Annotated in this window: 48 protein-coding genes and 4 pseudogenes (2 of these 52 cut by a window edge); 23 read left to right on the top strand and 29 right to left on the bottom strand. The window is 70.7% G+C overall.

The features are described 5' to 3' along the window. A protein-coding gene (locus OG357_RS34900; RefSeq protein WP_329624910.1) for an MMPL family transporter crosses the window boundary here: on the top strand, positions 1-378 show its final stretch. The gene continues 1740 nt to the left of window position 1, outside the view; only the last 378 of its 2118 coding nucleotides appear in the window; its start codon lies off the left edge, out of view; it ends in the stop codon at positions 376-378. A gap of 90 nt (positions 379-468) precedes the next feature. Beyond that, a complete protein-coding gene (locus OG357_RS34905; protein ID WP_329624911.1) occupies positions 469-1350 on the top strand; it encodes an oxygenase MpaB family protein in 882 nt (293 codons plus the stop codon). A gap of 926 nt (positions 1351-2276) precedes the next feature. Here OG357_RS34905 and OG357_RS34910 read toward each other — a convergent pair. Next, on the bottom strand, positions 2277-2750 hold the full coding sequence (locus OG357_RS34910) for a GNAT family N-acetyltransferase (protein ID WP_329625790.1): 474 nt from the start codon (positions 2748-2750) through the stop codon (positions 2277-2279). Between the two features lie 48 nt (positions 2751-2798). Here OG357_RS34910 and OG357_RS34915 point away from each other — a divergent pair. Continuing rightward, positions 2799-3209, top strand: a pseudogene (locus OG357_RS34915) (helix-turn-helix domain-containing protein); the annotation flags it as partial. A 161-nt stretch (positions 3210-3370) separates the two neighbouring features. Next, positions 3371-3862, top strand: a complete 492-nt coding sequence (locus tag OG357_RS34920; protein ID WP_329624912.1) for an SRPBCC family protein — start codon at positions 3371-3373, stop codon at positions 3860-3862. 300 nt (positions 3863-4162) lie between these two features. Here the strand turns inward: OG357_RS34920 and OG357_RS34925 are convergent, their stop codons facing one another. The 5 genes and pseudogenes from OG357_RS34925 to OG357_RS34945 form a co-directional block, all read right to left on the bottom strand. Next, positions 4163-4732 (bottom strand): SUKH-4 family immunity protein, encoded by a 570-nt coding sequence (locus OG357_RS34925; RefSeq protein ID WP_329624913.1) that lies wholly within the window; start codon positions 4730-4732, stop codon positions 4163-4165. A 760-nt stretch (positions 4733-5492) separates the two neighbouring features. After that, a pseudogene (locus tag OG357_RS34930) lies at positions 5493-6248 on the bottom strand (LLM class flavin-dependent oxidoreductase). Between the two features lie 40 nt (positions 6249-6288). Then, on the bottom strand, positions 6289-6747 hold the full coding sequence (locus tag OG357_RS34935) for an NAD(P)-dependent oxidoreductase (protein WP_329624914.1): 459 nt from the start codon (positions 6745-6747) through the stop codon (positions 6289-6291). 67 nt (positions 6748-6814) lie between these two features. Further along, positions 6815-7174, bottom strand: a pseudogene (locus OG357_RS34940) (NAD(P)H-binding protein); the annotation flags it as partial. Between the two features lie 53 nt (positions 7175-7227). Beyond that, the gene (locus OG357_RS34945) at positions 7228-8166 is read right to left on the bottom strand and encodes an NADP-dependent oxidoreductase (protein WP_329624915.1); all 939 of its coding nucleotides are present in this window, start codon (positions 8164-8166) and stop codon (positions 7228-7230) included. 100 nt (positions 8167-8266) lie between these two features. Between OG357_RS34945 and OG357_RS34950 the strand changes: the two genes are divergently transcribed. Both OG357_RS34950 and OG357_RS34955 read left to right on the top strand, forming a co-directional pair. After that, positions 8267-8962 (top strand): TetR/AcrR family transcriptional regulator, encoded by a 696-nt coding sequence (locus OG357_RS34950; RefSeq protein ID WP_329624916.1) that lies wholly within the window; start codon positions 8267-8269, stop codon positions 8960-8962. A 264-nt stretch (positions 8963-9226) separates the two neighbouring features. Continuing rightward, complete coding sequence (locus tag OG357_RS34955) at positions 9227-9658, top strand: hypothetical protein (RefSeq protein WP_329624917.1); 432 nt, start codon at positions 9227-9229, stop codon at positions 9656-9658. Between the two features lie 120 nt (positions 9659-9778). On the opposite strand, the gene OG357_RS34960 is transcribed toward OG357_RS34955, so the two are convergent. Continuing rightward, entirely contained in the window at positions 9779-10369 is a 591-nt protein-coding gene (locus tag OG357_RS34960) for a hypothetical protein (protein ID WP_329624918.1), read from the bottom strand. A gap of 707 nt (positions 10370-11076) precedes the next feature. On the opposite strand from OG357_RS34960, the gene OG357_RS34965 reads away from it, so the two are divergent. The 3 genes from OG357_RS34965 to OG357_RS34975 all read left to right on the top strand — a co-directional run bounded on the left by OG357_RS34965 (position 11077) and on the right by OG357_RS34975 (position 14786). Continuing rightward, complete coding sequence (locus tag OG357_RS34965; protein ID WP_329624919.1) at positions 11077-12513, top strand: tetratricopeptide repeat protein; 1437 nt, start codon at positions 11077-11079, stop codon at positions 12511-12513. 84 nt (positions 12514-12597) lie between these two features. Beyond that, positions 12598-13251 (top strand): hypothetical protein, encoded by a 654-nt coding sequence (locus OG357_RS34970; RefSeq protein ID WP_329624920.1) that lies wholly within the window; start codon positions 12598-12600, stop codon positions 13249-13251. Positions 13252-13586: 335 nt separating this feature from the next. Beyond that, positions 13587-14786, top strand: a complete 1200-nt coding sequence (locus OG357_RS34975; RefSeq protein WP_329624921.1) for a S8 family peptidase — start codon at positions 13587-13589, stop codon at positions 14784-14786. A gap of 487 nt (positions 14787-15273) precedes the next feature. Here OG357_RS34975 and OG357_RS34980 read toward each other — a convergent pair whose 3' ends face one another. The 4 genes from OG357_RS34980 to OG357_RS34995 form a co-directional block, all read right to left on the bottom strand. Then, on the bottom strand, positions 15274-16530 hold the full coding sequence (locus OG357_RS34980) for an extracellular solute-binding protein (RefSeq protein WP_329624922.1): 1257 nt from the start codon (positions 16528-16530) through the stop codon (positions 15274-15276). Between the two features lie 416 nt (positions 16531-16946). Then, positions 16947-17714, bottom strand: coding sequence for an SDR family oxidoreductase (locus OG357_RS34985; protein WP_329624923.1), 768 nt, complete (start codon positions 17712-17714; stop codon positions 16947-16949). A gap of 148 nt (positions 17715-17862) precedes the next feature. Next, complete coding sequence (locus OG357_RS34990) at positions 17863-18000, bottom strand: hypothetical protein (RefSeq protein ID WP_329624924.1); 138 nt, start codon at positions 17998-18000, stop codon at positions 17863-17865. A gap of 305 nt (positions 18001-18305) precedes the next feature. Then, the gene (locus OG357_RS34995; protein WP_329624925.1) at positions 18306-19070 is read right to left on the bottom strand and encodes a class I SAM-dependent methyltransferase; all 765 of its coding nucleotides are present in this window, start codon (positions 19068-19070) and stop codon (positions 18306-18308) included. A gap of 211 nt (positions 19071-19281) precedes the next feature. On the opposite strand from OG357_RS34995, the gene OG357_RS35000 reads away from it, so the two are divergent. Then, positions 19282-19614 carry an ArsR/SmtB family transcription factor gene (locus tag OG357_RS35000; protein WP_329624926.1) on the top strand — a complete coding sequence of 111 codons (333 nt, stop codon included), beginning with the start codon at positions 19282-19284 and terminating at the stop codon, positions 19612-19614. Between the two features lie 67 nt (positions 19615-19681). Further along, positions 19682-20851 carry an MFS transporter gene (locus OG357_RS35005; protein WP_329625791.1) on the top strand — a complete coding sequence of 390 codons (1170 nt, stop codon included), beginning with the start codon at positions 19682-19684 and terminating at the stop codon, positions 20849-20851. A gap of 72 nt (positions 20852-20923) precedes the next feature. On the opposite strand, the gene OG357_RS35010 is transcribed toward OG357_RS35005, so the two are convergent. Then, the gene (locus tag OG357_RS35010) at positions 20924-21406 is read right to left on the bottom strand and encodes a DedA family protein (protein ID WP_329624927.1); all 483 of its coding nucleotides are present in this window, start codon (positions 21404-21406) and stop codon (positions 20924-20926) included. 318 nt (positions 21407-21724) lie between these two features. On the opposite strand from OG357_RS35010, the pseudogene OG357_RS35015 reads away from it, so the two are divergent. Further along, positions 21725-21853, top strand: a pseudogene (locus tag OG357_RS35015) (DUF6766 family protein); the annotation flags it as partial. A gap of 133 nt (positions 21854-21986) precedes the next feature. On the opposite strand, the gene OG357_RS35020 reads toward OG357_RS35015, so the two are convergent. Together OG357_RS35020 and OG357_RS35025 are read right to left on the bottom strand one after the other, a co-directional pair. Continuing rightward, positions 21987-22943, bottom strand: coding sequence for an NmrA/HSCARG family protein (locus OG357_RS35020; protein WP_329624928.1), 957 nt, complete (start codon positions 22941-22943; stop codon positions 21987-21989). A gap of 162 nt (positions 22944-23105) precedes the next feature. Next, on the bottom strand, positions 23106-23420 hold the full coding sequence (locus tag OG357_RS35025) for a hypothetical protein (protein WP_329624929.1): 315 nt from the start codon (positions 23418-23420) through the stop codon (positions 23106-23108). A 160-nt stretch (positions 23421-23580) separates the two neighbouring features. Between OG357_RS35025 and OG357_RS35030 the strand changes: the two genes are divergently transcribed. The 5 genes from OG357_RS35030 (at position 23581) to OG357_RS35050 (ending at position 28080) form a co-directional block, all read left to right on the top strand. Further along, positions 23581-24246, top strand: coding sequence for a DUF2231 domain-containing protein (locus OG357_RS35030; protein WP_329624930.1), 666 nt, complete (start codon positions 23581-23583; stop codon positions 24244-24246). A 171-nt stretch (positions 24247-24417) separates the two neighbouring features. Next, the gene (locus OG357_RS35035; protein ID WP_329624931.1) at positions 24418-24714 is read left to right on the top strand and encodes a hypothetical protein; all 297 of its coding nucleotides are present in this window, start codon (positions 24418-24420) and stop codon (positions 24712-24714) included. 82 nt (positions 24715-24796) lie between these two features. Continuing rightward, on the top strand, positions 24797-24958 hold the full coding sequence (locus OG357_RS35040) for a hypothetical protein (protein WP_329624932.1): 162 nt from the start codon (positions 24797-24799) through the stop codon (positions 24956-24958). 76 nt (positions 24959-25034) lie between these two features. After that, positions 25035-26918 (top strand): transketolase, encoded by a 1884-nt coding sequence (locus OG357_RS35045; protein WP_329624933.1) that lies wholly within the window; start codon positions 25035-25037, stop codon positions 26916-26918. 229 nt (positions 26919-27147) lie between these two features. Continuing rightward, on the top strand, positions 27148-28080 hold the full coding sequence (locus OG357_RS35050) for a SigB/SigF/SigG family RNA polymerase sigma factor (protein ID WP_329624934.1): 933 nt from the start codon (positions 27148-27150) through the stop codon (positions 28078-28080). 51 nt (positions 28081-28131) lie between these two features. Here the strand turns inward: OG357_RS35050 and OG357_RS35055 are convergent, their stop codons facing one another. The 5 genes from OG357_RS35055 to OG357_RS35075 all read right to left on the bottom strand — a co-directional run bounded on the left by OG357_RS35055 (position 28132) and on the right by OG357_RS35075 (position 32911). Then, positions 28132-29001 (bottom strand): alpha/beta fold hydrolase, encoded by an 870-nt coding sequence (locus OG357_RS35055; protein WP_329624935.1) that lies wholly within the window; start codon positions 28999-29001, stop codon positions 28132-28134. Between the two features lie 180 nt (positions 29002-29181). Continuing rightward, entirely contained in the window at positions 29182-30396 is a 1215-nt protein-coding gene (locus OG357_RS35060) for a glycosyltransferase (RefSeq protein ID WP_329624936.1), read from the bottom strand. A 99-nt stretch (positions 30397-30495) separates the two neighbouring features. Then, complete coding sequence (locus OG357_RS35065; RefSeq protein ID WP_329624937.1) at positions 30496-31287, bottom strand: VOC family protein; 792 nt, start codon at positions 31285-31287, stop codon at positions 30496-30498. 52 nt (positions 31288-31339) lie between these two features. Then, positions 31340-32350: a GNAT family N-acetyltransferase gene (locus OG357_RS35070; protein ID WP_329624938.1), complete on the bottom strand. Its 1011-nt coding sequence runs from the start codon at positions 32348-32350 to the stop codon at positions 31340-31342. Between the two features lie 15 nt (positions 32351-32365). Next, on the bottom strand, positions 32366-32911 hold the full coding sequence (locus tag OG357_RS35075) for a carboxymuconolactone decarboxylase family protein (protein ID WP_329624939.1): 546 nt from the start codon (positions 32909-32911) through the stop codon (positions 32366-32368). Positions 32912-32991: 80 nt separating this feature from the next. Here OG357_RS35075 and OG357_RS35080 point away from each other — a divergent pair, with 80 nt between their 5' ends. Further along, a complete protein-coding gene (locus tag OG357_RS35080) occupies positions 32992-35895 on the top strand; it encodes an AfsR/SARP family transcriptional regulator (protein ID WP_329624940.1) in 2904 nt (967 codons plus the stop codon). A 4-nt stretch (positions 35896-35899) separates the two neighbouring features. On the opposite strand, the gene OG357_RS35085 is transcribed toward OG357_RS35080, so the two are convergent. Then, positions 35900-37177: a DUF2254 domain-containing protein gene (locus tag OG357_RS35085; RefSeq protein ID WP_329624941.1), complete on the bottom strand. Its 1278-nt coding sequence runs from the start codon at positions 37175-37177 to the stop codon at positions 35900-35902. 210 nt (positions 37178-37387) lie between these two features. Between OG357_RS35085 and OG357_RS35090 the strand changes: the two genes are divergently transcribed. Next, positions 37388-39238, top strand: a complete 1851-nt coding sequence (locus OG357_RS35090; protein ID WP_329624942.1) for a glycoside hydrolase family 15 protein — start codon at positions 37388-37390, stop codon at positions 39236-39238. Positions 39239-39254: 16 nt separating this feature from the next. On the opposite strand, the gene OG357_RS35095 is transcribed toward OG357_RS35090, so the two are convergent. The 7 genes from OG357_RS35095 to OG357_RS35125 form a co-directional block, all read right to left on the bottom strand. Next, on the bottom strand, positions 39255-41030 hold the full coding sequence (locus OG357_RS35095; RefSeq protein WP_329624943.1) for a cation:proton antiporter: 1776 nt from the start codon (positions 41028-41030) through the stop codon (positions 39255-39257). After that, positions 41027-42061, bottom strand: coding sequence for a cytochrome d ubiquinol oxidase subunit II (locus OG357_RS35100; RefSeq protein ID WP_329624944.1), 1035 nt, complete (start codon positions 42059-42061; stop codon positions 41027-41029). The genes OG357_RS35095 and OG357_RS35100 overlap by 4 nt, the downstream gene beginning before the upstream one ends. Continuing rightward, positions 42058-43518, bottom strand: a complete 1461-nt coding sequence (locus OG357_RS35105) for a cytochrome ubiquinol oxidase subunit I (protein ID WP_329624945.1) — start codon at positions 43516-43518, stop codon at positions 42058-42060. Before OG357_RS35105 ends, OG357_RS35100 begins: the two co-directional genes overlap by 4 nt. A gap of 42 nt (positions 43519-43560) precedes the next feature. After that, positions 43561-44400, bottom strand: a complete 840-nt coding sequence (locus tag OG357_RS35110; protein ID WP_329624946.1) for an SDR family oxidoreductase — start codon at positions 44398-44400, stop codon at positions 43561-43563. A gap of 160 nt (positions 44401-44560) precedes the next feature. Continuing rightward, positions 44561-46141: a GMC family oxidoreductase gene (locus OG357_RS35115; protein WP_329624947.1), complete on the bottom strand. Its 1581-nt coding sequence runs from the start codon at positions 46139-46141 to the stop codon at positions 44561-44563. A gap of 149 nt (positions 46142-46290) precedes the next feature. Beyond that, positions 46291-47208 carry a cyclase family protein gene (locus OG357_RS35120; RefSeq protein ID WP_329625792.1) on the bottom strand — a complete coding sequence of 306 codons (918 nt, stop codon included), beginning with the start codon at positions 47206-47208 and terminating at the stop codon, positions 46291-46293. 32 nt (positions 47209-47240) lie between these two features. Next, the gene (locus OG357_RS35125) at positions 47241-48719 is read right to left on the bottom strand and encodes a gluconokinase, GntK/IdnK-type (RefSeq protein WP_329624948.1); all 1479 of its coding nucleotides are present in this window, start codon (positions 48717-48719) and stop codon (positions 47241-47243) included. A 229-nt stretch (positions 48720-48948) separates the two neighbouring features. Here OG357_RS35125 and OG357_RS35130 point away from each other — a divergent pair, with 229 nt between their 5' ends. The 4 genes from OG357_RS35130 (at position 48949) to OG357_RS35145 (ending at position 55732) form a co-directional block, all read left to right on the top strand. Next, positions 48949-52695, top strand: a complete 3747-nt coding sequence (locus OG357_RS35130) for a S8 family peptidase (protein WP_329624949.1) — start codon at positions 48949-48951, stop codon at positions 52693-52695. A 137-nt stretch (positions 52696-52832) separates the two neighbouring features. After that, entirely contained in the window at positions 52833-53834 is a 1002-nt protein-coding gene (locus OG357_RS35135; RefSeq protein WP_329624950.1) for a transcriptional regulator TrmB, read from the top strand. Between the two features lie 124 nt (positions 53835-53958). Then, on the top strand, positions 53959-54810 hold the full coding sequence (locus OG357_RS35140) for a universal stress protein (RefSeq protein ID WP_329624951.1): 852 nt from the start codon (positions 53959-53961) through the stop codon (positions 54808-54810). 79 nt (positions 54811-54889) lie between these two features. Then, positions 54890-55732, top strand: coding sequence for a hypothetical protein (locus tag OG357_RS35145; RefSeq protein WP_329624952.1), 843 nt, complete (start codon positions 54890-54892; stop codon positions 55730-55732). An 8-nt stretch (positions 55733-55740) separates the two neighbouring features. On the opposite strand, the gene OG357_RS35150 is transcribed toward OG357_RS35145, so the two are convergent. Both OG357_RS35150 and OG357_RS35155 read right to left on the bottom strand, forming a co-directional pair. Next, a complete protein-coding gene (locus OG357_RS35150; protein WP_329624953.1) occupies positions 55741-56262 on the bottom strand; it encodes an ATP-binding protein in 522 nt (173 codons plus the stop codon). Between the two features lie 120 nt (positions 56263-56382). After that, positions 56383-56892, bottom strand: the 3' portion of a protein-coding gene (locus OG357_RS35155; protein WP_329624954.1) for a translation initiation factor IF-2. The gene runs 225 nt beyond the window's last position; only the last 510 of its 735 coding nucleotides appear in the window; its start codon lies beyond the right edge, outside the window — the gene reads right to left on this strand; it ends in the stop codon at positions 56383-56385.

Genomic DNA, 56892 nt, shown 5'->3' on the forward strand with positions numbered 1-56892 from the left:
TCGGTGCCGTTGTACGGGTTCGTCTTCCTGGTCGCGCTCGGCGTGGACTACAACATCTTCCTGATGTCCCGCGTACGGGAGGAATCGCTGCGGCACGGAGTCCGCGAGGGCGTGCTGCGCGGACTGACAGCCACCGGCGGGGTCATCACCTCGGCGGGCGTGGTCCTCGCGGCCACCTTCGCCGCCCTCGGCGTCATCCCTCTCGCGTTCCTGGCACAGATCGCCTTCATCGTCGCCTTCGGCGTCCTTCTCGACACCCTGGTCGTCCGCTCCCTGCTCGTCCCCGCCCTCGTGCGGGACATCGGACCGAAAGCCTGGTGGCCGGGCGAGCTCAGCCGCCGGGATCCGGGCAGGCCGACCGGGAAGCACGGTACGTAGGCCGCGTGTGCACGGACGCGGCAGACCGATGGAGAACGTTCGTCACCCGGCGTCTCCCGTGCCCAGTGGCCCGGCGGAGATACTGGAGCCATGGGCTCACCAGGCGCGTTCGTCGACGACCTGCGGAAGCGGTGCGGTGCATCACTGCTGTACCGGGTCTCGGGCCCTCACGCGCACGACAAGCGTGCCCGTATCCATGGCACGCCCGGACCGCGCTGGTTCGGACCCGAACGCCCCGTTCGGGTCGTCCACGGCGATGCGTCGATGTACGTCGGTGGCCTCGCAGCCCTGCTGCTCCAGTCGCTGCACCCCGTCGCCATGGTGGCGGTCGCTGCCCACTCCGACTTTCGGGGTGACCCCTGGGGCCGGCTCCAGCGCACCAGCACGTTCCTGGCGGTCACGACGTTCGGGCCGAGCCGAGACGCGGAGCGAGCCGTGGAGCGGGTACGCGGCGTGCACGAGCGGATCCGGGGGAGCACCTCCGAGGGGGTGCCGTACCGCGCGTCCGATCCTCATCTCCTGACCTGGGTGCACATCGCGGAAGCGGCCTGTTTCCTCAGGGCCCACCAACGCTACGGCCGGCGTCCGCTCGATCCGACCGGGCAGGACGGGTACGTGGCCGACATGGCTCGGGTCGCGTCCCGTCTCGGCGCCGAGCGCCCTCCCGAAACCGTTGCCGAGCTGACGACACGCCTCGCCGAGTACCGTCCGGAGCTTCGAGCCACCCCGGAGTCCCGTGCGGCGGCACGCTACCTGCTGTCACATCCTCCGCTGCCGGCCGCGACGAGGATTCCGTACGCGTTCCTGGCAGCGGCGGCGGTCGAGTTGCTGCCAGCCTGGGCGCGAGTGTCGCTGGACGTGCCGTACGCGACCCGGATCCTGCTGCCGGTGGCCCGGCCCTGCGGCCGTGCGGTCATCGCCGCGATCCGCTGGGCGACTCCGCCCGTTCCGCCGGCTCCAGGAGGGCCTTGACGCGGGCGGTGTCGGGTTCACCCGGGCGCAGGACCGGGTAGACGTCACCACGGGCCGGCGACCCCGTAAGGCCAGGTCCGGCGCCGACGAGGTCCTGGGTGTTTGCGCACGCCTCGCGCCGGGCTGGACGCCAGGGGGTCTGCTCAGCGTCGGGCGGCGATCGAGGGCTTGGGGCGCTTCCCGGACGATGCCGAGCGGGCGGTGACGGTTCTTCAGGAGCGCCTTGGGGCCGAGAGTGGGATCACGGAGCGGCTGCTGGTGGTCCGGACGATGGCCGACCTGGCGCTGCGGCTCTCGGCGGCTCGGGTACCGGCGCGGGCGTGGTTCGACACCTTGGCCGACACTGCCGCGGTGGATGCCGACATCCGTCTTGCGGCCCTCGTCCAGCGGGCCCGCTGCGCTCCCGAGGCCATGGACGACAGCACGGTGCCCACCGCGATCGGACTCCTCCGCCAGGTCACTCCCGCGCCCCGGCCGAAGGAGAACAAAGAGGAGGGCCGGGACTCGTCGGGTCCGTGCGCGTGCGAGGCCGAGCCCGAACCCGACCCAGGCGTTCCCCCGCACATTGCCGCCGCCATCGCCGACCTGGAACGGCACGGACGAGTCCATGCCCCCACCACCCCTCTTCTCGCGGCCTTCCACGAGGCCCTGGGCGCACGCTTCGACGACCGCACGGCTCTGCTCACCGAGCAAACGACGCCACCGCGCGCGATGTCGTCGCCTGCCTCGACCGCATGGGCCCGGCCGCACACCCCGCCCCAGGCCGCACTCGCACAGCCCCACCGCAACGAACAACGCTGGAGCGGTGCAGTCGCCCTCGACCTTGAGATCGAGCACACCTGCCGAACCATCCGGACACGCCTGCACAACCTCTCGGAACCTGCGCCCGCCGGGGAGAAGTACCCTCACTTACGGGGTGGGGAGAATTACCCATCCAACCGCAGCACCAGCTCGTCGATCTCCGCTCCCCGCGCGTTCGCGAAGCCCCGGTCCTCGCCGACGACCTTGAAGCCGCACTTCTCCAGGACCCGCACCGATCCGGTGTTGTCCGCCGCCGCCCGGGCGAACAGCGGGCGTTCGGGGACCTCGGCGAGCAGCCCCCGCAGCGCCGCGGTCGCGATGCCTCGCCCCCAGTAGTAGCGATCGATGAAATACGTGACCTCCCGCTCGCCCGGCTCGCCGTACACGGCCGCGTGCCCGACCACATCGCCGTCCGCGAGCACGGTGCGGGTGACCACGTCGGGCGAGGCGAGGATGCGCTTCCAATGCGTGTCGAAGCGGGCCCGGTTCGTCGGGGCCTCAGCGGTGAAGGCGGCCATCCGATTCGACTCGGGGTCGCTCATGTGTCGGAAGAAAACAGGCAGATCGCTGAGGTGCACAGGACGCAGGGAGACATCCATGGAAGCCATGGGCCCGACCCTAACGACCGGGGGGAAGGACGGGAGTGGGGCGGGCCCCGCAAGCGGGCCGAGGGTGCCGGACGCAAGTCGCGCCTGGTGTTCACCGACCGGCTCGCGGCCACCCTGGTCCACCTGCGGCTCGGGCTGCCACATGCCGCCCTGGCCGAGTTGTACGGGGTGGACCGCTCTACCGTCTCCACCGTCTCCGCCGCGATCCGCGAGGTCAGACCCTTGCTCGCCGCGCGGGGCTTGGCCATCCCCGGCCGCCCCGGTCTGCGCGTCCGCACCCTGGATGGCCTGTTCGCCTACGCAGATGCCGAAGGCGTCGACATCCGGCTCGACGGCACCGAAGTCCAGGTCCGTCGCCCGCGCGCGGGCCGCCCCGGACGCAGAGCCTTCATCTCGGGCAAGGAGAAGCAGAACACAGCCATGGGAGTGGTTCTGCGCGGGGGAGTGGGCATTGGCTGCTCGCCGAACAGGGCCGACAGGCAGAGGCACTGGAGATACTCGCCCCGTACCTCGCTACCCTTTACTTTACGGACACGGAATGCAGTGCCCTCAGCCGAAGGGCACGACGAGCAGTACAAAAGCACGTTGTCCCAAAGGAAATGATGCGCACCATGAAATACACCGTGTCCATCGAGATCGCCCTGCCGCGGGAGAAGGTGGTCCAGCTGCTCGCCGACCCGGCACACCTGCCGAAATGGCTGCGGGGCCTGGTGCTGCACGAGCCGCTGAGCGGGGAGCACGGGCAGCTCGGTACCAAGTCGCGGGTCGTGATGCAGATGGGCCAGCGGAAGATCGAGTGCACCGAGACCATCACACGCCGGGAACCGGCAGACCTGCGCGACATCCCGAAATCGAGCGTCGTTCACTTCGACCGCGAGATCGTCGGCGAGGGCATGTGGAGCGCCGTGCGCGACCGGCTGACCGAAGCCGGCCCGGAAACGACGCTCTGGGAGAGCGAGAACGAATACCGGTTCAGCGGCTTTCTGATGAAGCTGGCGGGCCTTCTGATGCCCGGCGCCTTCCGCAAGCAGTCGCAACAGCACATGCAGGACTTCAAGGCGTTCGCCGAGCAGGGAAAGGACGTCCGCGAGGCGACGGACTGATCTGCCGTAACTGGTCAGGCGTCTGACGGCGTGGCGTATTGATCTTCCTTTCGTTCGCAGATGACCGCTGGGGCAAAGCTCCACCGGCGCTGTCTGAAGATGACCGTTGCCGAAGGCGGCAAGGCCGGCGCTGCGGCAGCCGCCTGAGGTGCGGGCGTGCCCCGGGCCTGGGCGGGCAGGGCAGCGGGAACCAGGGGCAGGGTAGCAACGCGGAGCGCGGGCAGGCCGCGTTGCAGTGGGCGGTGCGGGGAGACGCTGCGGGAGGTCCACCGGACGCTCGACGCCTGGGAAATGGGCGGGTCAGCCCCACATGCCGAAGGCGATCTCTTCGAAGAACCTGCTCCACCCGCCGTCGTCACTGGCGAAGGGTGTCTCGTCGATCTGGACGATGCGGTCGCGGAGACGTTCGATGGCTTCTGTGCGTGCCTGGTCGTCGTGGTGCGGGAGCCTCTTCAGTTCGGCGAGACCGGTTTCGACCACAGTGAGGGCGTGGACGAGCGAGGAGACGTCCTTGTGCATGGGGACGTAAATCTCCTCGCCTTCGGCGAACGAGTAGACCTGCCCGGTCTGGGGGTCGAGAGCGACGGTCGCGTACTGGAACTCCCCGAGGACCTCCCACAGTTCGGCCTCTTCAGGAAGGGCGGCACCGTCGGCGTCGAAGGCGGCCTTGAGGGACGGCCGGCACTCAAGCCGGCCGGGGGAGTCGAGGTCGAGCCTGGTGGAGAACAGCTTGCTCGATGGCAGTCCCACGGCGGCGAGGAACCCGGCTGTGCCGGGGTGCATGCAGCTGCTGGTGGGGCGGGGGAAGTAGGTTACGCCGGTGAGCCCGAACGTGCTTGGCACCTGGTTGGCATGGATGTCGGTCAGCACGGTTCAGCCTTTCCTATGGGTGGCCTTAAGCTTTGTGGTGTTTCTCCAATGGGGCGGGGGGACGTCTCACTGGGCGCCCGCCAGTCGCCCGCCAGACGCCCGGCAAAGGCCGGCAGGTCGGTGTACCTCAAGATCACTCGATGCCTGGCTCGCCGACGGGCCACCCCAGCACACCCTGGTGCGCGGCTTTGTCCGGTGGACCCCCGATACGGCCACACGAAGGACCTGGCAGCCCCGCTGTACACCAGTAACTTCGCCGCCCAGGTCATCGCACAGGACCAGCGCTGGGCAATGGCGCCGTATGGTCTCCGACGCCGAGCGCGAGACCACCGACAGGGCCGCCAAACGGCCGCGCACCCCTGACCGCCGGACACGCACCCCTGTGGCTCTTCCCCGGAGGCTACACCGGACGGCCACTCGAACCGCACAGCCCCGGACGCCGTCTCAAGAATCTCGGCATCCGGCCACGCGCGACCCGCAATGCCTCGCTGATGGACATCGCCTCCGAGCTGCCCGCCTACGTCTTTTCCCGGCTTCTCGGCTTCAGCCAGTCCACCGCCGGCGATGGGGACTTCGAGGCGAGCGGACGCACCAGCGATCAGTGACCGACAGTCCGCGGGTTCCACTGCATCCCGCTCGGGCCGGGAGTGCGGACAGTCGCTGACCAGTACGTCTAGGCCATTGAGCGGATGCGAGTCGCCCTGGCGTGGGGCTACGTGCGGGTTCCGCCTCAGCCTTCGACCTGCTGACCGCCAGACGTTCAGCGGTGCCCCGTTTCCTCGCGGATGGCGGGAGCGACTTCGGTGGCGAGGAGTTCGATGGAGTTGTCGACCATGTGGGCGGGCATGCCGCCGAAGTCGATCTGGCCCATGAAGCGGTCGATGCCGAGGAGTTCGCGTTCGGTGAGGCCGAGGACCATGGGCAGGCCGAGGCGTCCGGCACGCTCCGCGCTGGTGGGGGTGCCGCCGACGCCGAGCCACAGAGGCAGCTTGTCCTGCTGCGGGCGGGGTGGGACGGGAAGGTCGTCGAGTGCGGGGCGGTCGCGGCCGGACCAGGTGACGTGCTCGTGGTCGCGGATCGCGAGGAGCAGGTCGAGTTTCTCGGCGAAGACGTCGCCGTAGTCGGCGGGGTCGACACCGAAGAGGGCGAACGCTTAGACGAAGGCGCTGCGTCCGGCGATGATCTCGGCGCGTCCGTCGCTGATGAGGTCGAGGGAGGCGAAGTCCTGGTGGAGGCGGACCGGGTCGAGGGTGGACAGGACCGAGACGCCGCTGGTGAGGCGAATGCGGGTGGTGGCTTGGGCGATGGCGGCGAGGGGGATCGCGGGGTTGGCGACGGCGAAGTCGGGGCTGTGGTGCTCGCCGAGGGCGAAGACGTCGAGTCCGGCTCGGTCGGCGGCGACGGCGTAGGAGACGATCTCGCGGGTGCGGGCGGCGGCGTCGCGGAGCTTGCCGGTGGCGGGGTCGGTCTGTAGGTCGGCCAGGGACAGGATGCCGAGTTCCACGGCGCACTCCATGCGGTCGCGGGGAGTACCGGGCCGGTGCTCCCAGGGTGGGTCAGTTGCTGATGGCCGGCATGGCGCGCCGGTAGCGGGTGTCGGTGAGCTGGGAGATCAGGAAGGCGGCGATGTCCGCGCGGGTCATCGCGGAGCCGATGGTGTCGTGGCCGAGGAACCCGGAGCGGGTGCGCCCTGTGGCGGGCTTGTCCGTGGGGTTGGTGATGCGGGCGATGGTGTAGTCGAGGCCGGAGTGGGTGACGGCCGCGGTCATGCGGGTCAGTTCGGCGAGCGCGTTCGGGAACATCAGCTTGGCCATGACGGGCAGCACCTTGTGCTTCCAGTGAGGCTTGTCCTGCGGGTCGGCCAGTGAGGGGGTGGCCAGCCCGATGAAGCGGCTCACGTGCTCCGCCTGCATCGCCGCGATGATGTTGCGGGTGCCCTCGGTCAGGGGGGTGCCGGTGGCGGAGCGGCTCAGGGAGGGGCCGAGGGCACTGATCACCGCGTCTGCGTCGGCCACGGCCGGCGCGTACGGCCGCGGGGTCGGACAGCTGTCCGGTACTGACGGTCAGTTCCGGATCGGTGAGGGTGAGCTTGGTGGGAGTGCGGACGAACGCGGTGACGTGGTGGCCCGCGTCGAGCAGTTGCTGGACGGTGAGGCGGCCGATGCCGCCGGTGGCGCCGAAGACGGTGACGCGCATCAGGAGTGGCTCCTTGCCGGTGGAGTTAAGAGGGCGCTTGTCCGGGGCCTTGTCCGGGGCAGGCCCTCTGTACGGTGCGGTTCGGCCCCGGGACTGCTGGGCGCAGGGGTCAGAAGGAGTACGAGCCGAACCGGCGGCCCCAGGCGACCAGCGCGGAGAGGAGCAGCAGAACGGCGTTGAAGGCGGTGGCGGAGGGTTCCTTGCGTCGGGCGTGGGTGACCGCGGCGAGGACAGTTCAGGGCACATCGGCCCGGACAGGGAGAGCTCGGCCCGCCGGGACGGACTGCAAGTGGGCAGGGTCAGGAACAGGTGACGGCGAGCTTGCCGAGCGCGCCGGAGCCGAAGGCGGCGAACGCGTCGGCGGCCTGCTCCAGCGGGAAGGTGGCGGTCACCGGGACGCGCAGCGCGCCCGTGGCGGCGTCGGCGGCGAGTGCGGTGAGGGTCTGCACGTTGGCGTCGGCCATGACCGCGTGGGCGGTGACGCCCTGTCCCTCGACGGCGTCCGGGCCGAAGCCGAGGGTGGAGGCGATCCGCCCGCCCGGGCGGAGCAGGCCGGCGAGCAGGGCGCCGTCACCGGCCAGGTGCAGGACCGCGTCGAGTCCGTTCGGGGCGATCGCGCGGACCTGGGCGTCGAGGTCGCCGGTGAAGTCGACCACCTGCACCTCGGCGTCGGTCAGGGCGGTGACGAAGTCGGCCTCGGCGCCGGGGCGGGCGGTGGCGATCACGCGGGCGCCGCGGGCAGCGGCGATCTGTACGGCGAGCGCACCGACACCGCCGGTGGCACCGGAGACGAGGACCGTCTCGTCCTTGCCCAGGCCCACGGCGTTCACGCTGTCCAGCGCGGCGGTGCCGGCCAGGCCCAGCGCCCCGGCGTCCTGCACGCTCAGGCCCTCGGGGACGTGGGCGACACCGTAGGCGGCGGACACGGCGACGTACTGGGCGAGGGAGCCGGTGCCCAGGAAGGGCTTCATGACGACGCCGAAGACCGTGTCGCCGACCGCGAAGCCGTCCACACCCTCACCGAGGGCCTCGACGGTGCCGGCGAAGTCCTTGCCGATCACGAGGGGGAAGCGGTGCTCCATCATCCCCTGCAGGTAGCCGGCCGCCGTGGCGGCATCGAAGCCGTTGACCGACGAGGCGGCCACCTTGACCAGCAGCTCACCGGCCGCCAGTCGCGGGGTGTCGACGTCCGTCACGACCGGGGTGGCGGGGACGGTGTCCAGGGACAGAGCTCGCATGGTGATCACCTTCAGTGGAAGTGGAACGGCCTTCCCGTTTCCATGATGCCAGCGTAACAACACAAGTGGGAAGGCTGTTCCACTTCGGTAGAGTGGGGGTATGACACCGCCCGCGGTTCCCGCCGAAACCCCAGGCCAGCAGCCCGAGCCGGGACTGCGCGCCGATGCCGAACGCAACCGTGACCGCATTCTGGCCGCCGCCCGCCGCCTCTACGCCACCGACGGACTGGGCGTCTCCATGGCCGCTGTCGCCCGCGAGGCCGACGTGGGCAAGGCCACGCTCTCCCGCCGCTTCGCCACCCGTGAGGACCTCATCAACGCGGTCTTCGCCGACCGCATGGACGCCTACGCCGCCGCCGTCACCGACGCCCTCGCCGACCCCGACCCCTGGCACGGCTTCGCCTGCTACATCGAAGCCATCTGCGCCATGCAAGCCGCAGACCGCGGCTTCGCCGACGTCCTGACCATGACCTTTCCCGCCGCCAAAGCCCTCGAAGAACGCCGTGCCGCCTCCTACCACGGCGTCGTCGAACTCATCACCCGTGCCCAACGCACCGGGCACCTGCGCGAGGACTTCACCCACCAGGACGTCGTGATCGTGCTCATGGCCAACGCCGGCGTGATCGCCGCCACCGGCGACGTCGCCCCCAACAGCTGGCGCCGACTGGTCGGCCACATGCTCCGCGCCTTCGCCTCGCCCGGCACCGAAGCCCCGACCCTGCCGGACGCCCCGGCGCCCACCGCCCTGTACCGCGCGATGATCCGCCTCGCACGCCTCCAGGCAGGCACGCCCTGAACCCTGTGGCATCAGGGGATTCGGCCCTCTGAGATGGGACGAGGGGCGTGCCCGGAACGGCCCGGTAGGTCACGGGCGGCGGGGTGGGGCGGGGATGTGGCGATCGGCCAGGAGCAAGGCGGGCGGGGACCAACCGGGCCGGGCCGTTCGCGGCCCCTCCCGCCCCCCCCAAACCGTGGAACCCCCCGGCGTCAAGCCCCGCCACCAGGTGATACTGAAATGCCCACTCTCGACAGCTCGTTGAGCCCCATCCCAGGAGACGACATGCTGCGTAACCCTCTCACTACGCCAACCGCCATCGGCGCTGTTCTTCTGACCGCAGGCATGCTCCTGGCCGCTCCTGCCGCCAACGCCCAAACCTCTGCCTACCCAGACAGCGCCTTCGACGTCACCGTCGGGAACACGTACACCCGGGGCAAAGTGACCTGGTACAACCGGTCGATCGGCGTGTCGGGCGAGCACAAGTCGGTGAGCGCGACGAGCTGCCGGGGGACCACGGTTTTCGCTCTGGATTCCGACAACCGCGAAGTGGCGCGCTACGCCAGCCACGACAACGTGTGCGGCTCCAGTGCGAAGTTCGGCTTCACGATGAGTGTGTACATGCCCGGCGTCTCCATCGTGCGGGTCTGCCTCGACAACGGTGCCACTCAGCCTCCGGTCACCTACCTGGAGTGTGCGCGCTACAGTCGCCCCTGACGGGCCGGTGGAGTATGCGACATCCCGTGAGGTGAACTGAGTCTCGCCGAGTACCCAAGCTCGTGGCCAGGCCGTTCGCCCGCTTGCACGCGGTTGTGATGGTTGCGCGGCGAGAGCGTGTCAGCGTCGCAGGGCCGTGAGGAGCGTGAGTCCGTGATCGCGCCGCAGCCGGTACAACTCCCAGCACGACAGGGCCGTCACCGTGACGGGGGCGCCGAGGATGAAGATCATCCGGGCACCCGTCGGGACCTGGTCGTAGGTTCCGGTGATCACATCCAGGAGGGCCATCTCCCACACCAGGACGCCGGCGAGGATCGGCGGTAGCACTTCGTGGATGTCGGCGGTGCGGAACACGTGCACCAATGACAGTCCGATGCCGTAGAGCGCGAAGCCGATCGACCACAGGCACAGCACGACGATGATGATCCTGCCGGGAAGCCCCACGGCGTCCCGCAGTCCCGCCGACTCCGGGGCCATGGCGAGGGCGGAGGTGCCCATGGACGCCATGATGGCCAGTACCGAGCCGAGGGGGCGCAGGGCCCGGCGCAGGTACACCCGGCGCAGGCCGTCCCGTGCGGCTGCCACGAAGGCGCCGACCACCACGGGGAAGGTGCAGACGAGAACCAGCACACTGGACCAGCTCTGGTCGAGGCGTTCGCTCGCCACGCCCTGGACGTCGTCGGCGCTCGCGATGGCGTTGTAGGTGAGCATCAAACCCACCCAGGCGACGAGCCCCAGCCAGGTGCGCCACAACTGGAGCTTGCGGACCTCCCGATCGCTGACGATCCCGGGGCGTGAGGGACGGAAGGTCCGCTGTGCGGCGTACAGGGGGTTGTAGAGGCCGCGCAGGATGTTCCGGGCCCGCGAGGGCTGTGTGCGAGGAGGCGGGACCGGTGCGTAGGCCGGCGGGTACGGGTATCCCGGCGGAGGGCCGGATTGTGCGTACGGGTTACCGGGCGGATGGCCGGACTGCGCGTACGGGTTACCGGGCGGAGGGCCGGACTGCGCGTACGGATATCCCTGTGGCGGACCGGGTTGGGCGCTCGAGTGTCCCTGCGGGGGAACCGGGGGAGCGTGGGGGTGTCCCTGCGGTAGGTATGCGCCGTTGCTGCCCGTCGGGTCACCGTACCCACCGCTGCCGTAACCGCTCATGCCACGTACCCCCGATGTCCTGCACGTTCGAACCCAGGCATCCTAGGTCCTGGACGTCCGGCGGCGGGTCGCCGGCCAGGGGAACGTTCCCCGGGGACCGGCAGCTTCATGGGAAGTGAAACGGCGAGGCAGATCAGGGCACTTCGTCAGGCCGTGCATGTCCGGGTGGCGCGGGGCGCGTCAGTGATGGCTTCATGAGGGATGCGGTGGCGTGTGTGCTGCCGTGCTTCTCGTACCACCCCGTCGACGCGCCGAGGTGATCTCTGATGGTGACAGACCAGTACGGCAACCCGTTGCACGAGTGCACCCAGGAGGCGGCCGCACACCTGGACCGAGCCGTCGGGTCCCTGCTCCACTTCAGCCCCGAGGTGGAGCAAGCGGTCGACGACGCGCTCGAAAGCGCGCCGACCTCACCTGTCGCCCAGTCCTTCGCGGCCTATCTGGGGGCGTTGGGCACGGAGCCGGGCGACGCCCTCGCCGCGCGGCGGCGGTTCGACCGGTACGCGGCCGGCGTGGACGTCTCGTCCCTGCCCGTGCGGGAGCGCCTGCACGTTGCCGCAGCCAGTGCGTGGCTGGCCGGAGATCTGCTCCGCGCCGGCGGGCTGCTGGAGGAGTTGTCACTGGTGTGCCCGAGGGACGCGCTCGCCCTGGCCGTGGGGCACCAGCTGGACTTCTTCACCGGTGACTCGGTCCGCCTGCGTGATCGCATCGGCGGAGCCCTCTCTGCCTGGGACGCCGCCGATCCTCACCGTGGCCTGATGCTGGGCATGTACGCGTTCGGGTTGGAGGAGTCGGGCCACTACCGCCTGGCCGAGGAGGCGGGGCTCGCCGCGGTCGAGCAGAACCCTCGCGACGTCTGGGCGATCCATGCCGTGGTGCACACCTACGAGATGCAGGGACGGGTGTCGGAAGGCATCGGCTACCTCGATGCGCGCCGAGACGACTGGGCGCGGGGCAACTACCTCAACGTCCACAACTGGTGGCACTACTCCCTCTACGCCTTGGAGGCGGGAGACACCGGCACCGCCTTGAGCATCTACGACGCCGCCCTGCACAACGACTCGTCGGCCGGTCTGGCCATGGAACTGCTGGATGCCGCAGCGCTGTTGTGGCGGATCAGACTCGGGGGAGGGGAGTCCGGCCCCCGCTGCGGGGCGCTGGCCGACGCGTGGGCCTCGCGAGCCGATCCCCCCTTCTACGCGTTCAACGACGTGCACGCCGTCATGTCCTATGTGGGTGCCGGGCGGCTCGGGGAGGCGGCGCGGCTCATCGCCGACCGGCGGCGATGGCTTGCCCAGGAGGGTCCGGACACCGTCACCAACCGGCGGATGACCGCGGACATCGGTCTGCCCGTGTGCGAAGCGCTGGTGGCGCACGGGCAAGGGAAGCACGCCACCGTCGTGGAGCTCCTGTGGCCGCTGCGCCGCAGGCTGCACGAGTTCGGGGGTAGTCATGCGCAGCGCGACGCGCTCCAGAAGACCCTGCTCGACTCCGCGCTCCGCTCTGGACGGCACGAACTGGCCCGTGTGCTCATCAGCGAGCGGATCGGGCTTCGGCCCGACAGCTCGTACAACTGGGCGGCTCGGGCCCGCCTCGCCGATGCCCTGGGCGACGCCGCCCTCGCCGCCGTCGCTCGCGACCATGAGAGGGACGCGGCTGCGGCAGCGGCCGAAGCTTGCACGGCCTCCGCCCCTGGACGGTGACTTCGGCGGCGAATGAGATCATGACGGCCGGAAAACGTCGCTGTGCGGAGACGTGGGAAAGGACCGACCGTGCCCCAGGGGCAGATGACATACAACGTGCGGTACGGGACGTCCTCACCGGTCGTCGTCCGCCGCGGCGCCGGCGAAGGACGCGAAGGGGACATCGCCGTCGGGCTGCTCTGCCACGTGCCCCACGGCCATGGAGGTGCCGCGCACCCCTCCGCCCGCACCTTCGACATCGTCGGTGAGGGGCAGACCGCGATAGCCCGGGTGTGGACCGAACAGGCCGGCTCACGCGCGAGCGGAAGCCCCGTCGTATATCGCGTCGACGACCCGTACGGCGCCACGCTGGGCCGCGTCACGTACCGGCGCGGACGCGCCCTGCGCGGCGCCCGGGCACGCTGGACCGTCGAGTCGGTGACCGGGCACTCCGTGCGCGGCTTCCGCGGGCGCCTGTTCTGGTGGGTGGTGTGGTGGCCCATCGGCCTGCTCGTGAGCATGCTGTGGCTGATCCTGGCCTTGCTCGGCGAGGGCGACGACGCCTTCGGCAAGCCGCGCCGGGTGATCTGGCGCGACTCCTCACGCCGCGCGCATCTTGTCTTCCGCGGCGTCGCGGACGAGTACCGGGTGCTCGACGGAAGCTGGGACCCGCGGCTGGTGGCCGCGCTGCTCGGGCTGCATCAGTCGTACGACCCGTCGGAAGGCGCCGGCGAGAACGGCTGGTACGCCCGGTCCTGAGGCGTACGGGCGGCACCGGGGCTCCGTTACCCGAGGTGTGCGCGGGGACCGGGACTTGACCCGGGAGAACTGAAATCCTCGCCTGCCACCGACATCTCTACCGCGCCGCAAGGATCTGGCCGGCCGTCGTGGGGCGGATCGAGAACGTGCCCATTTCAGGCAGGAGTTGGCCAGGCGGCGTGTGCGGCGTGGAGACGATGCGGAGAGATCATTAAGAAACCTTGTTGAATAAGCCCGTACCCCGGGTTCGCTCTTGATTTGCTCCTGCCAACCCGCACAGGGTTCTCTCGAACGTTTGACGCCCCACACGTCAACACGAGGAGAGATCCCCTTTCATGGCAACTCACAAGCGATCCCACGGTCTTCGTAACGCGGCCATAGCCACTGGTGTGGCAGGCGCTGCCGCTGCGGCGCTGTTCGCGAGCAACATCGCCGGAGCGGCCGCCCCGGCCGAAGGGACCGTGCACGGTCTCGGCGCCCCGGGCGCCGTCTCCGGCAGCTTCGTCGTCATCCTCGACGCATCCGCGAACAAGGCGGACCTCGCGAAGAAGTACGGCGGCACACTCGTGCGCTCCTACGGCTCCGAGGTCAACGGCTTCTCCGCGTCCGGCCTCAGCGTCGAGGAGGCCAAGCGCCTCGCCGCCGACCCCGCCGTCGGGACGGTCGTCCAGAACAAGCGGTTCAGCATCAACGAGACGCAGGAGAACCCCCCGTCCTGGGGCCTGGACCGGATCGACCAGGCCGACGCGGCGGGCGACCAGAAGTACACCTACCCCGACAACGGCGGCGAGGGCGTGACCGCCTACGTCATCGACACCGGCGTACGGATCTCGCACCAGGACTTCGGCGGCCGGGCCAGCCACGGCTTCGACGCCGTGGACAACGACAACACCGCCGACGACGGCAACGGTCACGGCACCCACGTCGCGGGCACCATCGCCGGCACCTCCCACGGCGTCGCCAAGAAGTCCAAGGTCGTCGCCGTTCGCGTCCTGGACGACAACGGCTCCGGCACCACCGAACAGGTCGTGGCGGGCATCGACTGGGTGACCCAGAACCACTCCGGGCCCTCGGTCGCGAACATGAGCCTCGGCGGCGGCGCCGACGAGGCGCTGGACGCGGCGGTCAAGCGGGCCATCGACTCCGGCGTGACCTTCGCGGTCGCGGCCGGCAACGAGTCCTCCGACGCCGGGCAGGGCTCGCCGTCCCGGGTGCCGGAGGCGCTCACCGTGGCGTCCAGCACCAAGGACGACGAGCAGTCGGACTTCTCGAACTTCGGCGCGGTGGTCGACCTGTACGCGCCCGGCTCGGACATCACCTCCGCCTGGAACGACAGCGACACCGGCACCAAGACGATCTCCGGCACCTCCATGGCCGCCCCGCACGTGGCGGGCGCCGCCGTCCTGTACCTGGCGGCCAACCCGTCCGCGACGCCCGCCGACACCGCCGCCGCGCTGACCGGGGCGGCCACTGCGGACGCCATCAAGAACCCCTCCGCCGGCACCGCGAACAAGCTGCTGAAGGTCGCCCCGTAGCGACACCGTGACAGTCGCACGTCGGTGAACCGACCAGGAGGTGGCCCTCCGCGCCATGGAGGGCCACCTCCTTCCGTGTCGGCTACCACGCTGCTATGCCGCCGACGCCGCACGCCATGCAGCCGGAACCGTATCGGCCGACCTGCCGCATGGCCGTGAAGGACGCCGTGGTGGGCGATCACAGGTTTGATGCCCTGGACCCGGACCAGGCGGTGGACGGAACTTTTCGCAAGCAGGGGTGTCAACCGGGTGGCCGACGGTCGATGTTCGTCCGTTGCCCGGTGAGGGCGCTCGCGCCACCTTGTGGGTACTGCGCGAGTGACGAGACAGGCGTGGGGTCGACGCCGTACGGCCCGTTTGCCGCATCCGCGGGGGAGACGGGCGACGGGCGAAACGAGGGAACGGCAGGAAGACGAACCGAACCGGAGAAAATGGGGAAACCGGCGGCGGGGGCGGAGGATACGGTCCCCGCAGATGCCGGAGACCGCTACCTTTGCTGCGCCACGTCCCGGGCCTGCTGGGCGATGTGCTCCAGGACGGCCTTCGGGTCGGCGGAGGGCTCGACGGCCTTGCCGATGTTCCGCTTGATGGTGTTGCTGATCTCCAGCCAGGACGGATCGTTGACCGGGTAGAGCTGGGCAGTGCCCAGTGCGGTGAGGAACTGCTCGGCGCTGGGGTCCGCCGCCGCGTACTGGGACGCCTGGGTGGCGGACACCGTCGACGGCAGCAGGTGGTAGCGCCCGGCGAACTCGCTGATGTTCTTGTCCTGGTAGACAAAGTTCAGGAACGAGCCCACCGGTTCGCGATTGCCGTCGTGCTTGAAAGCCATCATCCAGTCGGCGACGCCCGCCGTCGGTGTGGTCTCCCTGTCGTTCAGTGTGTCCGACACCGGCATGCGCAGCGTGCCGACCTTCATGCCCTTCGCCCTCGCCTCGTGAAGGAGCGAGGGATAGCCGTTGACCATACCGACGTCGCCGCGCAGGAAGGCGTCGAAGGCGTCCTGCCGGTTGAGCTCGGCCGGCGGGACCGGGCCGGTAAGGGCCGGCACGACCAGGTTGGCCTTGATCCAGCGGAATGTCTGCGTGTTCCGCTCGGACGCGATGCTGTACCCGCCGTTGGGATCGGTGTACCCGCCGCCGTTGCTCAGTTCCCAGATCAGGGTTTCGGCGTGCGCCTCCTCGGGGCCGAGCGGTAGGGCGTACGGGTAGAGCACGCCCTCCTCCTTCAGCGCCTTGGCCGCGTCCTTCAGGTCCGACCAGGTCTTCGGCGGCTTCGCGCCTGCCTCGTCGAACAGCTCTTCGTTGTAGAAGAGCAGCCGGCTGCTCGCCACGAAGGGCAAGCCGTAGAGGTCGCCGTCGACCGAGCCGGCCTCCGCGAGGGGCCGCAGGAAGTTCGCCTCCGTTCTGACCGACATCACCTCGCTGGCGGCGTAGAGCCGGCCCTGCGCGGCGAAGTCGGAGTACGCACCCATCAGAGCCACGTCCGGGGCGTTGTTCTCCTCGACCATGCGGGTGACCTCGCGGTCGATGTCGGCCCACGGGTAGAGCGTCACCTCGACCTTGATGCCGGGGTGGGCGGCGGTGAAGGTGGTGGCCAGCTTGTCCCAGTACGCCTTGGAGGTGGTCGCGGGGCCGGCGCCGTACTCGGGTGCCACCAGGCGCAACGTCGTGGGTTCGCTACCGGACGAGCCGCACGCGGTGACGAGGGAGCCCAGTAGTCCGAACGCGGCCACGGAGATGGTCATGCCGGAGAGTCTTCGTCGCATGGGTCTTTCCTCTGGATCTTTTTAGACAGTGCGTCCGAAATTCTCTCCTGGCCCGGGGGTGAATTGCGCCCCCTGCCGAACGTTGTGGGCTTAGCTCCAAGTGAGAAGATTCCGCATGGTGCTTTCCGATATGCCGGGGCCTATTTGACGCGCGTAGAAACCTCTGCGTCCGATATCCGACGTGGGCAACGCTGCCCTGTGGGCGACGTCAACGGCGGCGGTTCGTCTCTTTGTGCGCTGCCGTTGCTGATCGCCGGCGTCAGGATGACCGCGATCAGCGAGTTCCGCATGGTGTTTGACCAGCCATGGCCCCAGTTGGGGGCATCCACCATCAGCGCGTTCGAGATGCCGGTGTTGCGGAGCTTCCCGATGGCGCCGCGGCTGGGAAGGGCCGCTCAGAGCTGCGCGGTGCCGCCGGCCGTGGCGGAGGGGTTCAGGGACTCGAAGTGGAAGGCGCTGATGTAGCAGTCGCGCGGCTGCTGGATCGCGAAGGTGATGCAGTCGATCAACGACTGTGCCGCGAGCGGGTCCTGGGCTCCGCGCGGGGTGGTGTCCCATTCCGGGGACAGTGGGTCACGGCTGCTGTCGAAGTCCGGCGGGAACAGGGAGATGACCCGGACGCCCTGGGGGCGCAGACGGCGCGAGAGCGCTTCGGTGAAGCCCCGCTGGCCGTGCTTGGCCGCGTAGTAGGCCTCGTGTGCCACGGGGTGCTGGGCGCCGGGAACGCCGCAGACGGAGACCATCGTGACCACGTCGGGGTGGTCGGAGGCGAGAAGCAGCGGCAGGAGGTTCTTCGTCACGAGGATGGTGCCGGTGCTGCCCGAGGCGAGCGTGTCGGCCACGTCCTCGTCGGAGACCGAGAGGAGGTCAGGGCCTTCCAGCCATCGGGCACCGTTGTTCACGAGGACGTCGACGCGGTCGGTGCGGCGTCCGACCGCCGCGGCGAACTCGCGGATCGAGGCGGGGTCGGCGAGGTCGCAGGCGAAGGCGTGCACGCGGTCGTGGCCGCGGTCGCGAATCTCGCCACAAGTGCGTTCGGCCGCTTCCAGGCTGCGTGCGGCGAGGAGGAGTTCGGCGCCGAGGCCGGCGAAGTGGTGGGCGAGCGCGCGGCCGAAGTCACGGCCCGCCCCGGTGATGACCACGCGGCGGTCGGTGAGGTTCATGCTGTTCCTTTGATCGGGTGAGCGGCCGTGTGCGGCAGCGGTGAGATGGGTTCGGCCTGTCCGGCGGTCGTACGCTGTGGGCCGGGTCGGCGGCGCGAGCATGGGATGCCGGAACGCCGCCCGGTATCACGCGGAATCGCTTCGGCGTTCAGGCGAGGCCCACCCATGCCGGACGCTCGGGTGACCGGTCCCGGAAGGGGCCGCACCACCAGCGGCTCGTGGCGCGCGTGACGATCATCGCGCCCAGGTCTCCGGTGGCTCCGGTGGCTCCGGTCGCGAGGATCATGCGCGTTTCTTCCCGTCGTCAGATGATCAATTAGCCAACACTCTAGAACCTCAATCCTGCTTCAGGTCAAGGAGAGGCCTGCCCACTACCGTGGCGGCACGGTTAGAGCCCGAGTCGCTCCAACTGGCGTACATGCGGCGGGCGCAGCCGGGTACCTCGGCGGGGCGGAATGTTGCTGCCGGTCCAACAGGTCGCGGCCGGGCGGTGGAAATCGCAGGTGGTGTCGGCCGGCCGGGGCGCGGAAGGGACGTGGTCGGGCAGGTGGGCGAAGGCGCGGACCGCCGGCAGAGCTGAAGCGGCAGCCGTCAGGGTTTGACGGCGTGAAGGACGTGCATGCCGCGGGGCCCCGTCTCGTCGTGACGGATGACGAGGCCCGCTGCGCGGCACTGGTCAGCCACCCACGTGGGGGCGAGCCGCAGTTTGGGGTAGCTTCCGGTCGTCAGGTGCCAAGCCCCGTCGCGGCGGGTGTGCAAGAGGTCGTGGACCAGGACCGTGTCCTCGTCCACGTAGTCGAGGAAGCAGGTCAGGATCCGGTCGTCGGTGCCGCGCACCGGGATGAAGCGTTCCGTGCCGAGAAGCTCCCCTGTCAGGTCGCGAAAGCTGACCACGAAGCTCCCGCCCTCGTCCAGTGCTTCGGCGGCGTCCGCGATCAGCGTCCGTACGTCCTTGCGGGAGGGCAGGTGCGGGAGCGTGTCCCCCATGCAGACGATGGCCGAGACCGAGCCCGGCGTGGTGAGGCTGGGCAGAGAGCCGCGAATGTCCGACCGTACGGCGTGGACGGCCTCCGCGGCGCCGACGCGCGTGGCGTGATCGACGAGTTCGCCCAGGAGCGTGGCGCTGGTGTCGACCGCGGTCACCGAAGTGAAGCCCAGGCGGGTCAGCGCCAGGGTCTGCGGGCCCGGGCCGCTGCCGAGGTCGACGGCGGCGGCTTTCCCGCCCGGACGGGGGGCCACTCCCAGCTCACGGAGGAGTCCGGCCTGCGCTTCGGTCACCGTCTCCAAGTCACCGCCGAGCATCCAGGTGTAGTTCGCGGCGAGGAGCTGATCGTAGTGGTCGGCGACAGCGGTCATGAGGGCGCCCTCTCGTTCAACTGCGGCTCGATGCCGTGCTGTTGATCGTATCGCGCGCCGCGATCGGATCACTCGGGGCCTCGCGGAGGCGAGACGGGAGCGGGCCCCGCGGCCGCGCCTTCGTCCACGATCCTGCGGGAGTCCCGGCGGCTGCCCGGAGCTGCTCCGGACGCCCTGGCGGATGAAGGCCTGCCAGGGAGGGAGGGAAACGATGCGCGAGGTGTCCCAGCCGGCGACCGAGGCGATCCGGATGGTGGTGGTACTGCGTGCGCTGGCCGATCCGGTGCGACTGGAGATCGTCCAGCGGCTCGCCGTGACCGGCGAGGAGAGCTGCAACGCCATCGGCGGCGACCTGGACGTTCACCAGACGACGCTCTCCCGCCACTACCGGGTGCCGCGCGAGGCGGGCGTCACCTGGACCACCATCAAGGGCCGGTCCCGGATGGTGCGGCTGCGCCGCGACGACCTGGACGCACCGTTTCCCGGCCTGCTCGACTCCGTACTGAACGGAGCTCGCCACACGCTCGCAGTCACAGGAACCTGACACCCGGCGCAGGCAGTCATCGACCAGGCCGAGATTCCGACACCTGACCGACCGCCTGCCCCTGGCCCTGGCGACGTTCGCCGTCGGCACCGACGGCTATGTCATCGCGGGCCTGCTCCCTGCCATCGCGGCCGACCTGGGGGTCTCCACCCCGGCCGCCGGCCAGCTGGTGACGGTCTTCGCCCTGACGCTGGCGCTGTCGGCGCCGGTCATGGGGGCCCTCACCAGCAGCCTGGACCGGCGGTCGGCGTTGCTGATCGCGTTGGCCGTCTTCGTGATCGGCAACGCCGTCACCGCGCTGGGGACCACATACGAGGTGGTGATGGCCGCCCGCGTCGTCACCGCCGTGGGAGCGGGCATCATCACCGCCGCCGCCTCCAGCACCGCGGCGGCCATCGCACCGCCGGAACGCCGAGGCCGGGCACTGGCCTTCGTGCTGGGCGGCCTCACGTCGGCGACCGCGCTCGGACTACCGCTCGGCACACTGATCGGCCGTGCCGACTGGCACGTCACCCTCTGGGCCGTCGCCGGAATCGGCCTGCTGGCAGCCATCGGGATCGCCGTCGGCTTGCCCAGGGTGACGCTTCCCGCCGCCTCGCTGCCCGACCGTCTGCGCCCCCTCAGGCAAGGCCACGTACTGGCCCTGCTGGCGGTCACCTCACTGGCCTTCCTCGGCACCTACACTCTCTACACCTACATCGTCCCGGCCCTGTGGGACGCCACCGGCGGCAACGAGTCGCTGCTGACCCTTGTCCTGCTGGCCTGGGGTGTCGGCACCCTGGCCGGGAACGTCACCGCCGGACGCCTGGTCGACCGCCACGATTCCGCCCGCGTCCTCACCGGCGCCCTCGCCCTCGCGACGCTCGCCCTGGCGCTGAGCCCACTGGCGACCCGCGCCCTCGCGCCCACTCTGATCTGGGCGGCGGTCTGGGGTGTGACCATCGGCGTCATCGTCGTCCCGCAGCAGCACCGGCTCATCGCCCTCGGCCCCGCCGCCGCACCCGTCTTGCTCGGTCTCAACTCCTCCGCGCTCTACGTCGGGGTCGCCCTCGGCGGCGGACTGGGCGGGCTGGCGCAGGAATGGTTCGGGCTCGCCCCGGCCGAACTGGGGCTGATCGCCGCCGGCGTCACCGCCCTGACCCTCCTGCGGCACCTGCGAACCACACGTCACCCCGCGGCACCCGCACCCGTGGTTCCGGCGCCGGCCTCGGCCCGCCCGGAGGAGTCCAGGGCGTGACACGCCCCGCGCCACCATGTGCCCCGGTTCGCTTCGTCGCGCACGCCTCCGACCCCGGTGTCCGGGCCGGGCTCACGACTCGTCGGTCACGGTGTCGCCGGAGGACGGGACCGCCCTCCTCCTGCGGTACACCACCACCCCGCACACCCCGAGGACGAGGGCGGCCACCGCGGACACCCCAAGGGCCGTCTGCTCGGCGAAGAGCCTTCCCAGTACTTCGAGCATGCCGAGGCCCGCGGTCGCGTAGATCAGTGCCCAGGCCGCTCCGCCCACGAACAGGGCGGGGAGGTAGCGCGGCAACGGCATGCGCATGCTGCCCGCGAGGAAGTTGGCGGCGGTCTGGAAACCGACGGTCAGGAAGGAGACGGCCACCACCGGCGCGCCCCACCGCTGAATCGCCTGCTCGGCGCGCTGGAACTTCGCCGACGAGATCCGCTCGGCGTACCTGCTGCGCCGGGCACCGGCGCCGGCGAGCCACCCGACGGCGAACGTCCCTCCGGCGCGAAGCAGGATGATGACGTACAGGGCTCCGGCCGTGAGCGCGATCTTATCCACGACGCCTCGTCCCGGGCGCCGGGCCGGAACCCGTGTCCCTCGTCACTCGCATGGGCATTCCCGCCCCGCCGGGCGCACGACGCGCACAAGCTCGGTCACTGTCTCTCACCTGCGCCCTGCCTCTGCCCGTTCCGTCTTCTGGGTTCCCACCTGCGGCACCGGAACCCGAACCCGCACGCCAAGGTCCGCACGCCAGGCAAGGCCAGCCTAACCGAACGTGCCTACGGCGGATACAGGGTGGTCGTCTGCGCGATCACCGCTTGGTGATCGACGCGATGGCGTGCCAATACCGCACCGGGGCGCCCACTCGACGTCACCGAGACCTGGAGGTCGGAGTTCCTCGCCGTCGCCTCGATGGTGGTCCTCACCGTCTACCTGAGGCAGCGAGGCTCACCGGAGTCGAAGCCGGTGGGAGCGGCGCACACGTCGACCGGAGTGGAGGGATGACGAGGGGCGATGCCCGCTTCGTCGGCGTACGTCCGGCCGTGCTCGCAGCGGTGGGAGACGGGACCGACGCCGACGGTGCCGCCGCGCTCCCTGGTGCGGGCCCGACCTCGTCGGCGTCGGCGTCGGTGACGGGTCATGGCCAGGCGGTGCGCAGCCGGTCCTGGTGCTCGGCGAGCCAGGTGGTGAAGGACTGGAGGGCCGGGTTGAGTTCGCGTACGGCGTCGATGTCACGGGCCGTGACGAAGTGGTCCTCGCAGTCGGCGTAGTACTGGAACATGTTCCCCGCCTCGTCGGCGCCGGGAAATCCCTGGGCGCGGAACTCGTCCGGTGTCAGCGGCCTGTACCGGACCCGGTCCCCGAGGCTCTCCTCGATCGCGGCTGCCATGTCGGCGACCTTGAGGTGTTCTCCGGCGATGCTCAGCGTGGCGGCGATGAAGTCGGTGCCGCGGCGGAAGACGGCCAGCGCGGTCCTGCCGATGTCCGCGACGGCGATGCCCGACAACCGGTGGTCACCCATCGGGTAGATCAGCTGGAGTGCCCCGTCCTCGCCGCGCTGCGGAGCGAAGTCGCTGAGCAGGTTCTCCCAGTAGAAGGTGGTGCGCAGGAAGGTCGTCGGTACGCCTTCGTCGATGAAATACCGGTCGGCCTCCGCCTTGCCGTCGAAGTGCGGCACCTTGTAGTGCTCCTGCAGCGTGGGCATCCGGTCGTCGTCCAGCGGGACGCACGCGCGCGTGTCCTCCAGCGTGGACCAGATCGCGTGCTGGACGCCGGCGTGGGAAGCGGCCCGGGCGAGAGCCAGGGCCTGGACCTTCTCCCGCTCGGCGGACATGTGCTCCCAGAAGTTCGTCACGAAGAAAGCGCCGTACGCGTGCGCGAAGGCAGGAGCGAGACTGGGCGGATCGTCCATGTCGGCCCGGACGATGTCCGTGACCCCGAGGCGCTTCAGTTCCTGGGCGGGCTCCCCGTCGGGGTGGCGGGTGACGGCCCGGACCGCGAACTCTTCCTTCTGATCGGCCAGGATGGCCCGCACAAGACCGCCGCCCTGCCTGCCGGTCGCCCCGATCACCGTGATGATCTTCTTCTCGGTCATGAATCGACTCGCCTCGCAGCTTCGCGGCTTTGCAGCCCTGCAGCCTGCCGGTGCGGCGGACCTTAGTCCTTCTCCTGATCAGCTCCTGCCCGGGGCGTCGGCCGGTATGCGCCGCAGCGACTGCGTACGTGCCCCGGCCGAGGACTTCTCACGTTCGCCGGATCACTCCCCGTCGCGTGCGATGCCGAGCGCGAGCGCCTGCAGGATCGCGTCGGTGGACATGTCGGGATCGGTCCGGTCGTACGCACCGGCGAGTGTCTCGAAGGCCAGAACGAAGCCGTTGATCAGCGCGCTCAGCGGATCGGCGAGTTGGTCGAGCATGGCCGCCCCGACCTCCGCCGGATCGTCGGTGTCCGGCACGACGAACCGCGTCGGGATGACCTCCCCGAGCAGGTCGGAGACGTAATCCGCTCCGACACCACCGCGCAAAGCCGTGAGCGCCGCGATGGCCTTGAGCTGAATGTCGTTCTCGGTCATGTGCCGAGCGTAGGAGGAAGCGGCTCCGGACGGGCGAGCAGCGCCACCTCCCGATGCCGACGCTGTTCCGCATCAACCGCTCCTGGCCGGGCAGGCGCACTACGGAGCCGGCGGATTCGTCCTCCGGCCTCCACCACCGCGTACGAGTCGAGGAGTCACGATGCCTCGCGGTAGTCCGAACTCAACCACCGACAGCACCACCACGACCGCGGGGACCGGGTCCGCGAGAACGGGCCCGGCCACGGTCCTCGACACGGCGTCCGCCGGGTGGCTGAGAGCCGTGGGACGCATCGAGCAGCTCACGCCCGCGGATCCCGCGGTCCACGCGCTCCAGCGGGCCGTCGGAGCCCTTCCGCTGCGCGGAGCACGCGACCTGCTGAGGGGCAGGCCCCTGGGGCATCCGCTGCATCCCGTACTGGTGCAGGTCCCGGTCGGCTGTTTCCTCTCGGCAGGCGTGCTGGACATCGTTCCCGGGGGACAGCCGGCCGCCACGACACTCATGGCCGTGGGCTTGGCCGGCGCGGCCCCCGCGGCCCTTGCCGGCTGGGTCGACTGGGCGGACCTGCCCCCGCAACAGGCCCGGGTGGGCTTGGCGCACGCGGTGTCGAACGTCGCCATGATCGCCTGCTACGTGACGTCGCTGAGAGCGAGAACGCGGGGCCATCCGGTCAAGGGCCGCGTGTGGTCCTTCGCCGGGCTGACGGCGCTCGCCGTGAGCGGCGCGCTGGGCGGACACGTGGCCTACCGGCGAACCGTCGCCGACCAGGCCGCGCCGCCTGCCGGGCCGCAGGCCGTGCCGCCGGCCACGCCCGACACCCCGCGGTAGGCCGGGCCACGCCCCGATCGGCCCCGCCCCGGGCTACTACGACAACTTCACCTGCCACTCCTGGACCAGGCGATCCGCTCCCGTTCAGGAGATACTGCTCGTGCCGCCCTCCGCCGAGCTCCGCACGGAGCGTCCTCCGGCCGGGGACGGCTTGTGAGTACGGGAGGCGACATGCTGATCGGGCACAACGTGGAGGACGGCGTCCTGCACCTGGCGATCCTTCGCGACCTTGACATCTCCAGCCGGGCCGCGGCCACCCTGGAGATCGAGATGGCCCTGTTCGCCCACCGCCCGTACGGTCGGGTGAGGATTCAGCTGCCCACCGCCGACCCCTCACCGGCGTCCCTCAGCGTCCTCGCCCGCGCCCGTCGGCTGTGCGGCCTCCGGGGCATCCCGCTGGTCGTCGTCGGCCCACCGGATCAGGGCAGTCGCGGCGCGGACCGCCGCGTCACCCTGCGGGAGACGTAGGCGGGGTCGCGCGGGCGGGGTTACGGGCGGTCGGCGTCGTCCCTCCGGTCGCACAAGATCAAGGGTGAGCACCATGGGAAGAATGAAAGCGGCATACACGCGGATCCGGGGGCTCAAGAAGGAGTCCGACGGCATCGCGCTGCGGAATCCGGCTCTCCAGGCGGAAGGCCGTCGTCTGCAGGAACAGAGCGATGCCGGAGCGACGAGCGCGCGTCACAAGAAGCGGAAGGAAAAGGACCGCTGACCGAGGCCGGCCTCGGCCCGCCCGCCACCTGAGCGCGGCGGCGTCGCCCCGGCGCTCGGGTGGAAGGAGTTCACTCATGACTGCACGGCCCCTCACCGACGTCGGCCCCACAAGCGATCTGTCGGAGGTCTTCGGGCTCGCCCAGCAGTTGCGGGCCGATTCCGTGCGCGCCAGCACCGCGGCGGGGTCCGGGCATCCCACATCCAGCCTGTCGGCCGCCGACCTCATGGCCGTCCTCATGACCCGCCACCTCCGCTACGCGTGGGACGCCCCCGACGACCCGGCCGCCGACCACCTGATCTTTTCCAAGGGGCACGCGTCGCCGCTCCTGTACGCGATGTTCAAGGCCGCGGGCGCGATCGGCGACGACGAGCTGATGACGACGTACCGCCGCTTCGGGCACCGTCTGCAAGGCCACCCCACCCCCGTCCTGCCGTGGGTGGACGTGGCGACCGGATCCCTCGGCCAGGGTGTCGGCTACGGCGTCGGCATCGCGCTGGCCGGCCGGGATCTGGAGAGGCTGCCCTACCGGGTGTGGGTGCTGTGCGGCGACAGCGAGACGGCCGAGGGGTCCGTGTGGGAGGCCCTCGGCAAGGCGGGCCACCGCCGGCTGGCCAACTTCACCGCCCTGATCGATGTGAACCGTCTCGGACAGAGCGGGCCGACCGAGCTGGAGTGGGACACCGATGCCTACGCCCGCCGTGCCGAGGCCTTCGGATGCCGGGCGATCGTGATCGACGGCCACGACCTCGAAGCGATCGACAGGGCCATGACCACCGCCGCCGACGGGGAGGCACCCACCGTCATCGTCGCCAGGACCGTCAAGGGCCGCGGTGTGCCGGAGGTGGCCGACCGGGAGGGCTGGCACGGCAAACCGCTGCCCGCGGACGTCGCCGAGCGCGCGGTCGCCGAACTGTCCGGCGGCCACGAACTCAGAGCACGCGGACCGAGGCCGCCCACGGTCCCGTCCGACCGCACGCTCCCGGCCGCGGCCGGGACCGTGGAACTGCCGCGCTTCGACGTGGGGGACGACGTGGCCACCAGGGTCGCCTTCGGCCGAGCGCTGGCGGCCCTCGGCGCCCGCCCCGACGTCGTCGCCCTGGACGCCGAGGTCGGCAACTCGACCCACGCCGAGGACTTCGGCAAGGCCCACCCCGAGCGGTACTTCCAGACGTACATCGCCGAGCAGCAGATGATCGCGGACGCGGTCGGCATGGCCGTACGCGGGTTCCGCCCGTACGCCACCACGTTCGCCGCCTTCCTCACCCGCGCCCACGACTTCATCCGCATGGCCGCCGTCTCGCAGGTCACCCTCGCCCTGTGCGGGACCCACAGCGGTGTCGAGATCGGCGCGGACGGTCCGTCCCAGATGGGCGTCGAAGACCTCGCCATGATGCGGGCGGTGCTCGGCTCCACCGTCCTGTACCCCAGCGACGCCACGTCCGCGGCAGCGCTGACGGCAGCGATGGCCGACGTGGACGGCATCTCGTACCTGCGTGCCACCCGCGGGGCCTACCCGGTGCTCTACGCCGACGGCGAGACCTTCCCTGTAGGAGGGTCCAAGACCCTCCGCCACGGGGAGGACGACCAGGTCACGCTCATCGGAGCCGGTGTCACCCTCCATGAGTGCCTCGCCGCCGCCGATCAGCTGGCCGACGAGGGCGTCCGGGCCCGGGTCGTCGACCTGTACTCCATCAAGCCGATCGATGCCGACACCCTCACGCGGGCCGCCCGGGAGACCGGCGCTCTCGTCGTCGCCGAGGACCACCACCCCGAAGGCGGCATCGGTGAGGCCGTCCTCTCCGCCCTCGCCGCGGCAGGCGACCACCCCGCCTTCGCGCACCTCGCCGTCACCGGACTGCCGGGCTCCGGCGAAACCGACGAGCTCCTCGACGCGGCAGGCATTTCCCGCGCCCACGTCGTCCGGGCCGCGCGCACACTTGTCGCAGCCCGGGAGTGAACAAGCCCGGGAGTGAACAAGCCCGGGAGTGAACAAGCCCGGGAGTGAACAAGCCCGGGAGTGAACAAGCCCGAGAGTGAACAAGCCCGAGAGTCCCGCCCCCGTTCTCGGAACCGTGTCAAACCCGTAGAAGTGGGAATCTTTCCTTCAGGACGCTCGACCGACGGACCGCCGCCGCTCCCCTCGCGACCGCGGCGGCAGGCCCACCGCCACCGTCGAAGGAGCTCTCATGTCGACCGTCAGAGCCCCCTCCGTCACCTCGCGCTCCGCCGCCCCGGCCCCATCCGTGGTGGCGCCAGACGATGCGGAGGCCTCGACGCGACGCGCCGCGCTCGACGGGCTTCCCGCGCCCGTACACCCCACTGCCGTATCCACGGACGACGCCCGTTCCCTGTCCGTCTCGCTCTTCGCGCGACTGCGGGAGCTGGACGAGGGAACCCCGGAGTACTCCTACGTCCGCAACACCCTGGTGGAGCTCAACCTCAGCCTCGTCAAATTCGCCGCCCGCCGGTTCAGGAACCGCGCCGAGCCGATGGAGGACATCGTCCAGGTCGGCACGATCGGCCTCATCAAGGCGATCAACCGCTTCGACCCCGGCCGGGGCGTCGACTTCTCCTCCTTCGCCCTCCCCACGATCACCGGCGAGATGAAGCGCTTCTTCCGCGACACCAGCTGGGCCCTCCACGTCCCACGACGCCTCCAGGAGCTGCGGATGGACCTGGCGAAGGCCGCCGACACCCTGGAGCAGCGCCTCGGCCACCGCCCCGGCCGGGCCGAGATCGCCACGTACCTCCACCTCACGGAGGAGGACGTCACCGAGGGTCAGCTCGCGGCCCACGCCTACGACGCCCGCTCCCTGGACGTACCGGCGAGCGACGAGGACGTCGGCCCCGGGGCGAGCGCCCGGCAGCTCTCGACGACGGAACCCTTCTACGAGCTGATCGAGTCCCTCATGGCGCTCCGCCCGCTCATCGCCGTGCTCGACGCCCGCGACCGGCGCATCCTCGAACTCCGCTTCGGCGAGGAACTCACCCAGGCCGAGATCGGCCGCCGCCTCGGCCTCTCCCAGATGCACGTCTCACGCCTGCTCAGCCGCATCCTCGGCGAACTCAGGAAGGGTCTCCTCCAGGACGGTCCCACGGCGGGCCGGACGGGTGGCTGACCTCCGCCCACACCGCCCGGCACCCTCGTTCGCGGTGGATGCGGCTCCCGATCACGCCTGAGTGGACGAGGCGGGGAGCGTGGCGAGTTCGCCCAGGACGCGAGCCGCCGGCGCGGGGTCGACCAGCCACTTCAGGTGGCTGCCCTCCAGCGTGCGGACGTCGTACGGGTTGTCAGGCGTCAGCTCGTCACCCTCGCGGATCAGGCGGTCCTGGACGGCGAGAGGCAGGCTCGCGTCGTCGGCCAGGCGGATGTAGGTCTTCGGGACGCGGCCCCACGTCGCGGCCTGCGCCCGGTCGGCGGAGCCGCCGGCGTCCAGGTTCTCGTCGGGCTGGAAGGTGTTCAGGAACGTGAGGAACTGCTCGTCGGTGCCGTCGGCGAGGAAGGCAGCCTTGAACGCCGCGAGCGACTCCGGGTTCGCGGTGCGGAAGTTGACGCGGAGCAGGCCGAGGTCGGCGGGGTTGCCGGCCAGCGCCGACGCGAAGGCGGCGGGGTCGACCGTGGCCATCTCCGGCTCGGCGTAGTAGTCGTTGACGTCGAGGTGGATCGGGCACCAGGCGGATACGTACACGATGCGGTCGATCAGGTCCGGGCGCGCGTTGGCCGCGGCCGTGACCGTGATGCCGCCCCGGCTGTGGGCGACGAGGATCACGGGACCGTTCCGCTTCGCCCGTTCGAGGATCCCGATCAGGTGCGCGACGTTGTCGGCGAGCGTGACGCCCTTGATCGAGCCGGGCGCCTCGGCGAGCCCGCCGGGGTCCTGCGGTGACTGATAGGCGCGGGTGAACGTCGCCTGGAACCCGTGCCCGGGCAGGTCGACGGCGATCGAACGGTGCCCGAGGAGCCCGAGTTCGGCCTGAAGGGGAGCGAAGGAGAAGGAGTTCGCGAAGGCTCCGTGAACCAGTACGAAAGTCGGCTGCATCTGTGTACTCACTTTCCGGCCGCCGTTGTTCGGCGTGGCCATGGGGCCCCGGCGCGGCGAGCGCACGAGGCAGGGGCTTGCAGGCGGTCCTGCGTGATCAATCCGCGTCCAGCTCACCGCGGGTACTGACGTGGCCGTGGTCGGGGGTCCAGCCGTCGGCGACGACGTGGTCCACCGGGCTCATCGGCGCGCAGCCTCGTCCGAGTCGAGGAGCAGCTTCGCGGCCACCGCCGCCCCGTCGGTGCGGATCGTGCCGGCGACGGCCTTCGCCCGTGCTTCCGTCTCGGGGGCCAGAGCCGTCCTGAGCGCGGCCGACAGGGACTCGAAGGACGGGGTCGGGCCGTCGTGTGCCGCGCCGATGCCCAGCCCGGCCACGCGGGCGGCCCAGTGCGGCTGGTCCACGAACTGGGGTACCACCACCTGGGGCGCACCGGCCCGGGCGGCGGTGGTCGTCGTGCCCGCGCCGCCGTGGTGGACGACGGCCGCGACCCGGCGGAACAGTGACTGGTGGTTGACGTCGCCGACGGCGAAGCAGTCGTCCGAGTCGTCCACCAGGCCCAGGTCCGCCCAGCCACGGGAGACGAGCACGCGGCGGCCCTGCGCGCGGGCCGCCTCGACGGTCGTCCGGGCGATGTCGCTGGCCGTACCCATCGGCATGCTGCCGAAGCCGACGTACACCGGTGGCGTGCCCGCGTCCAGGAACGTTTCCAGATCGCCGGGGAGGGGGCGTTCGTCGGGCAGGATCCACGCGCCGGTCTGTACGACGTCGAGGTTCGTCAGCTGCTCCCACGGGCCCAGGACCGGGTCCACCGCCAGCCACGGCCGTTCGGTGAAGACATGGTCGCGGACGTTGTCCACCGGTGCGAGGCCCAGCGCCGCGCGGTGGGTGTTGAGGGGCTGGAGATACAGGGCGTTGACCTTCTGGGCGTCGAAGTCCCACAGGGCCTGGTTGTCGGTCGTGCCGGGCGGAACCGGCGGGCCGGGGCGCGGCGAAGGCCGGTAGTGCGCGGAGGGCATCTCGAACGGGTGGAAGCCCGCGTACACGTAGCGGATGCCCAGCTTCTCGGCCACCGAGCGGGCACCGGCCGGCATCAGACCGCTCGCCACCAGCACGTCACAGCCCTCGGCCGCCTTGCCGACCGTGTCGAAGTGCGCGGCGACCAGCTCGGCCGCGAACGCGGCCGCGTCCGACGGCGGCGCTCCTGTCCGCAGCGCGCGCACGTCCCGCCCGAACGGCACCAACTCCGCACCGACACCGGCCAGCAGTTCCGCGAACTCCTCGTCCGGCGGCGCGCACACGCGCACCTCCGCGCCGAGACTCCGCAGCTGCGCCGCAAGGCCCGCCAGCGGCGCGATGTCGCCGCGCGATCCGTACGCCATCAACAGCACACGCATGTCGTGATTCTCATTTCTGTTCCGTGGGTGCCGGCCTCGGCAGGCAATGGTGCGGCAGGAGCCGGTCTTCCGAGTCTGCCTCAGACCCCTGGGGCGGTTCTACCGGGCCCAGGGCAGTTCACGGGCGCCCTCGGTGCCGGGTACGGAGGCGACCCCGTCGGCGGGCATCGAGACGTGAGCCGTGGCCTGTTCCGGTGCGTGGATCCGGCGGAGCCGGTCCGGCGGCAGGATGAGGGTCTGGCCGGCCGTGACCTTCTCCGTACGGCCGCGACAGCTCACCTCCAGCGAGCCCGCGGTGACCGTCCAGACCTGCTCACGGCTGATGGAGTGCTCGGGGCCGGTGGCGCCGGCGTCCATCGTGACCGTCCAGGTGCTGAGTTCGGTGCTGCCGCGGCTGGGGGCCGCCAGGCCGGCCATGGTGGCGTTCGGGGAGACGGTGATGTGGTCCGCGGTGGGAGTGATCACGATCGCGGCGGCGCTCTCGTCGTCGTCGGCCGGATCGGCGGCGTCGGAGGCGGCCGCCCATTCGACGAGCTGGACGACGACGCCGTTCGGGTCGGTCAGCTGGAACAACCGCTCGCCCCACGGCTCTTCGCGCAGCGGCATCGTGATGGGGGCGCCCGCCGCGCGCAGCCGGGCTTCCTCCGCCGCGAGGTCGGTGACGGTGAGCGCCAGGATCAGCCCGGCCGCCCGCTGGTCGCGCTGCTCGGGCGGAAGGACGGCGGTGCCGCGGCGGAGCAGGACGACGTCGACGGCGCCGTCCCCGCGCGTCAGGGACACGAAGCCGTCGTCAGCCATGGCCACCGCGTAGCCGAGGTGGCCGCACAGGAACTCGCGGGACGCGTCCACGTCGGCGACGGTCAGGGAGAGGGTGGAAGAGGAGACGTTCATGACGCACCTTCGCAAAATGAGTGAGGGCGGGAGGGAGGGAGATGGATACGGATCACGTCGCGGACACGTCGAGCTGGAACTCGCGCGTGCGCCGGTAGGAGCGGAACCCCAGGCGGTGGTTGACCGCCAGCATGTGGACGTTGTCGTCGGCGTTGTCCGTCTCGATCTCGATGACGCCGGGGTACTCGGCGCGCAGCCGGCGCACCATGGCGGCCTTGACCCACAACCCCAGCCCGTGGCCGCGGTGTTCGGGAACGACCGCCGTGTCGTACTGCTGGACCCGCGGCGCCGCTCCCTGGGGGATCAGGATCTCGGTGTAGCCGGCCATGGTGCCGTCGTCGTGGACCGCGGCGACGGTCAGCAGCGTGTCCCCGCGGTCGGCGACCACCGCCGCCATGGCGCGAACGCGGTCCGCGTCCCACGCCACACTGCCGTAGTCCAGGTCTCCGACGGGCATGTCGTTCATCGCGTTCTTGGCCGCGGCGAAGGCGGCGGCGAGGGTGTCGGGAACCGTTCCGGTCCAGCCGGTCAGCCGGTAGCCGGGGTGCTCGGCATCGGCGATCCGGAGCAGGTCGGACCGGTCCGTCTCGTCGCTCCCTACGAGGCGCAGCAAGAGGTGATCCAAGGTGAGTGCCCGGCGGAAACCCCACCGTTCGCTGAAGGCTTCGCCCGGACCGTCGGCCGCGGCCGTGGCGACCAGGCTGCGCCGGTTCTCGGTGCGGCAGGCTTCCACGACCGCCGACAGCAGGAGGGAGCCGGCTCCCAGGCGGCGGTGTGCGGGGTCGACGTGGAGGTCCAGTTCGGCCAGGTGCTCCTGGCCGGGGGAGGTGAACACCCGCAGGCCGGCGACTCCGGCCGGGGTGCCGTCCGCACCGGTGGCCAGCCAGGTCAGCCGGTGGCTGCCCAGAGCGGGCCGGGTGAGCTGGGCGTGGATCTGTCCGGGGTCGGGGGCCGGTACTCCGGGCAGGTCGTGGGTCATCGAGGCCGCGACGACCTGATGCCACGCGAGGGCGTCGGCTGCCGAAACGGTCTGGATCTGGTGAACGTCCACTGATGAGGACAAAGCGATCACGTTCCTTCAGTCGGTGTGGCGCACGAGCGGCCAGTCGATGTCGACACGGGCCGCCGTGGCGAGGTAGTCGGTGAACACGTTGAGAGCGACATGGGCGACGACCTCGACGATCTGCCCGTCGGACAGCCCGGCGCGCCGGGCCGCGGCCAGCTGCTCGTCCGTCACCGTTCCGCGGTCACGGACCAGCACGGCGGCCAGATCGAGGACAGCGGCGGCCCAGGGGTCGTCGGCCTTGCCCCGGCGGGCGTTGCTGGCCTCGGCCGCACTCAGCCCGGCAGTCCTGGTCCCGCGGAACGTATGCACGGACAGGCAGTAGTCGGACCCGTTCTCCTGCGCCACCAGCAACGCGATGCTCTCGCGCACCTGTGCCGACAGGGTTCCCTCCGCGCTCAGGGCGGTGACGACGCCCACGTACCCCTTCAGTACGGTCGGGCTGTTGGCCATCACCCTGGCCAGGTTGGGGACGACCCCCAGGGCCTGGTGCGTGGCAGTGAACAGAGCTGCGGTCTCACCGGTCGCTGTCTCCGGTTCGACGCTGTGGAGTGCTTGCATGCCGGTAACCATGCCGGTTGATCTTGATACATTCCCGATGCTTCTTCGATGCACGCGCCGGCGACCCCTGGAGTGACGGCATGCGGTTCACGATCCTCGGCCCGGTGGAGGCCGTGGCTCCCGGTTCGGACGCGCCAGGCCTGGCACCCCGCCATCGCGCGGTGCTCGCCTACCTGTTGCTGCATGCCGGGGTCGCGATCAGTACGGATCGCCTGATCGACGCGATGTGGGGGCCGCTGCCGCCGGATTCCGCCCGCGCGCAGATCCAGACCACGATCGCCGCGATCCGACGGATGCTGCGCGCCTCGGAAGCCGACCGGATGCTGGCCACCCGGCCGGCCGGGTACGTGATCACCCCCGAGCCGGGGCAACTCGATCTGGACGAGTTCACCAGCCTGCTCGCCAAGGCACCGGCCGCCTCCGACGACCCGGCCGACACCGCGGACGGGATACGTACCGCGCTGGCGCTGTGGCGGGGAGAGCCACTGGCCGACATCACCGCCCACTACGTCCAGAGCGCCAGAGCACGTCTGAACGGGCAGCTGCTGACCGCCGTCGAGCGGCTGGCCGAGGTGGAACTGGCCCGGGGGCGGCACGACGACCTCATCGACGAACTGTCCGTCCACGCGGCGGCCAACCCCTTGCGGGAACGGCTCTGCTGCCAGCTGATGCTCGCCCTGCACCGCGCCGGACGTCAGACCGACGCGCTGCAAACGGCAAGAACCTTCCGGGCGACCCTGGCCGAAGAGCAGGGGCTGGACCCCGGCCACGCGTTCACCAAGCTCGAAGAGGACATCCTGCGGGACGCCCCCGATCTGCGGCCGCCGGTGGTCACCGCGCCGGCGAAGCCGCAGGGGATCAACTTCCTGCCGTACGACGTCCCGGACTTCACCGGACGCGAAGGCGAGCTCGACGGGCTGATCCGCCTGTGGTCGGGCAACAGCGGCGGCGTCGTGACGATTTCGGCGATCGACGGGATGGCCGGGGTCGGCAAGACGACGCTCGCCGTCCACGCGGGGCACCGGCTCGCCGAGCAGTTCCCGGACGGACAGCTCTTCGTCGACCTGCAGGCGCACACCGCCGGCCAGGCGCCGCTCGACGCCGGCGCCGCGCTCGAGGTCCTCCTGGGCCAACTCGGCGTGCCCGCCCAGCAGATACCCGCGTCGGTCGCCGATCGCGCCGCGCTGTGGCGGTCCGAACTCTCCGGCCGCCGCGTGCTGGCCGTGCTGGACAACGCCCTCGGCGCCGACCAGGTACGCCAGTTGCTGCCCGGAGCCTCCCGCACCCTCGTCCTGATCACCAGCCGCCGACGGCTGACCGACCTGGACGGGGCGCACGCCCTGTCCTTGGACGTGCTGCCCGCCGCGGACGCGGTAGAGTTGTTCACGGCGATCGTCGGCGCACGGGCGGACGCCGAACCCCTGGCCGTCCTCGACGTCCTGCAGTTGTGCGGATTCCTGCCGCTGGCCGTCCGCATCGCCGCCGCCCGCCTGCACCATCGCCCCCGCTGGACCGTCGCCTACCTGGCCGACCGGCTCCGCGACCAGCGCCGGAGACTCGCCGAGCTGGCCACCTCGGAGCGCGGAGTGGCAGCGGCGTTCACGCTGTCCTACGAGCAGCTGACTCCGGATCAGCAGCGCATGTTCCGGCTCCTGGGGCTCCAGCCGGGCCGTGACGTCAGCGCCGAGGCGGCAGCCGCGCTGGCGGACCTCTCGCTCGACGAGGCCGAGACACTCCTGGAAGACCTCCTGGACGCCCACGTCCTGACTCAGCATCAGCTCGGCCGTTACACCTTCCACGACCTGCTGCGCGAACACGCCCTCGCCACCGCGGCCGCCCAGGACCCCCTCGACGCCCGGCGCGAGGCCCTCGGCCGACTGTTCCACCACTATCTCCACACCGCGAGCACGGCCATCGACCACCTCTACCCCCAGGGCAAGAACCGCAGGCCGCGCATCCCCGCACCGGACACCCCGTCCTACCCCCCGCAGGACGAGGCCGAGGCGATCACCTGGCTGGACAGCGAACGCGCGAACCTCATGGCGGTCGGCCAGTACGCGGCCGAGCTCGACTGGCTCCCCCGCACCACCAGCCAACTGGCCGCCACCTTGCACCGCTATCTGCTGGGCCACGCGCACCAGGCCGACGCGCTGGCCCTCCACGGCCTGGCACTGCGCGCCGGCCGCCGGAGCGGCGACACAGCCGCCGAAGCACGTACGCTCCTCGACCTCGGCGAGGTGTACTACTGGTGGCACGGCGCCTACGAGAAAGCGGACGAGCACTACCGGCACGCCCTGGACCTCGCGCGCGGGATCGGCGACCAGGGTGCCGAGGCCCGCGCACTGCAGAACCTCGGCACCTTGTCCACGCGACTGCGTGCGTACGACCAGGCCCACGACCACTGCGCGCGGTCCCTCGTGCTCTTCCGCGAGCTCGGCGACCGCGCCGGCGAAGCCAGATGCCTGACCGACCTCGGCATCCTCCACGAACGCCGAGGTCGGTACGAGGACGCCCACGAGCACCATCGGCAGGCGCTGCACGTGCACCGCGAGACGGGATCCCGCATCGGCGAGACCGTCGTACTGAACAACATCGGGCTGCTGTACCAACGGCAAGGCGCCTACGACGAGGCCCGGCGCCATCACCGCCAGGCCCTGGAGCTGAGCCGCAGGTTCGACTTCCCCGGAGACGAGGCCGAGTCGCTCAACGCCCTTGCGGAAGCCGCCCGGTCCCTGGGCGACCTCGCCCAGGCCGCGGCCGAACACGACAACGCGCTGACCCTCGCCCGCGAGTGCAGCTACCGTCCCGAGCAGGCCCGCGCCCATGACGGCCTGGCGCACGTCCACCGCGACCTCGGCCGCATCGACCTCGCCCACGACCACGCCCGACAGGCCCTCGATCTCTACACCGTCCTCGCCGTGCCCGAGGCCGACGAGATCCGCACCTTTCTCACCGGGCTGCCGCCGATCGCGAACGAGCCGTGATGAGTCACTGCCCGCCGATGCCCTGGTGGTCGGCCTGCTCCGCGATGGCCCGCCGGGCCGGGTCGGTGAACTCCCGCTCGATCGATTCCTGCAGGAGGCGCAGCTCCGTGCGCAGGGCGGAGTGCTGCGGTGGCGGCAGGGTGTCGAGCAGACCGTCGAGCATGGCCCGGAGCCTCCGGCAGATCTGCACGGACGACCCTCCGTAGTCACGGATCTCGCAGACGGCGAGCTGGAGGTAGTCGTCCCAGTCCCGGCCCGGGAGCACGAGCCGGGCGTCCCCACCGCGATCGGCCAGGACGTAACGCCCGGGGAGCCGCGTGCCGCCGACCGTGTGCAGGAACCACTCGATGTAGTTGATGACCTGCACCGCGGTCGTGGGGTCGTTCACCGCGGGGGAGAGAGCCCTGATCGCGATGTCGACGAGGACTCTCAGCGCGAAGGCGGGATCCTGTTCGATCGTGCGCTCGGCCCCGAGGGCCACGGAACCGGTCACCCGCTCAGGGTCGGGTCTGGACGTGCCCCCATGGACCTCCACCAGCACGGTGCCGGGCGGTACGAAGTCCCCGATCAGCCGCGTCACGACGAGGACGCAGTCGTGGCGGCCCGCCTCCGCGACCAGACCGGGCACGTCGAAGGCCTGGATGACGCCGCCGCGCACGGTACGGATGCGCATCACCGGACCGTCCGACGGCACGGTTCCGCCTTCGCGGGGCGCGGCGCCCCGGATCGCCGCGGCGCCCTCGGTGAAGACGGCTTCTCCCAGGTGAGCGACCAACTCCGCGATGGCCACCGGTCGGAGGCGGTGGGTGAACCGGTTGAGGTAGACGAGCAGCAGTACCAGACTGACGGCCACCGCCGCACCGGCCAGGGTGACCCCGAGATCGGGGACCGATGAGGATTCGACACTCCTCAACAGGGAGAAGGCGAACGCGAACGTCCCGGTGAAGGTCGCCAGAACCGCCTTCTGCAGCCGGTCCCGGTACCACAGGCGCATGTACCGGGGGGAGAGCGTTCCCGTGGCCTGCTGTACCACCAGCACGCCGATGGTGACGACGAACCCGAGCAGCGCCACCATCGCGCCCACGATGGCGGTGAGCACGCCGCTCGCGGTCGTGGCGGAGTAGTGCCAGCCGCTCGGCGGCCAGTCCGCGCTGTCGGCGGCGAGGGCCGCCTCGGCAAGAAGCGTGCCGAGGACGAGCCCGAGCATCGGCACGATCCACAGGCTGGCCTTGATGTACTGCCGCCACCTGAACCTGGCCGCCCAGGACGGCCTGACGCCCATGCCACGCCCCCTTCGCGAAGGATCTCCTCCACCTCACGGTAGGGCGATTCCCGGACGCGCGCACAGCGACCCCGCCGTCACCCCGCGTCACGCTCTCGCCAGGACGGAGCGACGTCGTCGGCCTAAGCTGATCGGGTGCAGTCCGGTCCACCGCACCCTCGGCGCGCTGATGCCCCGAACGCGGTCGACCGGGGCTGAAAGGGGCCCGCGATGGAGGACTATCCCCTGATCGAGGACCACGGTCTGATCGGTGATCTGCAGACCGCGGCGCTCGTGACGACCGACGGGACGATCGACTGGTTCTGCTGCCCCCGGTTCGATTCGCCCAGCGTCTTCGGCGCTCTGCTCGACCGGCGCAAGGGCGGCCACTTCACCGTGCGGCCGGTCGCGGACACGTACACGACGAAACAGCTCTACCACCCGGACACGGCTGTTCTGGTCACGCGCTTCATGACGGAGGCCGGGGCGGGCGAGGTCGTCGACTTCATGCCGGTGACCGGGACCACCGCGACGGACCGGCACCGTCTCGTCCGTTTGCTCCGCTGCGTACGCGGCAGCATCACGTTCGAGGGGGAGTTCGCTCCGCGCTTCGACTACGGCCGCAAGCCGCACGAACTGCACGTCACCGAGTACGGCGCCCTGTTCACCTCGGACGACCTGGACTTCGCCGTCCACCCCGTTCGTGAGCCGCAGGACGAGCGCCTGCTGCGCATCCGCCGGGGAGACAACGACGACCTGCAGTTCACCTTGACCCTGCGGGCGGGGCAGCAGCGCGGCCTGGTCATGGAATCGGCCCCCGACGGGCCTCCCCGTGAGATCGGCCTGGAGGAGTTCGAGCGCCTCTTCGACGAGACCGTCGGCTTCTGGCGCTCCTGGCTGGGGCAGTCCACGTACTCAGGCCGGTGGCGGGAGGCGGTGGAACGTTCCGCCGTGACGCTGAAGCTCATGACGTACGCGCCGACCGGCGCCCTGGTCGCCGCACCCACGGCGGGCCTCCCCGAGCAGCTGGGCGGGGAGCGCAACTGGGACTACCGGTTCACCTGGATCCGTGACGCCTCCTTCTCGGTGTACGCCCTGCTGGGCCTGGGATTCAAGGAAGAGGCGTCCGCGTTCATCAACTGGCTGCACGACCGGGTGAAGCAGGAGGCAGGCCAGGAGAACGGCTCGGGACCGCTGAACATCATGTACCGGGTCGACGGCTCCGCCGACCTGGTCGAGGAGACCCTCGACCACTGGGAGGGATACCGCGGCTCCGCCCCGGTCCGCATCGGCAACGGAGCGGCGAGCCAGCTCCAGCTGGACATCTACGGTGAGGCGCTCGACAGCATCTACTTCACGCACCAGCACGGCATGCATCTCGACCACAACGGCTGGAAGGCCCTGCACACCCTGATCGACTGGTTGGCGGACCACTGGGATCAGCCCGACGAAGGGCTCTGGGAGACGCGCGGAGGCCGGAAGGACTTCACCTACGGTCGCGTCATGTCCTGGGTGGCCTTCGACCGCGCCCTGCGGATCGGCCAGGACGACGGCCGTCCCGCGGCCGGCGGACGCTGGGTCGACGCGCGGGACAAGATCTACGCGCAGGTGTTCGACCGTGGCTGGGACCCGCGGAAGCGGGCGTTCGTGCAGCACTACGACGACGACGTGCTCGACTCGTCGCTGCTGCGCATGTCGACGGTCGGCTTCATCACGCCGGGCGACCCCCTGTGGAAGTCCACTCTGGACGCGATGGAGCGTGAACTGGTCAGCGACAGCCTCGTCTACCGCTACAACCCCGAGGCGTCCCCCGACGGACTGCGCGGCTCCGAGGGAACCTTCTCCCTGTGCACGTTCATGTACGTCGACGCCCTGGCCCGGGCCGGACGCACCGACATGGCCAGGCTGGTGCTGGAGAAGATGCTCACGTACGCCAACCACCTGGGGTTGTACTCCGAGGAGATCGATCTGACGGGACGACAGCTGGGCAACTTCCCCCAGGCCTTCACGCATCTGGCACTGATCGATGCCGCGATCACCCTGGACTCGATGCTTCAGGACACGCGGCGCGCCGGACGGTAGGCGGGCCGCGAGCGCCTCAGCGTGGTGCGGTGGTGGGCGCGGGCCCGAGGAGGACGACGGTGTCACCCTCCTGAGGGACGGTCTTCTGTCGCTCCGTGACGGGCTCCAGCCGGTGGTCCGCCCGTACCACGAACAGCGTGTCGTACTCCGGCGGCAGCGGGGCGGCGGCCGGCCGCACCGTGAACCGGGCTCCCCGCCCGTACCGCTCCGCGAGGACGTGGCGGACCAGGGAGCGGCCGAAGAGGATGTCGCCGCCGGTGTACGGAGCGACCACGCCGTGGCTGTCGTGCGGCGGCCCCACCCGGTAGACGGGGCCCTCGACGTTGTCCTGCATCACGATCGAGGCGAGCGCGTTGAAGTCGTCGTCGTCCGTGGCGAGGAAGACGGCCGTCACGCCCTCCAGACGGGCCCCGGGGTTGATGGCCGTGGCCAGCAGATCGCCCTTCGCCAGTTCGAGGCCCGCCCGCTTGATCCGTTCCCGTTCCTCGTCGAGTCCCGCCCACATGAGTACGTCGAGGCCGGCGGACCGCAGGGCGTTGCCCAGGTCGACCACCCACGGTTCGCCGCCCACCAGGAGGACGCGGGTGCCCTCCGCCTTGACGACGCCCAGCCGTCTGGCCACGGGCGCCGCCGTCAGCGCGTAGAGCAGCACGGTTCCCACGATCACCAGGAAGGTGACGGGGAGGACCTTCGCCGCCCCGGGCACTCCCCGTTCCACCAGGCCCGCGGAGAAGGCCGACGCCGTCGCCGCCGCGACGATGCCGCGTGGGTCCATCCATCCGACGAAGGCACGCTCGCCGCGTGAGAGGTCCGTGCGCGCCGCGGCGCCGAAGGCCACGATCGGGCGGACCACCAGGACGAGGATCGCGATCAGACCGAGCGAGGGGAGGAGCACCGGCACCAGCGACGCCGGGGTGACCGTGGAGGAGATGGAGACGAACAGCAGCCCGATGATCAGCTGGACCAGGGTCTCCAGGAACGGGCGGCGCGCGGGCATGTCGAAGCCGCGGATGTTGGAGACGGCGAGGCCCGCCACGATCGCGGCGATGAGCCCCGTGTCGTCCCGCACGATGTCACAGCCCGCGGACACGCCGATCACGACGGCGAGCTGGGCCAGGGTGCCCAGGGTCTCGCCGAGTCGCAGGGTGCGCAGGGTGAACCAGAGCAGAGCGGTTGCCACGATCCCGCCCGCCAGCCCGAAGGCGAGGCTGAGCATGAACTGACCCAGCTGGTAGCCCCGACCGATGTCGATCCGGTGCGTCGAAGCGACCGCGTGGAAGGTGAGGGCGCCGAGAATGGCACCGATCGGGTCGGTCAGCGTCCCTTCCCAGATCAGGATGCGCCGCACCTTGTCGCTCGGCCGTACGAAGTCGAGGATCGGCCCCACGACCGTGGGCCCGGAGACGACGAGGATCATGCCGAGCATCGCGGCCACGCGCAGCGGCATGTCGAACATCGCCGGTGCCACCGTCCCGGTGACGAGGAAGGTGAGCAGCACGCCGTACACGAGCAGCCTGCCCACGATCCCCCGGGTGTGGTGGGCCAGCTTGCGCAGGTCGAGCCCCAGACCGGCGTCGTAGAGGATCACCGCGACGGCCAGCGACACCATGGCGGAGAAGTCCGGGCCCAGCAGCTTCTCCGGGTGGATGACGTCCGTGATCGCGCCGGCGGCGAACCCGACGGGCAGCAGGATGATCAGGGCCGGGACGCGCAGTTTGCTCGCCAGGATCTGCGAACCGGTGGCGAGCACCACCGTCAGGGCGAGTCCGAGAAGGATCTCGTCGTCGGTCACTGCGGTTTCCTTCCTGCTCGTAGGTCGGAGTCGGTGAGCTCCTCCAGCTCGCCGCGGGCGTCGAGCCAGTAGAGGAAGACGACGGCCGGCACGACGAGCACCAGGGCCACGAGGGTCACGAACGCCAGCCACGTCAGGGTGGCGGGCGCGCCGGCGGCGTCGGCGACGGTGAGCGAGGTGGGGAGAAGGTAGGGGCGCTGGGCCATGCCCCAGGCGAGGACCGCGGACGCGACGACGCCGACCGCCGAGACGCGCAGCCACATGCCCGGTGTACGCAGGAGCAGCAGGCCGGTCGCGAGTGCGGCGGCTCCGGCGACGGCGACGAAGAGCAGTCCCAGGCCGTGGGTGAGGCCGTGCCACACGTAGGGGGAGTCCTCATGGGTGACGAACCCGGTGACCACGGCCAGGACGGTCAGCACGCCGAGACTGCCCAGTGCCCGCCGCCTGAAGTAGCCGACGAGATCGGGCGCCTCGAATCTGCGGGCGTCACCGGTGAGGAACACCGCGCCGAGGAAGGCCGTGGTCGCGATCGCCACCAGCCCGAACACGAGCGAGGTGGGGTTGATCCAGGCGTCGGCCGAGGCCGTCGTACCGGGCGTGACGCGTCCCGACGCGATGCCTCCGACGGCGGCTCCGAGGAAGAACGGCGTCACGAGCGAGGCCACGGCGAACACGGCACCGAACAGGCGCCGTCCGGCGAGCCGCCGGGTGGGCTTGCGGAAGGCGAATCCGGCGCCACGCAGGACCATGCCCACCACCGCCAGGGCCAGCGGCAGCCACATCGCGGAGAACACGGTCTGGAAGAGGGTGGGGAAGCCGGTCCACATGACGACGAGGACGAAGACGAGCCAGACGTTGTTCACCTCCCACACCGGAGCCATGGCGTGGTCGATGAGCCACCGGGGGCGCCGGCCGCGTTCCGTCCCTCCGGCGGTCAGGTCCCAGAATCCGGCCCCGTAGTCCGTACCGCCGGCGCAGGCGTACGCGGTCACGGCGAGGAGCAGCACGATGGCGATGAGGTCGGCGGTCATGGGCGACCGTTCCCCGTGCGACCGTTCGCGGCGGCCTTCTGCGCGGCCCGTGGGCCGTAGGGGGTGTCGGCCTCGGGATCCGGTGCCGCACCACCCGCCGCGCGCTGTTCGTCCGCGAGCCGCCAGCGCGTCCGCATCGACAGCAGGATCCGGAGGAACGTACCGAACAGGAGGACGTACACCACCATGACCACGCCGAGCATGATCCACAGGGTGCCGGCACGGGTCGACGTCACCGCCTCGGCGACCCGCATGTTCTCGTACACGATCCAGGGCTGGCGTCCCACCTCGGTGGCGATCCAGCCGCACTCGACGGCCACCACGGAGGCCACGCCCGCACAGGCCGCCGCGCGGTAGAACCACGTCGAGGCGGGCGGTCGGCGGTGCCGCAACCAGACGAACCCGTACCAGAGGGCGAGCAGGACCAGCGCGGATCCGATCAGGACCATGATGTCGAAGGCCCAGTGCGCGATGGTCGCCTGGGTCGCGGTGGGGCGCTGGTCCGCGGGGACGGAGGTCAGTCCCACCACTTCGGTGTTCGGGCTGAACCCGGCCAGGACCGAGTCGAGGAGCGGGATCTTGATGCCGCCCGAGACGGTGCCGTCCTCGTGGAGCCTCCCGAAGAGGTACTCCGGTACCCGGGTGTCGGTCTTCCAGACGATCTCCATCGCGGCGAACTTCACCGGCTGCTTGTGGAACACCGACCGGGCGATGGCGTCGCCGAGGACGAACTGCACCGGGGTGGCGACGGCGGCGATGGTGAAGGGCACGGTGAAACCGAGCCGGTGGTAGTGGTCCCGGCGGCCGCGCAGCCAGCCGACGGCATAGACCCCGGCCACCATGAAGCCCGCCGTGATGATCATCGCCACGACGAAGTGCCAGTACTGCGGTCCGAACATCGGCGTGAAGATCGCCTTCCAGACGTTCACGTCGACCGGGTTGCCCGCGGAGTCGAGCGAGAAGCCCTGCGGCGTGTTCATCCAGGAATTGGCGGCCAGGATGCCGAACGCGCCGAGCAGTGCGGCGAACGGCAGGGGCAGCCCGAGGAGGAAATGCGTCCGCGGCTTCAGCCGCCGCCACCCGTACAGATAGATCGCGATGAGCACGGCCTCCAGGAAGAAGGCCCAGGCCTCGACGCCGAATCCGATGCCGAAGACATCGCCCCACCTCCCCATCAGGCCGGGCCAGAGCAGACCGAACTCGAACGACAGCACCGTGCCCGTGACGATGCCGAGCGCGAACTGCACCGCCATGACGGCCGACCAGCGCCGCGCCAGGAGCAGGGCCGTGGGGTCCGCGCGGCGCAGCCCGCGGTAGTGCATGACCAGGGTGATGAAGGGGAAGGCGACGCCCAGGGGTACCAGGATGATGTGGGAGGCCAGCGTGAAGGCCATGAGTTCCCGGGCCGGCAGGAGTTGGGCCGGGGCATCCGCCAGCAGGTGGAGCGAGGTGGACATGCAAGCCTTCGCTGTTCGTGGACGTGACAGGCCGGGAGACGGTCAGCCGCCCGTGGCGAAGCCCGGGAAGAGCGTCATGCCGCCGTCGACGTACAGGGTGGTCCCCACCACGTAGTCCATGAGGTCGGAGGCGAGCGCGACGACGGCGTGCGCGATGTCCTCGGGGTCGCCGATCCGGTCGTACGGGATGAGCCGCAGGAGGTCCTCCCGCGCCTCGGCCGTCTCCCAGGCAGCGCGGTTGATCGGCGTCTTGATCGCCCCCGGGGCGACCGCGTTCACCCGGATCTTCTCCGGCGCCAGCTCCTGGGCCAGGGTCTGCATCATCATCTGCACCCCGCCCTTGGAGGACGCGTAGTTGACGTGGCCCGACCAGGGGATGAGCTGGTGCACCGAACTCATACAGACGATCTTCCCGGCGGAGCGGGAGACCTCCGGGACCACGCCCCGGCGCCGGAACTCCTTGGCCGCCTCCCGGGCGCACAGGAACTGACCGGTGAGATTGACGTCGATGACCTTCTGCCACTGGGCGAGGGTCATGTCCGTGAGCCGGGCGTCACGCTGCAGTCCCGCGTTGGCCACGAGGACGTCGATGGTGCCGAACTCCTCGACCATCCGCGCCGTCATGGCGACGACCTGGTCCTCCTGGGACACGTCGGCCTCGTACGCCGCGGCGCGCACCCCGAACGAGGCGATCTCCCGGACCACCTCTTCGGCGGCCTCCCGGCCCGCCACGTAGTTCACGACCACGTCGGCGCCCGCGCGGCCCAGACCGATGGCCGTGGCCTTGCCGATGCCCGAATTGGCGCCGGTGACCAGCGCCTTCTGGCCGTGCAGCAAGCGCTCCGGGATCACGCTCCGCGGTGCCCCCACAGTGGAATCCATTCCCTGCCTCCTCGCTGCGCGGCCGCGCCGAGCCCGTGGCCGGCGCGGCCGGGCGTCTCACGCAATCACCCGATGAGGCGGTCGGCCTCTCCTCCGAATCGTCGTTGCGCCGTTGAGCCCAGCATCTTCCTCCGGACGGACCAGCGGACGGGCGCCGTTCTCAACCCAGCCGGGCCAAGAGGTGGTCCCCGACCCGGAGGGCGTTGGCGATGGCCGTCAAGGACGGGTTGACCGCGCCGATGCTCGGGAAGAAGCTCGTGTCGACCACGTACAGGTTGTCGAGGTCGTGGGCTTTGCAGTCGACGTCAAGTGCGGAGGTGGCGGGGTCGGTGCCGAATCGGACGGTGCCCGCCTGGTGCGCCGTCGCACCGATCGGCATGCCCTTGTGCAGGTAGATGCTGCGGGACAGCAGGTGGTGCTCGTGCATGCCGAGGTGGCCGAGCATTCCCTGCAGCTTGTGCCGCAACCGCCTCAGGCCTTCGACGTTGTTCTTCTCGTCGAGTGTGAGACGGATGCGGGCGTCGCCGTCGAGAGTGACCCGGTTGTCCGGCAGGGGGAGATCCTCACCGCACAGCCAGAAGTCGACGGCGTGATGCGCCAGCACCTCGAACGGCATGTCGGGTGTCACCGCACCGGCCCATCGGGGGGCCTCCCCGTGGATCTGTTCGGCATCCGACTTGCCCAGCATCTGGATGCCGCCCAACGGGAACTCCCAGTCGTCCGCGCCGAAGTACCAGTCGTTGAGGGCGAGGGTCTTCTGGAACCGGGTGTCATTGGGTTCCTTCGACACCGCCATCAGGGCGAGGTTGTTGTGCCGCATGTAGAACCGGCCGACCACGTCCGAGCTGTTGGCGAGGCCACGGGGATGGTGGTCGTTCGCCGAGGCCAGCAGCAGCGCGGCGGAGTTGACCGCCCCGCACGAGACGACCACCACGTCCGCCGTGTACCGGACCTCCGAACCGTCCGCCAGCCGGCCGACGACCGCGCTGACGCTGTGTCCCCGGGCGTCGGTCTCCAGACGGACCACCTGGGTGTGCGTGACCATCTCGACGTTGGGGTGCTCCAGGGCCGGACCCACACAGATCACCTCGGCGTCGGACTTCCCTCGCACGAGGCACGGAAAGCCGTCGACCCGGTCGCATCGGATGCAGACGCTGGAGTGGGCGGCCCGCCCCCCGTCCTCCTGGCTCAGATCGACGCCGATCGGGAGGTGGAAGGGGTGCAGACCGCGCCTCTCGAGGTCGTCGCTCAGCTGCTGGATGCGCGGCTCGTGCTCCACCGGTGGACGGGCGTACTGCGCGCTCACCGGGCCTTCGCCGGGATCCTCGCCGTGCCGTCCGTGGACGAGGTAGAGGTGCTCGGCCTGCGTGTAGTACGGCTCCAGATCCTCGTACCGGATCGGCCAGGCCGGGGACATGCCGCCGTGATGCCGGATCTCGCCGAAGTCCTCCGGACGCAGCCGGAAGAGGGCGGCCCCGTAGAACTTGGTGTTGCCGCCGACGTAGTAATTGACCTCGGGCGGGAACTCGTCGCCGTTCCTGTCCAGCCAGAACTCCGGCGCGCGGTACTTGCCCCGGACGAACACGGCCGTCGAGTCCCAGTTGTCCCGCTCCCGCGGAAGGTAGCCGCCGCGTTCGACAAGGAGGACGCGTTTGCCGGACGGGGCGAGCCGATGGGCGAGAGTGCCTCCGCCGGCGCCGGTGCCGATGATGACGACGTCGTAGTGAGGGGCGTCGCCCATGGCGACCACCGTCCTTGGAATCATGGCCCCGACCTGGTGTCAGGCACCTGGCGCCCCGCTGGGCGGGGGTCCGGCGGCCCACCTCCTTCGAACGTAGCCGCCCTCCTCGTGGACGGCGACCGGAGGGCGGGCCCCGGCACGCGTACGGTTCACAGCACCGCTATGGGGTTCACGGGCGATCCCGTGGCTCCGGTCAGCCGCAGAGGGGCGACCACACACAGGAAACTCCAGCGCCCGGTCCGCGCGCAGACCGGGACGAGGTCCTCGAACCGCAGGTAGTCCATGAGGTGGACCCCCATGGCATGGATGGCCAGGACGTGCACGGGGAAGGCGACGTCCTCCACCACGCTGGGCGCGGTGTCGTTGTTGCCGTCGCCGCCCAGAGCCGCGACGTGGCGCTCGGCCAGGAAGTCCACGGCGGTCGGGTGAAGGCCCGCCCGTGCCTCGGCCGAGTCCCACGGCCCGAGTTCGGTGCGCCGAAGGCGATGTCCCACCCTGACGAACAGCAGGTCGCCCGGTCCGACACGGACCCCCTGCGCGGCCTCGGCGGCCGTCAGGTCGTCCGAGGTCACGGAGTCGCCCGGCTCCAGCCAGGGCACGCCACGCAGCCGCGGGACGTCCAGCAGGACCCCCCGGCCGACGATGCCGTTCTCGAGCACGTCGACGGAGAGCCGCCGGGCGCCGTCGGCGGTCACGGTACGCGCGGGCACCCCGCCGTAGAGCTCCCCGTCGAACACCACATGGCAGAGGGCGTCGAGATGACTGTCCGCGTCGCCGTGCACGTTCATGGCGAAGCGGTCCGTGGCGAAGTGGAGCGCGTGCGAGCCGAGTTCGCTCGCGCTCGGCCCGGTCATCCGGTGTACCGCGGGCTCGGGATCGTCAGGGCCTCGCACGGTCTCGATCGGAGCCGCCAGCGACACCGTGTCCCCCGTGCGGACTTCCGCGGCCGCCGCCGCCACCCGCTCAGGTGTCAGATGGCGGAGCGCGCCGCACCGGCCGTCCACGGCCGGCGGCGCCGCCTGGTTCCGGAGCCGCTCGTAGAGCGCCCGGAAATCGCGCGCGGTCATGCCGCTCGCCGTCGGCGGCTCCAGGGACGGGGTCATGAGTACTCCCATGGGCTCAGCCCCCAGCGGAACACGTGGGTCGCCCCCGGTGGCAGGACGGTGAGATCCGTGCCGGTACGGAAGGCGTCCGGAGGACAGGACATCGCCTCCACGGCGACTCCCCGTCGCCGCCGTTCGGGTTCGGGTTCGGCCAGGGTGTCGCCCGTGTACACCTGTACGCAGCGGGTTCCCTCGCCGAGCCAGAGGTCGATGCCCCGCAGTCCGGAGGGGTGCGCCAGCCGGACGATCGCCCGCCCGTCAGGGTCGCGGTCGAGTCCGGTGAAGGCACTGTCGAGCCGTAGGTCGCCGATGGGGCGGGCGGTGCGGAAGTCGTACGGGGTGCCGTCGACGGGCTCCTGACCGAGGGGCAGGCCCCTGTCGTCGGTACGCAGCAGGCTCCGGGCGGGAACGGTGAGCACGGCGCTGTCGACGAGATCGGTGCCGACCGTGAGATAGGGATGCTGGCCCACACCGTACGGCGCGGGTTCGGTACCGGTATTGGTGGCCCGGACCGAGACGCCGAGCCCGTCGGGCCCCAGCCGGTACTCGACACGGACATCGAGGAGGAACGGATATCCGGGCTGCGGACAGAGCGTCGTGCCGAGCATGAGCGCGTCATCGGTGCGGGCGAGCAGTTCCCACAGAGTCCAGCGAAGCAGGCCGTGGATCGCGTTGCCCTTCTCCACCTCGGTCAGGGGGAGTTGCAGATCCCTGCCCTCGAAGCGGTAGCGTCCGCCGCCCACGCGGTTCGGCCAGGGGACGAGCAGTTGCCCCCGCCCGCCCGTGATGGTGGACTCCGCGGAGAACCCGTCGAGCAGCGGACCGCCGTTCACGGCGTAGTCGCGCAGGGCGCCGCCCAACTGGACCACGTCCGCGCTCTGCTCTCCCCGGACCAGCCGCCATGACCTGCCCGTGGGACCGGGGGGTGTCTTGCCGATCAGGCCGGACCCCTGGCGCATGAGCGACAGCACAGCGGTGACGACGGCCTCCGGAGGCTGGTCGATCTCCACCACCAACGGGTGCTCATCGGGCTCCGGCTCCTGAAGGACCGCGAGCTGGCTGTCCAGCAGGACCGCCGGGAAGAAGTGACCGCGCCGCGCCTCCAGCCGGGACTTCAGCAGCTCGCGCGAGCCGTGCAGATACACCAGAAGAGCGTCGGGACGCCCTGCCAGCAGCAGGTCCCGGTACGCCCGCTTGAGCGCCGAGCAGGAGACGACGGCCCGCCGGCCGGCCGCGGTCGCCCGGTCCATCCACTCCCCGATCGCTTCGAGCCACGGCTCCCGGTCGCTGTCCGTGAGGGCATGGCCGGCGGCCATCTTGGCGCGGTCGGCCTCGGAGTGGAACTCGTCCGCGTCCCGGTACGCCCAGCCCAGTCGCTCGGCGAGGAGGCGCCCCACTGTCGACTTGCCCGACCCGGCGATGCCGACGACGAGAACCAGCCGCGGAGGCTCACCTGTCGTTTCTTCGCGTGCCATGGTCCGACAGGATCCTCCACTTCGTGTGCCCGCCGAGGCGTCTCCGTCCGGTGGGCCGGATACCTCCAATCTGCCCCCCGGCGTCGCCCGGCGCATGTCGGCACCCGCGTCCGTACCGCGTCTTTCCGCCCGGAATCGCGCGGTACACGGCTGACAAGCCTTTGCCATGGCGAGGACTTGCCGTCACGAGGCCTTCACGGCGGCGTTCACCGGTCGATAGACCCATGGCATGAACTCCCCCTCTCGTCCTTCCGGCTTTCGGCGTGGGCGCCGGCGGCTGATCGCGGCGGCCACCGCGGCCCTGCTGGCCTCGGGGCTCGCCGTTCTGCAGGCACCCGCACAAGCCGCTCCGGCCAAGCCCACCGCCCCCGCGAAGCCCACCGTCCCCGCCAAGCCGTCGGCGACCCATCGGGTCACTCTCGTCACCGGCGACGTCGTCACGGTCACCACGGCCGCCGACGGCAAGCAGATCGCCGACGTCGACCGCCCCGACAGCGCCGTCGGCGGCGTGAAACTCCAGGAGATCAAAGGCGACTTGTACGTCATCCCGGACGAGGCGGTGCCGCTCCTGGGAGCGGACAGGCTGGATCGGCGGCTGTTCAACGTCACCGACCTCATCGAGATGGGGTACGACGACGCGAAGGCGGCCGCCGTGCCGCTGATCGCCACCTACGTCGAGCCGACGTCCCGTGCGGCCGTCGAGCCGACGCCTCCTCGCGGCAGCAGGCTGACCCGTAAGCTCACAGGCATCCGCGGCGCCGCGCTCAGCACCGAGAAGCGGCAGACCCGCACCTTCTGGACCTCCGTCGCGCCCCGGGGCAGCGACACACTGGGCGCCGGAGTCGCGAAGCTGTGGCTCGACGGCCGTGTGAAGGCGAGCCTCAAGGAGAGCGTGCCGCTGATCGGCGCGCCCGAGGCCTGGGCGGCCGGCTACACCGGCAAGGGCGTCAAGGTCGCCGTGCTCGACACCGGCATCGACGCCGGGCACCCCGACGTCGCCGGTCTCGTCGACGGCACGGCGAGCTTCGTGCCGGGCGAGGGCGTCACCGACGTCAACGGGCACGGTACGCATGTGGCCGGCACGATCGTCGGTTCGGGCGCCGCCTCCGGTGGCGACCACAAGGGTGTCGCGCCCGGCGCCGACCTGTACGTCGGCAAGGTGCTCGGCGGCGCGGAGGGCTACGGCCAGGACTCCTGGGTCATGGCCGGGATGCAGTGGGCCGCCGAGTCCGGTGCCGATGTCGTCAACATGAGCCTCGGCGACTCCTACCCGACCGACGGCAGCGACCCGATGTCACAGACGGTCGACGCACTGTCCGCGCAGTACGGCACCCTCTTCGTCATAGCCGCCGGCAACGCCGGCCCGGAGAGCATCTCGGCCCCGGGCGCGGCGGCGTCGGCGCTGACCGTGGCCGCCACGGACAAGGAGGACCGGCTCGCGTCCTTCTCCAGCACCGGTCCGCTGGCCGGGTCCGGTGGCATGAAGCCGGACATCGCGGCACCCGGCGTCGACATCACCGCCGCCCGCTCCCAGGCGATGACCGACGGCGGGGAGGGCCTCTACCGCACCATCAGCGGTACGTCGATGGCCACCCCGCACGTGGCCGGCGCGGCGGCGATCCTGGCCCAGCAGCACCCGGACTGGACCGGCGCGCAGCTCAAGGAACACCTGACGAGCACCGCGAAGGGCCTGGACGGCGGCTACTCGCCGTACGAGGTCGGCACCGGCCGCCTCGACGTGGCCGCAGCCGTGCGCACCACCGTCCGGGCCACCGGGTCGCTCTTCTTCGGCAACTACACCTGGCCGCACGAGCCGGGCGACGTCGCCGTCACGAAGGACCTGACCTTCACCAACACCGGTTCCGCCGATGTCACCCTGAACCTGGCGCTGACCGACGACGGCCCGTTCACGCTGGGAGCCACCAAGGTGACCGTCCCGGCCGGCGGCACCGCCGCCGTCCCGGTGACCGGTGACCCGCGGACCGCCTCGGCCGGTCGCCACGGCGGCTACGTGACGGCCGCCGACGCCGCCACGGGACAGCCGGTGACCCGCACGTCCGTGGCGCTGCTCAAGGAGGAGGAGCGCTACGACCTGAACATCACGCTGGTCGGCAAGGACGGCAAGCCCGCCGCCGGCTGGGTCGGCGTCAACCTGGCCGGCGACCCCTGGCCGTGGAACGTCTACGTCGAGGGCTCGACCACCATGCGCATGGCACCCGGCCTGTACACCGTCGCGGGGTACGTCGACGTGCCCGGCGAGAAGACGGACCGCTCGGGTCTGGCCGTGCTGGTCGACCCGGAGACCGTGCTCAAGGACGGCTCCGCGGACGTCGTGCTTGACGCGAGCAAGGCACGCCTGCTCCGGACCGAGGCGCCGCAGCGCACCGAGGACCGCCAGCGCAAGGTCGACTTCAACGTCCACTACAAGGGCCTCGACCCGTACATGGACTACCGCAGCGCGTACGTGGTGCCGCCGGCGTACGACGATGTGTACGTCTCGCCGACGGAGGCGATGACGCAAGGCGAGTTCATGCTGATCACGCGCTGGCGCAAGGGGGAACCGCAGCTCGGCCTGAGCGCGTTGGGCGGCCGGGTCCCGTTCGAGACGTTGGTACAGGCGGGCAGCGCACTCGGCACCGGCTCGGACACGCTGCGCGCCGTCTACGCGGGGACCGGCGCGGCGGCCGCGTACGAGAACGTGACGGCCAAGGGCAAGATCGTCGTCGTCGAGCGCAGCGACGAGGTCCCGCCGCAGGAGCGCACCGAGGCCGCGGTCGCGGCCGGTGCGAAGGCGCTGATCGTGGTCAACGACCGTGCCGGTGGCCTGATGGAGTACGTCGGGGAGTCGGCCATCCCGGTCGCCACCGTGCACCGCGACGCGGGCAAGAGCCTTGTCGCGATGGCCAAGGCAGGCATCTTCACCCTGACCGTGAAGCAGACCGAGCACACGCCCTTCGTCTACGACCTGACCCGGGACTACCCCGGCCAGGTGCCGGACCGAGCCCTCGTCTACACGCCGAGCAAGGCGGAACTCGCCCGGATCGACGCCCGCTACTACGCGGCGGCCGGCGGCCGGGCCGCGGAGGGCTACCGGTCCGACTTCACCCTCAGCCCGTCGTTCAACTTCCCCGAGCGCGAGTGGCACCCGGGCACCCGTACGGAGTGGGTGACCCCGGGCCAGGTCTGGAGGGAGTTCCACACGCAGGGCGCCGACGGACCGCTGCCGTGGTCGATGGTGTCCGGCGACAACACGTACGCCAAGGGCAGCACCACCCGCCTGGACTGGTTCGCTCCGGCGACCCGGCCCGGTCAGAGCGAGTCGTTCGGGGTGTACAACTCCCGCTGGCAGAACTACATGACCTGGAACGTGCAGGCGTGGGCCTCCGCCAGCGACACCATGCGGCTCGGCGGCTACCTGCCCTGGGGTGAGACACCGTCCCACCTACAGGTCTTCCAGGGCGACACGCTGATCCACGACAACCCCGTCAGCGGAGACATGCAGTGGGTGGAGGTGCCGGCCGGCAACCTGCCCTACCGCGCCGTCCTCGACGTGGAGCGGCCCGGCGATGTCTTCCGGCTGTCGACGCGCACCCACACCGAGTGGACCTTCATGTCCGACACCGTCGACTCGGACTTCTTCGAGCCGTTCTCGGTGCTGAACCTGGACTACGCGCTGGAGACGGACCTGCACGGCGACGTCAAGGCCGGCACGACCCAGAACATCGCGCTCAAGCCGGTGTCCATGAACCTCGGGACCGTGCCGGGCACCGTCACCAAGGTGACGCTGGACGTCTCGTACGACGACGGCGCCCGCTGGCAGAAGGTCACCCTGGCCCAGCGAGCCGACGGCTCCTGGACGGGTGCGTTCAGGACGGCCAAGAAGCCCGGCGGCTTCGTCTCGCTCCGCGCGAGCGCCGGGACGGACAGCGGCTTCGGCGTCACGAACGAGATCATCCGGGCGTACGGCCTGCGATGAGCCGCACCGCCGGGCCCCGGGGAGGCGACTCCCCGGGGCCCTTCCCCTCGCACCTGCTCCCAGCAGGGACTATTCACGCTCTGCCGCCATGGCGGATACTCTCCCCGCTGCGGCAAGCGGAGGAGAGTCGATCGCCCATGCTGGATGTCCTTGGCCTCGATCCCGATGACGAGCGCGTCTACCGGGCGCTGCTCGGACGGCCGGACTCCACCGCGATCCGTCTCGCCGGCCTGGCCGACCTCGCCGCCCTGTCGCAGGCCCACGTCGACACGGCGTTGTCCCGCCTCGTCGAGTGGGGGCTGGCGACCCGGTCGGCGGACGAACGGTTCACCGCTGCACCGCCGGCCATGGCGCTCGGCGCTCTCATCAGCCAGCGCCGGGACGGGCTGCGCATGGCCGAGCACGCCCTCGTGACCTTCGCCGAGGAACACCGTGCGGCGATGACCGGGAGCAGCATCAGCGACCTGATCGAGGTCGTCACGGGCGTCGACGCCATCCGGCACCGGTTCCTCCAGGTGCAGCAGGCGGCCCGCACGCAGGTCCGCTCCTTCATCACCGCGCCGTTCGTCGCCCTGCCTCCTGACGAGAACACGGCCGAACCCATGGCCATCGGCCGGGGCGTGCACTTCCGCGCCGTGCTGGACCGGGCCGTCCTGGCGGAGCCCGGCATCATCGACGACGCGATCGACTCCCTGGGCAAGGGCGTGCACCTGCGGGTCGCCGACGAACTGCCGATGAAACTCGTCCTGGCCGACGCCGACCTCGGACTCGTCCCGCTCGCGGTCACAGCGGCCGGAGAACCCGGCGCCGTGCTGCTGCACCGCAGCGGCCTCTTGGACGCGTTGGACGCACTCTTCGAGACGGTGTGGCGCACCGCCCGCCCCCTGGAACTGGCCGGTGCCGGCCGAGAGGCCGATCCGACCGTCGAGGTCGGCGAGGAAGGCCCCACCGACCTCGACCGGAGGATCCTCGCCCTGCTCCTGGCCGGCCTGACGGACCTGACCGCCGCGACGCAACTCGGTCTGTCACCGCGCACGCTGCACCGGCGCCTGCGCCACCTCATGGACCTGGCCGGAGTGAGGACCCGGATGCAGCTGGGCGCCCACGCCGTACGAAACGGCTGGGCAGAGGTTCCCTGAACCGGACGAGGGCGGCGTCCGCCAGATGGGGCACTTCGGCAGCGTCGCCGAAGGCCAAGCACGCCGAGGCTCCAGCGCCTCGGTAGCTTCGCTGTCGACGATGGCCCGAGGCGAGGAGAGCGGCATGTCCCGACCCGTCACTGTGGGAGTGGACGGCTCAGAAGGAAGCGTGGCGGCGGTGGACTGGGCCGCCGACGAGGCGGCGCTGCGCGGCGACGGCCTGCGACTGGTGTACGCCACGCGGTGGGCGGAGCATCAGTTGGGGGCGATGAAGGTGTCGCACGCTGACCGTGCAGGCGAGGCGAAAGGCGTCCTGGCCGCGACAGAGCGGCGTGTCGGTTCCCGGCAGCCGGACCTCGCCATGACCGCCGACGAGGTCGAGGACGGCCCCGTCAACGTGCTGCTCTCCGCCGCCTCCCAGGCGGAGTTGCTCGTCGTGGGCTCGCATGGGTTGGGCAGCGTCCGCGGGTTCATCGTCGGTTCGGTGGGGCAGGAGGTCGTCGCGGGAGCCGAGCGTCCGGTGGTTCTCGTTCGCCCCGGATACGAGAAGGACGGTTCCGGCGCGTCCGAGGGGAGCAGCCGCCGGAAAGTGGTCCTCGGCCTCGATGTGAACGACGTCAAGGACGAGCTCTTGCACTTCGCGTTCGACTTCGCGGGGCGGCACCGCGTACCGCTGGAGATCGTGCACACGTGGCACGATTCCTTCGTCCACCACCCCGACGCGGCCACGAAGGACGAGAGGGCGTCAGCGCTTGCCACCGCGGTGCGGCCCTTCCGGGACAGGTTCCCGGAGACGGAGGTGGCGGAGGTGTCCGCCCTGGGACGGGCGGCCGAGCATCTCATCGAGGCCGCGTCGGACGCCCGCCTCGTGGTCGTCGGCCGGCGCAGGGCGGCCAGGGGCGCGCACATCGGATCGGTCACCCACGCCGTCATCCACCACGCCTCCTGCCCTGTGGCCGTCGTACCGCACACCTGACAGGTGCGGACGGCGTCGTTGTGGCGCGGAGCACGTTTCACTGGCCGAGGGGCAGCGGTGCGGGAACTAGGCTCGTGGCGTGACACCGCCTGAGCATGGCGCCGAAGGCGCGGGACCTTTTACCACCCGGCTCACCTGGCACCGCCCCGAAGGGGAGACAGTGGTGTGGGAGTCGCGGCTCGCGCGCAAGCGTGGGGCGCTGTCCGTCCGCGGCCCCGGGGGCACGGTATCCGCGTCTCGGACGACCGATGCCGGAGCCCTCGGCCGTCTTCGGCGGCTCAACTCCGTCGCCTCGGGTGCGTTCATCCTCGGCGGGCTGCTCTTCGCTCTCGGTGCCGGGGTCGCCCAGTTCGGCTCGGGCGACCCGGTCGAGAGCGCCTCGATCTACTTCGTGGGCGGGCTGTTCTTCAGTGCCGGGGGCTACACCTCGCTCCTGCAGGTGCTGAACGCGCCTCGCCACTCCGAAGGGGGCGGCCCACTGGCCACGGCCGGCTGGCGGTGGTGGGGGTACGAGCCGATGCGTGTGGACTGGCTCAGTACGTTCGTGCTGTTCGCCGGGACGCTCGTGTTCGGAGTCAACCTGCTGGACTCCTTCCTGCAAGGGCTCACCGTCCAGCAGACCAACCGGCTGATCTGGACACCCGACGTGATCGGGTGCGTGCTGTTCCTGGTGTCGGGTCATCTCGCGTTCGTCGAGATCTGTCACCGCTCCCGCCCCTGCCTTCGCTCGCGCAGCCTCGGCTGGTGGGTGGTCGCGGTGAATCAGCTCGGGTCGGTGCTCTTCATGGTCGCCGCGCTGGCGGCCTTCACCCGGCCCACCACCCAGAGCCTGGTCAACACTGACATCGCCAACTGGGGGACGTTGTGCGGTGCGCTGTGCTTCTCCCTGGGTGGTGTCCTCCAGGCCTTCGAACGTCCCTAGGACCGGCCTCAGCTCGTGAGCGCTCCCGCGATCCGCAGCGCGGCCTGTGCGGGAGTGAGGTGCGTGGTGTCGACGACCTCGGCCTCTCCGTGCAGCCATGTGCGGGCCGCTTCGGCGTACGGCTCGAGGTACTTGAGGCGGAAGGCGGAGGGGCCCATGACAGTGTCCCCCTCGATGCGCCCGCGGAGGGTGTCCTGGTCGGCATGGAGGACGAAGTGCCTGACGGGGATGGCGTGTTGGGCGAGGCCCGTGCTGATCTCGCGCCAGTACTGTTCGACCAGGACCGTCATGGGCATCACCAGGGTGCCGCCGGTGTAGTCGAGTACGCGGCGGGCGGTCTCGACGACGAGCGGCCGCCACGGCGGCCAGTGCTGGAAGTTGTCCGTCTCGGGCAGCCCCGGCGTGATGTCCATGAGCGTCTCGCCGACCTTCTCGGCGTCGAACACCCGTGAATCCGGGATCAACTCCTGGAGGAGTGCACTGGTCGTCGTCTTGCCTGCCCCGTGGGTGCCGTTCAGCCATACGATCATGGCACTCGACACTAGCGCCCGCGGGTCGTGGGCGGCCCAGGACGCCCGGATCCTCGACACGACGCTGGCCATGTACTGGAGAAGGCCGCCCTCTACTTCCCATGATGTCGGGCACCCCGTTCAGTGCGGCGGCGGAACCGGGTCCAGGGCGTTGCCGACAGAGCAGCCGCCCTCTCCGGGCATCCGCTGGATCCGGGTCGGCACCCATACCTCGGTGGCGCCGGGCACCACGCGGGCGAGAAGGCAGTCCTGCGGGTCGAAGCCGTTGCCCTTGACCGACAGGAGAACGCCGACCCGGCCGCCGTCCGCCTTCACCTCGGTACGGACCGCCGGAGGCAGGTCCAGGGCCGCGACCGTACGGCGTACCTCGGCCTCGTTCACCAGGCCGCCCTCCGGTACCCGGGGAAGCTTCGCGTCGAGCTCCTCGTACGGCAGCCGGGGCGGTTCGGGCGGCGGGGCGAAGGTCAGCGGAGGGCCGTCCGGGCAGTCCACGTCACTGGGATCCTCACCCCACTCCGACTTCGGCGACACCCGCACCGCGAAACAGCGCAGCACGGTGATCTCGTCGAGGTCGAACCATCTGTTGTACGCCGAGCCGGACGTGCGGACGACCACGTCGACGCCGTCCCC

Source organism: Streptomyces sp. NBC_01255 (genome assembly GCF_036226445.1).
Classification (GTDB): Bacteria; Actinomycetota; Actinomycetes; order Streptomycetales; family Streptomycetaceae; genus Streptomyces.

Excerpts from the sequence above, each read along its gene's own strand:
- OG357_RS34905 (WP_329624911.1), top strand. The coding sequence starts at position 469 with ATGGGCTCACCAGGCGCGTTCGTCGACGACCTGCGGAAGCGGTGCGGT.
- OG357_RS34910 (WP_329625790.1), bottom strand. The coding sequence starts at position 2,750 with ATGGATGTCTCCCTGCGTCCTGTGCACCTCAGCGATCTGCCTGTTTTC.
- OG357_RS34920 (WP_329624912.1), top strand. The coding sequence starts at position 3,371 with ATGAAATACACCGTGTCCATCGAGATCGCCCTGCCGCGGGAGAAGGTG.
- OG357_RS34945 (WP_329624915.1), bottom strand. The coding sequence starts at position 8,166 with ATGCGAGCTCTGTCCCTGGACACCGTCCCCGCCACCCCGGTCGTGACG.
- OG357_RS34950 (WP_329624916.1), top strand. The coding sequence starts at position 8,267 with ATGACACCGCCCGCGGTTCCCGCCGAAACCCCAGGCCAGCAGCCCGAG.
- OG357_RS34955 (WP_329624917.1), top strand. The coding sequence starts at position 9,227 with ATGCTGCGTAACCCTCTCACTACGCCAACCGCCATCGGCGCTGTTCTT.
- OG357_RS34960 (WP_329624918.1), bottom strand. The coding sequence starts at position 10,369 with ATGCTCACCTACAACGCCATCGCGAGCGCCGACGACGTCCAGGGCGTG.
- OG357_RS34965 (WP_329624919.1), top strand. The coding sequence starts at position 11,077 with ATGGTGACAGACCAGTACGGCAACCCGTTGCACGAGTGCACCCAGGAG.
- OG357_RS34970 (WP_329624920.1), top strand. The coding sequence starts at position 12,598 with ATGACATACAACGTGCGGTACGGGACGTCCTCACCGGTCGTCGTCCGC.
- OG357_RS34975 (WP_329624921.1), top strand. The coding sequence starts at position 13,587 with ATGGCAACTCACAAGCGATCCCACGGTCTTCGTAACGCGGCCATAGCC.
- OG357_RS34980 (WP_329624922.1), bottom strand. The coding sequence starts at position 16,530 with ATGACCATCTCCGTGGCCGCGTTCGGACTACTGGGCTCCCTCGTCACC.
- OG357_RS34985 (WP_329624923.1), bottom strand. The coding sequence starts at position 17,714 with ATGAACCTCACCGACCGCCGCGTGGTCATCACCGGGGCGGGCCGTGAC.
- OG357_RS34990 (WP_329624924.1), bottom strand. The coding sequence starts at position 18,000 with ATGATCCTCGCGACCGGAGCCACCGGAGCCACCGGAGACCTGGGCGCG.
- OG357_RS34995 (WP_329624925.1), bottom strand. The coding sequence starts at position 19,070 with ATGACCGCTGTCGCCGACCACTACGATCAGCTCCTCGCCGCGAACTAC.
- OG357_RS35000 (WP_329624926.1), top strand. The coding sequence starts at position 19,282 with ATGCGCGAGGTGTCCCAGCCGGCGACCGAGGCGATCCGGATGGTGGTG.
- OG357_RS35020 (WP_329624928.1), bottom strand. The coding sequence starts at position 22,943 with ATGACCGAGAAGAAGATCATCACGGTGATCGGGGCGACCGGCAGGCAG.
- OG357_RS35025 (WP_329624929.1), bottom strand. The coding sequence starts at position 23,420 with ATGACCGAGAACGACATTCAGCTCAAGGCCATCGCGGCGCTCACGGCT.
- OG357_RS35030 (WP_329624930.1), top strand. The coding sequence starts at position 23,581 with ATGCCTCGCGGTAGTCCGAACTCAACCACCGACAGCACCACCACGACC.
- OG357_RS35035 (WP_329624931.1), top strand. The coding sequence starts at position 24,418 with ATGCTGATCGGGCACAACGTGGAGGACGGCGTCCTGCACCTGGCGATC.
- OG357_RS35040 (WP_329624932.1), top strand. The coding sequence starts at position 24,797 with ATGAAAGCGGCATACACGCGGATCCGGGGGCTCAAGAAGGAGTCCGAC.
- OG357_RS35045 (WP_329624933.1), top strand. The coding sequence starts at position 25,035 with ATGACTGCACGGCCCCTCACCGACGTCGGCCCCACAAGCGATCTGTCG.
- OG357_RS35050 (WP_329624934.1), top strand. The coding sequence starts at position 27,148 with ATGTCGACCGTCAGAGCCCCCTCCGTCACCTCGCGCTCCGCCGCCCCG.
- OG357_RS35055 (WP_329624935.1), bottom strand. The coding sequence starts at position 29,001 with ATGCAGCCGACTTTCGTACTGGTTCACGGAGCCTTCGCGAACTCCTTC.
- OG357_RS35060 (WP_329624936.1), bottom strand. The coding sequence starts at position 30,396 with ATGCGTGTGCTGTTGATGGCGTACGGATCGCGCGGCGACATCGCGCCG.
- OG357_RS35065 (WP_329624937.1), bottom strand. The coding sequence starts at position 31,287 with ATGAACGTCTCCTCTTCCACCCTCTCCCTGACCGTCGCCGACGTGGAC.
- OG357_RS35075 (WP_329624939.1), bottom strand. The coding sequence starts at position 32,911 with ATGCAAGCACTCCACAGCGTCGAACCGGAGACAGCGACCGGTGAGACC.
- OG357_RS35080 (WP_329624940.1), top strand. The coding sequence starts at position 32,992 with ATGCGGTTCACGATCCTCGGCCCGGTGGAGGCCGTGGCTCCCGGTTCG.
- OG357_RS35085 (WP_329624941.1), bottom strand. The coding sequence starts at position 37,177 with ATGGGCGTCAGGCCGTCCTGGGCGGCCAGGTTCAGGTGGCGGCAGTAC.
- OG357_RS35090 (WP_329624942.1), top strand. The coding sequence starts at position 37,388 with ATGGAGGACTATCCCCTGATCGAGGACCACGGTCTGATCGGTGATCTG.
- OG357_RS35100 (WP_329624944.1), bottom strand. The coding sequence starts at position 42,061 with ATGACCGCCGACCTCATCGCCATCGTGCTGCTCCTCGCCGTGACCGCG.
- OG357_RS35105 (WP_329624945.1), bottom strand. The coding sequence starts at position 43,518 with ATGTCCACCTCGCTCCACCTGCTGGCGGATGCCCCGGCCCAACTCCTG.
- OG357_RS35110 (WP_329624946.1), bottom strand. The coding sequence starts at position 44,400 with ATGGATTCCACTGTGGGGGCACCGCGGAGCGTGATCCCGGAGCGCTTG.
- OG357_RS35115 (WP_329624947.1), bottom strand. The coding sequence starts at position 46,141 with ATGGGCGACGCCCCTCACTACGACGTCGTCATCATCGGCACCGGCGCC.
- OG357_RS35120 (WP_329625792.1), bottom strand. The coding sequence starts at position 47,208 with ATGACCGCGCGCGATTTCCGGGCGCTCTACGAGCGGCTCCGGAACCAG.
- OG357_RS35125 (WP_329624948.1), bottom strand. The coding sequence starts at position 48,719 with ATGGCACGCGAAGAAACGACAGGTGAGCCTCCGCGGCTGGTTCTCGTC.
- OG357_RS35130 (WP_329624949.1), top strand. The coding sequence starts at position 48,949 with ATGAACTCCCCCTCTCGTCCTTCCGGCTTTCGGCGTGGGCGCCGGCGG.
- OG357_RS35135 (WP_329624950.1), top strand. The coding sequence starts at position 52,833 with ATGCTGGATGTCCTTGGCCTCGATCCCGATGACGAGCGCGTCTACCGG.
- OG357_RS35140 (WP_329624951.1), top strand. The coding sequence starts at position 53,959 with ATGTCCCGACCCGTCACTGTGGGAGTGGACGGCTCAGAAGGAAGCGTG.
- OG357_RS35150 (WP_329624953.1), bottom strand. The coding sequence starts at position 56,262 with ATGATCGTATGGCTGAACGGCACCCACGGGGCAGGCAAGACGACGACC.